The sequence below is a fragment of the Actinomyces timonensis DSM 23838 genome, assembly GCF_000295095.1.
GTDB lineage: Bacteria > Actinomycetota > Actinomycetes > Actinomycetales > Actinomycetaceae > Actinomyces > Actinomyces timonensis.
Map to the genome: position 1 here is coordinate 191,985 of NZ_JH806632.1, position 56,141 is coordinate 248,125.

The 56,141-nt window shown below is 72.5% G+C and carries 47 protein-coding genes, 1 tRNA gene and 1 pseudogene; 23 read left to right on the top strand and 26 right to left on the bottom strand.

Going from position 1 to position 56,141, the window contains the following annotated elements:
* On the bottom strand, nt 1–2,084 hold a 2,084-nt coding region (locus A1QA_RS12925), incomplete at its 3' end, for a chromosome segregation SMC family protein (RefSeq protein ID WP_043507959.1).
* A gap of 91 nt (nt 2,085–2,175) precedes the next feature.
* Nucleotides 2,176–3,540, bottom strand: coding sequence for an alpha/beta hydrolase (locus A1QA_RS0100855; protein WP_017177046.1), 1,365 nt, complete (start codon nt 3,538–3,540; stop codon nt 2,176–2,178).
* Between the two features lie 252 nt (nt 3,541–3,792).
* On the opposite strand from A1QA_RS0100855, the gene A1QA_RS0100865 reads away from it, so the two are divergent.
* Both A1QA_RS0100865 and A1QA_RS0100870 read left to right on the top strand, forming a co-directional pair.
* Entirely contained in the window at nt 3,793–4,746 is a 954-nt protein-coding gene (locus tag A1QA_RS0100865) for an ABC transporter ATP-binding protein (protein WP_017177047.1), read from the top strand.
* Complete coding sequence (locus tag A1QA_RS0100870) at nt 4,743–6,023, top strand: ABC transporter permease (RefSeq protein ID WP_017177048.1); 1,281 nt, start codon at nt 4,743–4,745, stop codon at nt 6,021–6,023. Before A1QA_RS0100865 ends, A1QA_RS0100870 begins: the two co-directional genes overlap by 4 nt.
* A gap of 159 nt (nt 6,024–6,182) precedes the next feature.
* On the opposite strand, the gene ligA is transcribed toward A1QA_RS0100870, so the two are convergent.
* Nucleotides 6,183–8,783: an NAD-dependent DNA ligase LigA gene (gene ligA, locus A1QA_RS0100875; protein WP_017177049.1), complete on the bottom strand. Its 2,601-nt coding sequence runs from the start codon at nt 8,781–8,783 to the stop codon at nt 6,183–6,185.
* 322 nt (nt 8,784–9,105) lie between these two features.
* On the opposite strand from ligA, the gene A1QA_RS12935 reads away from it, so the two are divergent.
* Both A1QA_RS12935 and A1QA_RS0100885 read left to right on the top strand, forming a co-directional pair.
* Entirely contained in the window at nt 9,106–12,744 is a 3,639-nt protein-coding gene (locus A1QA_RS12935; RefSeq protein WP_017177050.1) for an FtsK/SpoIIIE domain-containing protein, read from the top strand.
* A gap of 205 nt (nt 12,745–12,949) precedes the next feature.
* Nucleotides 12,950–13,198, top strand: a complete 249-nt coding sequence (locus A1QA_RS0100885; RefSeq protein ID WP_017177051.1) for a WhiB family transcriptional regulator — start codon at nt 12,950–12,952, stop codon at nt 13,196–13,198.
* 185 nt (nt 13,199–13,383) lie between these two features.
* Here A1QA_RS0100885 and A1QA_RS0100890 read toward each other — a convergent pair whose 3' ends face one another.
* Nucleotides 13,384–14,874, bottom strand: a complete 1,491-nt coding sequence (locus A1QA_RS0100890; RefSeq protein ID WP_017177052.1) for a sensor histidine kinase — start codon at nt 14,872–14,874, stop codon at nt 13,384–13,386.
* A 65-nt stretch (nt 14,875–14,939) separates the two neighbouring features.
* Here A1QA_RS0100890 and A1QA_RS0100895 point away from each other — a divergent pair, with 65 nt between their 5' ends.
* From A1QA_RS0100895 to A1QA_RS0100910, 4 genes are all read left to right on the top strand, one after another.
* Nucleotides 14,940–15,434 carry a DUF2505 domain-containing protein gene (locus tag A1QA_RS0100895; RefSeq protein ID WP_017177053.1) on the top strand — a complete coding sequence of 165 codons (495 nt, stop codon included), beginning with the start codon at nt 14,940–14,942 and terminating at the stop codon, nt 15,432–15,434.
* 124 nt (nt 15,435–15,558) lie between these two features.
* Nucleotides 15,559–16,014 carry an OsmC family protein gene (locus A1QA_RS0100900; protein WP_017177054.1) on the top strand — a complete coding sequence of 152 codons (456 nt, stop codon included), beginning with the start codon at nt 15,559–15,561 and terminating at the stop codon, nt 16,012–16,014.
* A gap of 128 nt (nt 16,015–16,142) precedes the next feature.
* Nucleotides 16,143–16,796, top strand: a complete 654-nt coding sequence (locus A1QA_RS0100905; protein ID WP_043507962.1) for a hypothetical protein — start codon at nt 16,143–16,145, stop codon at nt 16,794–16,796.
* Nucleotides 16,793–17,647 carry a thymidylate synthase gene (locus A1QA_RS0100910; RefSeq protein ID WP_017177056.1) on the top strand — a complete coding sequence of 285 codons (855 nt, stop codon included), beginning with the start codon at nt 16,793–16,795 and terminating at the stop codon, nt 17,645–17,647. The genes A1QA_RS0100905 and A1QA_RS0100910 overlap by 4 nt, the downstream gene beginning before the upstream one ends.
* An 87-nt stretch (nt 17,648–17,734) precedes the next feature.
* Here the strand turns inward: A1QA_RS0100910 and A1QA_RS0100915 are convergent, their stop codons facing one another.
* Complete coding sequence (locus tag A1QA_RS0100915; protein ID WP_017177057.1) at nt 17,735–18,283, bottom strand: dihydrofolate reductase; 549 nt, start codon at nt 18,281–18,283, stop codon at nt 17,735–17,737.
* A 153-nt stretch (nt 18,284–18,436) separates the two neighbouring features.
* Between A1QA_RS0100915 and A1QA_RS0100925 the strand changes: the two genes are divergently transcribed.
* Nucleotides 18,437–19,768, top strand: a complete 1,332-nt coding sequence (locus A1QA_RS0100925; protein WP_017177058.1) for an MFS transporter — start codon at nt 18,437–18,439, stop codon at nt 19,766–19,768.
* Nucleotides 19,769–19,802: 34 nt separating this feature from the next.
* On the opposite strand, the gene A1QA_RS0100930 is transcribed toward A1QA_RS0100925, so the two are convergent.
* Nucleotides 19,803–20,807, bottom strand: coding sequence for a LacI family DNA-binding transcriptional regulator (locus tag A1QA_RS0100930; protein WP_017177059.1), 1,005 nt, complete (start codon nt 20,805–20,807; stop codon nt 19,803–19,805).
* A 235-nt stretch (nt 20,808–21,042) separates the two neighbouring features.
* Between A1QA_RS0100930 and A1QA_RS0100935 the strand changes: the two genes are divergently transcribed.
* Nucleotides 21,043–21,927, top strand: coding sequence for a TIM barrel protein (locus A1QA_RS0100935; protein WP_017177060.1), 885 nt, complete (start codon nt 21,043–21,045; stop codon nt 21,925–21,927).
* Complete coding sequence (locus tag A1QA_RS0100940; RefSeq protein ID WP_017177061.1) at nt 21,924–23,345, top strand: sugar porter family MFS transporter; 1,422 nt, start codon at nt 21,924–21,926, stop codon at nt 23,343–23,345. The genes A1QA_RS0100935 and A1QA_RS0100940 overlap by 4 nt, the downstream gene beginning before the upstream one ends.
* A gap of 69 nt (nt 23,346–23,414) precedes the next feature.
* On the opposite strand, the gene A1QA_RS0100945 is transcribed toward A1QA_RS0100940, so the two are convergent.
* The 7 genes from A1QA_RS0100945 to A1QA_RS0100975 form a co-directional block, all read right to left on the bottom strand.
* A complete protein-coding gene (locus tag A1QA_RS0100945) occupies nt 23,415–24,434 on the bottom strand; it encodes an ABC transporter substrate-binding protein (RefSeq protein ID WP_017177062.1) in 1,020 nt (339 codons plus the stop codon).
* Nucleotides 24,431–25,111, bottom strand: a complete 681-nt coding sequence (locus A1QA_RS0100950) for an ABC transporter permease (RefSeq protein WP_017177063.1) — start codon at nt 25,109–25,111, stop codon at nt 24,431–24,433. Before A1QA_RS0100950 ends, A1QA_RS0100945 begins: the two co-directional genes overlap by 4 nt.
* A complete protein-coding gene (locus A1QA_RS0100955; RefSeq protein ID WP_017177064.1) occupies nt 25,108–25,770 on the bottom strand; it encodes an ABC transporter permease in 663 nt (220 codons plus the stop codon). Before A1QA_RS0100955 ends, A1QA_RS0100950 begins: the two co-directional genes overlap by 4 nt.
* Entirely contained in the window at nt 25,767–26,666 is a 900-nt protein-coding gene (locus A1QA_RS0100960; protein WP_017177065.1) for an ABC transporter ATP-binding protein, read from the bottom strand. Before A1QA_RS0100960 ends, A1QA_RS0100955 begins: the two co-directional genes overlap by 4 nt.
* Before the next feature lie 402 nt (nt 26,667–27,068).
* Nucleotides 27,069–27,461 (bottom strand): VOC family protein, encoded by a 393-nt coding sequence (locus A1QA_RS0100965; RefSeq protein WP_017177066.1) that lies wholly within the window; start codon nt 27,459–27,461, stop codon nt 27,069–27,071.
* A 10-nt stretch (nt 27,462–27,471) separates the two neighbouring features.
* Nucleotides 27,472–28,521: a hypothetical protein gene (locus A1QA_RS12940; RefSeq protein ID WP_017177067.1), complete on the bottom strand. Its 1,050-nt coding sequence runs from the start codon at nt 28,519–28,521 to the stop codon at nt 27,472–27,474.
* A gap of 4 nt (nt 28,522–28,525) precedes the next feature.
* Nucleotides 28,526–28,774, bottom strand: coding sequence for a hypothetical protein (locus tag A1QA_RS0100975; protein ID WP_017177068.1), 249 nt, complete (start codon nt 28,772–28,774; stop codon nt 28,526–28,528).
* A 33-nt stretch (nt 28,775–28,807) separates the two neighbouring features.
* On the opposite strand from A1QA_RS0100975, the gene A1QA_RS0100980 reads away from it, so the two are divergent.
* A complete protein-coding gene (locus tag A1QA_RS0100980) occupies nt 28,808–29,248 on the top strand; it encodes a hypothetical protein (RefSeq protein ID WP_154652183.1) in 441 nt (146 codons plus the stop codon).
* Nucleotides 29,249–29,282: 34 nt separating this feature from the next.
* Here the strand turns inward: A1QA_RS0100980 and A1QA_RS0100985 are convergent, their stop codons facing one another.
* Both A1QA_RS0100985 and A1QA_RS15675 read right to left on the bottom strand, forming a co-directional pair.
* Nucleotides 29,283–30,593: an anaerobic C4-dicarboxylate transporter family protein gene (locus tag A1QA_RS0100985; RefSeq protein WP_017177070.1), complete on the bottom strand. Its 1,311-nt coding sequence runs from the start codon at nt 30,591–30,593 to the stop codon at nt 29,283–29,285.
* 209 nt (nt 30,594–30,802) lie between these two features.
* Complete coding sequence (locus tag A1QA_RS15675) at nt 30,803–30,949, bottom strand: hypothetical protein (protein ID WP_017177071.1); 147 nt, start codon at nt 30,947–30,949, stop codon at nt 30,803–30,805.
* Nucleotides 30,950–31,081: 132 nt separating this feature from the next.
* On the opposite strand from A1QA_RS15675, the gene A1QA_RS0100995 reads away from it, so the two are divergent.
* The 3 genes from A1QA_RS0100995 to A1QA_RS0101005 all read left to right on the top strand — a co-directional run bounded on the left by A1QA_RS0100995 (nt 31,082) and on the right by A1QA_RS0101005 (nt 32,647).
* A complete protein-coding gene (locus A1QA_RS0100995) occupies nt 31,082–31,900 on the top strand; it encodes a DeoR/GlpR family DNA-binding transcription regulator (RefSeq protein WP_244266044.1) in 819 nt (272 codons plus the stop codon).
* Nucleotides 31,901–32,009: 109 nt separating this feature from the next.
* Nucleotides 32,010–32,255: a type II toxin-antitoxin system Phd/YefM family antitoxin gene (locus A1QA_RS0101000; RefSeq protein ID WP_017177073.1), complete on the top strand. Its 246-nt coding sequence runs from the start codon at nt 32,010–32,012 to the stop codon at nt 32,253–32,255.
* On the top strand, nt 32,255–32,647 hold the full coding sequence (locus tag A1QA_RS0101005) for a type II toxin-antitoxin system VapC family toxin (RefSeq protein WP_017177074.1): 393 nt from the start codon (nt 32,255–32,257) through the stop codon (nt 32,645–32,647). The genes A1QA_RS0101000 and A1QA_RS0101005 overlap by 1 nt, the downstream gene beginning before the upstream one ends.
* A 110-nt stretch (nt 32,648–32,757) precedes the next feature.
* On the opposite strand, the gene fumC is transcribed toward A1QA_RS0101005, so the two are convergent.
* The 4 genes from fumC to A1QA_RS12950 all read right to left on the bottom strand — a co-directional run bounded on the left by fumC (nt 32,758) and on the right by A1QA_RS12950 (nt 37,229).
* Nucleotides 32,758–34,179: a class II fumarate hydratase gene (gene fumC, locus A1QA_RS0101010; protein WP_026048572.1), complete on the bottom strand. Its 1,422-nt coding sequence runs from the start codon at nt 34,177–34,179 to the stop codon at nt 32,758–32,760.
* Nucleotides 34,180–34,252: 73 nt separating this feature from the next.
* Nucleotides 34,253–35,104 (bottom strand): VOC family protein, encoded by an 852-nt coding sequence (locus A1QA_RS12945; protein WP_017177076.1) that lies wholly within the window; start codon nt 35,102–35,104, stop codon nt 34,253–34,255.
* Between the two features lie 82 nt (nt 35,105–35,186).
* Nucleotides 35,187–35,906, bottom strand: coding sequence for a response regulator transcription factor (locus tag A1QA_RS0101020; protein ID WP_017177077.1), 720 nt, complete (start codon nt 35,904–35,906; stop codon nt 35,187–35,189).
* A gap of 24 nt (nt 35,907–35,930) precedes the next feature.
* Nucleotides 35,931–37,229 (bottom strand): sensor histidine kinase, encoded by a 1,299-nt coding sequence (locus A1QA_RS12950; RefSeq protein WP_082181094.1) that lies wholly within the window; start codon nt 37,227–37,229, stop codon nt 35,931–35,933.
* 153 nt (nt 37,230–37,382) lie between these two features.
* On the opposite strand from A1QA_RS12950, the gene A1QA_RS0101030 reads away from it, so the two are divergent.
* The 5 genes from A1QA_RS0101030 to A1QA_RS0101050 all read left to right on the top strand — a co-directional run bounded on the left by A1QA_RS0101030 (nt 37,383) and on the right by A1QA_RS0101050 (nt 41,347).
* A complete protein-coding gene (locus A1QA_RS0101030; protein WP_017177079.1) occupies nt 37,383–38,357 on the top strand; it encodes an ABC transporter ATP-binding protein in 975 nt (324 codons plus the stop codon).
* A 35-nt stretch (nt 38,358–38,392) separates the two neighbouring features.
* Entirely contained in the window at nt 38,393–39,130 is a 738-nt protein-coding gene (locus A1QA_RS0101035; RefSeq protein WP_279625146.1) for an ABC transporter permease, read from the top strand.
* 62 nt (nt 39,131–39,192) lie between these two features.
* Nucleotides 39,193–40,020 carry an ABC transporter permease gene (locus A1QA_RS0101040; protein ID WP_017177082.1) on the top strand — a complete coding sequence of 276 codons (828 nt, stop codon included), beginning with the start codon at nt 39,193–39,195 and terminating at the stop codon, nt 40,018–40,020.
* A 321-nt stretch (nt 40,021–40,341) separates the two neighbouring features.
* The gene (locus A1QA_RS0101045) at nt 40,342–40,527 is read left to right on the top strand and encodes a hypothetical protein (RefSeq protein ID WP_017177083.1); all 186 of its coding nucleotides are present in this window, start codon (nt 40,342–40,344) and stop codon (nt 40,525–40,527) included.
* Nucleotides 40,517–41,347 carry a nucleotidyltransferase domain-containing protein gene (locus A1QA_RS0101050; protein ID WP_017177084.1) on the top strand — a complete coding sequence of 277 codons (831 nt, stop codon included), beginning with the start codon at nt 40,517–40,519 and terminating at the stop codon, nt 41,345–41,347. The genes A1QA_RS0101045 and A1QA_RS0101050 overlap by 11 nt, the downstream gene beginning before the upstream one ends.
* Before the next feature lie 282 nt (nt 41,348–41,629).
* On the opposite strand, the gene A1QA_RS0101055 is transcribed toward A1QA_RS0101050, so the two are convergent.
* Both A1QA_RS0101055 and A1QA_RS0101060 read right to left on the bottom strand, forming a co-directional pair.
* Nucleotides 41,630–41,703 (bottom strand) — tRNA-Met (locus A1QA_RS0101055).
* A 152-nt stretch (nt 41,704–41,855) separates the two neighbouring features.
* Nucleotides 41,856–45,089 carry a UPF0182 family membrane protein gene (locus A1QA_RS0101060; RefSeq protein WP_425265726.1) on the bottom strand — a complete coding sequence of 1,078 codons (3,234 nt, stop codon included), beginning with the start codon at nt 45,087–45,089 and terminating at the stop codon, nt 41,856–41,858.
* A gap of 407 nt (nt 45,090–45,496) precedes the next feature.
* Between A1QA_RS0101060 and A1QA_RS15195 the strand changes: the two genes are divergently transcribed.
* Complete coding sequence (locus A1QA_RS15195; RefSeq protein WP_017177086.1) at nt 45,497–46,132, top strand: PPA1309 family protein; 636 nt, start codon at nt 45,497–45,499, stop codon at nt 46,130–46,132.
* A gap of 48 nt (nt 46,133–46,180) precedes the next feature.
* On the opposite strand, the gene A1QA_RS0101070 is transcribed toward A1QA_RS15195, so the two are convergent.
* On the bottom strand, nt 46,181–47,650 hold the full coding sequence (locus A1QA_RS0101070) for a zinc-dependent metalloprotease (protein ID WP_017177087.1): 1,470 nt from the start codon (nt 47,648–47,650) through the stop codon (nt 46,181–46,183).
* 196 nt (nt 47,651–47,846) lie between these two features.
* Here A1QA_RS0101070 and A1QA_RS0101075 point away from each other — a divergent pair, with 196 nt between their 5' ends.
* Nucleotides 47,847–49,067 (top strand): YlbL family protein, encoded by a 1,221-nt coding sequence (locus A1QA_RS0101075; RefSeq protein WP_017177088.1) that lies wholly within the window; start codon nt 47,847–47,849, stop codon nt 49,065–49,067.
* Nucleotides 49,068–49,175: 108 nt separating this feature from the next.
* Here the strand turns inward: A1QA_RS0101075 and A1QA_RS0101080 are convergent, their stop codons facing one another.
* Nucleotides 49,176–50,720, bottom strand: a complete 1,545-nt coding sequence (locus tag A1QA_RS0101080) for a rhamnulokinase (RefSeq protein WP_017177089.1) — start codon at nt 50,718–50,720, stop codon at nt 49,176–49,178.
* Nucleotides 50,721–51,020: 300 nt separating this feature from the next.
* Between A1QA_RS0101080 and A1QA_RS0101085 the strand changes: the two genes are divergently transcribed.
* Complete coding sequence (locus tag A1QA_RS0101085) at nt 51,021–51,962, top strand: hypothetical protein (protein ID WP_017177090.1); 942 nt, start codon at nt 51,021–51,023, stop codon at nt 51,960–51,962.
* 43 nt (nt 51,963–52,005) lie between these two features.
* On the opposite strand, the gene A1QA_RS0101090 is transcribed toward A1QA_RS0101085, so the two are convergent.
* The 3 genes and pseudogenes from A1QA_RS0101090 to A1QA_RS16790 form a co-directional block, all read right to left on the bottom strand.
* Nucleotides 52,006–54,120 carry an ATP-dependent helicase gene (locus A1QA_RS0101090; protein WP_017177091.1) on the bottom strand — a complete coding sequence of 705 codons (2,115 nt, stop codon included), beginning with the start codon at nt 54,118–54,120 and terminating at the stop codon, nt 52,006–52,008.
* A gap of 64 nt (nt 54,121–54,184) precedes the next feature.
* A complete protein-coding gene (nudC, locus tag A1QA_RS0101095; RefSeq protein WP_017177092.1) occupies nt 54,185–55,321 on the bottom strand; it encodes an NAD(+) diphosphatase in 1,137 nt (378 codons plus the stop codon).
* Between the two features lie 127 nt (nt 55,322–55,448).
* A pseudogene (locus A1QA_RS16790) lies at nt 55,449–56,057 on the bottom strand (sugar-binding domain-containing protein); the annotation flags it as partial.
* Nucleotides 56,058–56,141 lie beyond the last annotated feature (84 nt).

Sequence of the window (56,141 nt, forward strand, 5' to 3'; positions counted from 1 at the left end):
CGGCTGGCGGCCTCGTCGTGGGCGGCGGCGAGCTCGAGGACACTGGCCGAGCCGCGCCCGGCGCCGGCGGCCCATCCAGGGGCCAGCACGTCCCCGTCGCGGGTGACGATCCGGGCCTCCGGGTCGGCGGCGCGAACGGCGGCGCCGGTGGCCAGGTCGGGCACAGCCCACGCCCCGGCGAGGAGCCGGTCGAGCGCCGCCTGCAGGCCGGAGCGCTGGGCGGTGCCCGCCTGGATGGTGACAAGGCCCCGAGCGGCCACGGCCCCCTCCACCGGCGGCTCGGCCACCTCAGCCGCGTCCCCCGAGCCCCTGCCGGCGGCCCCCGCCTGGGCGACGACGAGCCGGATCGCCCCGGACTCGGCCCGGCGGGCGTGCTCCAGGGCGCCAAGGGCAGCAGTCTCGTCGGCCGCCAGGGCAGCGGCGGCCAGGTCGCCGAGCAGGGCGGCGATGGCGTTCTCCCAGCCCTTCTCAATGCTCAGATGCTCGGGCAGCGGCCCGAGCAGGCCCTCCAGCCCGGCCTCGGCGAGCTCGGCCGTGGCGTCCTCCGCCCGCAGGGACAGGGCGAGGGCGTCGCGGCGCGCCGTCCAGGTGGCCTGCTCAGATGCCGCCTGGGAGCGGGCCTCGGTGGCGGCGGCGAGGGCGTCGCGCGCGGAGGCGAGGGCCGCCGTCGCCGCCTCATGACGGGCAGTGGCCTCGGCCTGCTCAGGACTGGCGCCCCCGGCGTCCTTGTCGCCGTCGTCTCCCCCGTCTCCGCCAGCCTGGGCGGCACCAGCTCCGGGCGCGGCCTCCTCCAGGGCGGCCTGGGCGGCGGCCTGGCGCTCCTCGGCCGCGGCCAGGGAAGCGCGGGCCTGCTCGCGGGCAGCGGTGGCGGCCTCATGGCGGGAGCGGGCCGAGGCCAGGCGGCCGCCCGCGCGCGCCACCTTCTCCCGGTGCTCGGCCTGGCTGCGCTGCAGCGCGGCGAGCGCGCCCTCGGCGGTGTTCTGGGCGGCCTCGGCCTCCACCCGCTCCTGGGTGGCGGCGGTCAGGGCGCTGCGGGAGGCCTCGATCCGCTCGGCGAGCTCGGCCTCCTCGGCGGCCGCGGCCTCGGCGCGCCGGTCCAGTTCCTCGGGGTCGGTGCCGAAGGACGGCTTGGGGGCGTTCGCCAGGCCCCTCACGCGCTCGGCGGCGACGTCGGCGAGGGAGGAGAGCTGCTGGGCGGCGCCGGTGAGGCTCTCCCACACCTCGGTGGCGGCGGCGAGCCTGCGCCCGGCGCCCGCCTCGACCTCGGCGAGCCCGGCCAGGCGGTCGCGGGCGGCCTTCTCGGCCTCCTCGGCGGCGGCGCGGCGCGCGGTGACGGCGGCGGTGTCCTCCTGACCGGCCTCGAGGAGCTGCTGGGCGGCGACGACGTCGTCGGCGAGCAGGCGGGCGGTGGCGTCGCGGACCTCGATCTGGATGGTGCGGGCGCGGCGGGCGACGGCGGCCTGCTTGGCCAGGGGACCGAGCTGGCGGTGGAGCTCGTTGGCGAGGTCGGCGACGCGCGCGAGGTCGGCGGCCATGGAGTCGAGCTTGCGCAGGGCTCGCTCCTTGCGGCGGCGGTGCTTGAGGACACCGGCGGCCTCCTCGATGAAGCCTCGGCGATCCTCAGGGGTGGCGGACAGGACGGCGTCGAGCTGGCCCTGGCCGACGATGACGTGCATCTGGCGGCCCAGGCCCGTGTCGGACAGGAGCTCCTGGACGTCGAGGAGGCGGCACTGGGCGCCGTTGATCTGGTACTCCGATCCGCCGCCCCTGAAGAGGGTGCGGGTGATGGTGACCTCGGAGTAGTCGATGGGCAAGGCGCCATCGGCGTTATCGATGGTCAGGGAGACCTCGGCGCGCCCGAGGGCGGGCCGCGACCCGGCGCCGGCGAAGATGACGTCGGCCATCGTGCCGCCACGCAGGTTCTTCGCGCCCTGCTCGCCCATGACCCAGGTCAGGGCGTCCACGACATTGGACTTGCCCGAGCCGTTGGGGCCGACGACGGCGGTGATGCCCGGCTCCAGGCGCAGCGTGGTCGACGAGGCGAAGGACTTGAAGCCCTTGATCGTCAACGTCTTGAGGTGCACGGACCCACGATACCGTCCGCCCCCGGCCCTCAGCCGAACAGCCGCCTGTGGCAGGCCTCCGCGGCCCCGGGCCCTCTCGGGGAGGACTCGCTCAGCCCGCTCCCATGCCCGCGTCGCGCAGGAGGGCGAGGGTCTTCTCGCGCCAGATCTGGGAGGCCACGGAACCCCCGTTGAGGTCGAAGACATGGTCGGCGTAGGGCACGACGATCGTCTCGTGGCGCGCGCCGGCCTCCTCCAGGACGGCGTCGAAGTCCCTCGTCCCGCTCACGGGGACCACGTGGTCCTCCTCGCCGTGGACGATGAGCACCGGCGGCGCGGCGGCCCCGACGGCGGCGGCCTTGCGGGTCGGATCGATGGACGCGTAGCGCTCCGGGTACTGCGCGGGGCTGCCTCCCGCGTACAGGCGCGCCCGGCCGGCCACGGGCCCGGACATGATCGGGTCGGGGTTGTCGTGGAAGACGGTGGGATCGGTGATCGGGTAGGTCGTCGCCACCGCGCGGATCGTGGGCACGCTCCCCTGGCAGGCGGGCAGCGCCTCCCCGTTCTCATCCACCGGGGCGTCGGGCCCGCTCGGGTCGAGCTCCCCCAGCGCCTGCCGGTAGGCGGTCTCCAGGGCGAGGTGGCCGCCGGCGGAGTCCCCGACGACGGCGAGCCTCCCCGCGTCCCCGCCGTGCTCCTCGGCGTGGCTGCCCACCCAGGCCAGTGAGCACTCGAGGCGGGACTGGGCGAGCTCCCACATGGGCGTGTCCCTCAGGGACAGCGGGTACTCCAGGGCGATCGCCAGGTAGCCCTGGTCGGCGAGCCAGTCCGCCTGGATGCGTGTCATGGGGTTGTCGCGGTCGCCCGTGCGCCACCCGCCGCCGTGCAGGAGGATGACGATCGGCGCTTTCTCGCCGTCGCCGGCCCCAGGAGCCTTCCCATGCGGGTACCAGATCCCGGCGCGGAGGGTCTGGCGGCTGGCGCCGTCGGCCAGGACGACGGGCGCGACATCGGGGGCGCGCCCCCACTGGCCGGCGCCGGTGAGATCACGGATGCTGAGGTCGACCCCTTGCGCGTGGGCGAAGCGGATCTGCGCTGCTCCCATCCATCCCATGAGCGCGAGCGCGAGGCAGAGGAGCCCGGCCGTCGCCAGCCGAGTCCGGGCACCCGGCTCGCGGCGGCGCCGGAGGGCCCGCCAACCGGCGGCGATGGCGAGCAGCGTGAGCGCGACCGCGGCGTCGAGTCCCCAGGCGCCGAGCATGAGCGCGTAGGACAGCACGGGCAGAGGCACGATCGCGCCGATCGCCAGCAGGCAGATGAAGCTGGCGCCGATGAGGGCGAGGAGATCGAGGACGAGACGGCGCCGCCCGGTGGCGCGGTCGGCCCTTCCACGACGGCGCGAGCGGGACCCGGGGCCCCAGTGGGAACGGGGCCTCCCGGGCGTCCTCTCCTCAGGGATCGCCTTGCTGGTCGGCACGGCTCCACGATACCGGGGCACCGCGCCGGCCCCGCTTCCCATCCAGTCGGTGGCGGTGGGAGCCTGCTTCTCCTCCCTTCGGAGGAGAGAGCGCCGCGGTCGATCTCTCCTGGGGAATGATTTCTGGTCACCGGGAGAGACTTAATCTCGGGGCCGTCCCCCAACAGGACAAGCCCCCTTGACACGCGGCCAATTGTCAAGCACGCTTGCCTTGTCAAGGAAACATGACATCTGCGAGGATCGGAGAACCGCATGCTCAGCATCAACGGACTGTCCAAGCGCTTCGGGACGCTCCAAGCGCTCGACGATCTGTCCTTCCACGTCGACGAGAGCGAGATCGTCGGCTTCGTCGGGGCCAACGGCGCCGGCAAGTCGACCACCATGCGCATCGCCATGGGCGTCCTGGAGGCCGACGCCGGTGCGGTGACCTGGGACGGCGCGCCCGTCGACGCCGCCTTCCGGCGCCGCATCGGCTACATGCCCGAGGAGCGCGGCCTCTACCCCAAGATGAGGGTCGGCGAGCAGCTCGCCTACCTCGGCCGCCTCCACGGCCTGACCAAGAGCGCCGCCCAGGCCTCCTCGGACGCCTGGACCGAGCGCCTGGGCATCGCCGAGCGGCGCGGCGACGACGTCCAGAAGCTCTCGCTGGGCAACCAGCAGCGCGTCCAGCTCGCCGCCGCGCTCGTCGGCGATCCCTCGCTGCTCATCCTCGATGAGCCCTTCTCCGGACTCGATCCCGTGGCGGTCGAGGTCATGGCGGACGTCATCCGCGAGCGCGCCGCCGCTGGCATCCCCACGCTCTTCTCCTCCCACCAGCTCGACGTCGTCGAGCGCCTCGTGGACAGGGTCGTCATCATCCGCGCGGGCAGCCTCGTGGCCAACGGCACCGTCGAGGAGCTGGAGGCCACTGGCGGGCGCCGCTGGCGCGCCGTCGTCGAGTCCCCCACGGGCCGACTCGACGAGGCCACCGCATTGAACGCCATGGCCGCCCTCCCCCAGCCCGCCGTCGCGCCCGGCAAGCGGCCCGGGACCCTCGAGCTCACCTGCGGCGGGCCGGATGAGCAGGCGCTGCTCGCCGTCGCCACCCGCCTCGGGGCGCTGCGCGAGCTCGGCCAGGTCCACCGCAGGCTGACCGAGGTCTTCCGCGAGGCCCTGGCCGCCCCCTCCCCCACCCAGTCCTCCGAGAAGAAGGAGACGCGAGCATGAGCATCACGACACCGGCGGCGGGCGCCTCGAGCCACCCCCTGAGCCACCCCCTGAGCCACCTCCAGGAGATCCGCCTCATCAGCGCGCGCGAGTTCAAGAACCAGATGACGAAGAAGCCGTGGCTCATCTCGGTGCTCGTCATGCTCGCCGTCCTCGTCGGCGGCATCATCGGATACAACTACCTCACAGGCGGCAACCACCATGCCTACCGCGTGGCGGTGGCGGGCGCGGCCCCCAGTGACCTCCCGGGGCTGGAGCAGGTCACGGACTCCAAGGGAACGGCCGTCGCCGTGAGCCAGCTGCCGGGTGATCCCACCGGGGAGGCGGCCAAGGCCGCCCTGGCCGCCGATGACGAGGATGCCGCCCACGTGGACATGATCCTCGATCTCACCGGCACGACCCCTGTCCTGCGCGTCCAGGAGAAGGCGAACGAGCAGGTCCAGACCGGGGTGACCGCAGTGCTCCAGCAGGCGGCACTGGCGGGGCAGATCACCGAGCTCGGGGGCGACCCCTCCGCGGTCTCGGCGACACTGGCGGCCGCGAGCCCGCAGGTCGATGCGGTCTCCCCTCCCAACTATGAGAGCAAGGGCTTCGCACAGCGCTACTACCTGCTCATCGCGATCGACGTCATCCTCGTGTTCGCCATCATGGGCGGCGGCCAGATGCTCGCCATGGGCGTCGTCGAGGAGAAGGCAAGCCGGATCGTCGAGATCCTCCTGGCCTGCGTGCGCCCATTCTCCCTGCTGGCGGGCAAGATGCTGGGGATCGGCGCGGCCAGCATCGTCTGCCTCGGGGCTGTCGGCGCGGCCGGCGCGATCACGGCGAAGGCGACGGGGATGTTCGACGGCCTGAATGTCCCGCTGGACAGCTCCATGGGCGTGATGGCGGTCTGGATGGTGCTCGGCTTCGTCGTCTACGCGGCCCTCTTCGGCGCTGCCGGCTCCCTGGTCAGCCGCCAGGAGGACGCGCCGGCCGTGACGACGCCCCTCATCATGCTGGTGATGATTCCCTACATGGCGTCGACCTTCATGGCGCAGGGCGACCCGAACTCGGTGCTGTTCAAGACCCTGTCCTACATCCCGCTGTTCTCGCCGTTCATGATGCCCGCCCGCCAGGTGCTCGAGTTCTCCTCCCCCGCCGAGCAGGCCATCACGATGGCCGCCACAGCCCTGACCGCGGTGCTGCTGGTCAAGCTCGGCGCGGTGGTCTACACCCGGGCGGTCACCCGCACCGGCAGCCGCGTCCCCCTCAAGGAGGTCCTGAGCCGCGCGGCCTGAGGCTTCGGGACGACGCGTTCCTCGATGGTGCGGGGGTGACGGGCTCTCTCCGAGGGCCAGTCCCTCGCACCATCGGGCGCTGGGCGCCCTCCGGTGCTCCCGCCAGACCCGGTGCCAGCCCCTCGGAGAGAGCCCGTCACCCCCGCTGGACCGGACTCGCTACGACGAGGCCACAGCCTCGGGCCCGCCGGCGAGGAGGGCCTCGAATCCTTGCTCGTCGAGGATCGACAGCCCGAGGTCGCGGGCCTTGGTCTCCTTGGAGCCGGCATTGGCGCCGACGACGACGTAGCTCGTCTTCTTCGACACGCTGCCCGCGGCCCTGCCCCCGCGCGAGACGATGGCCTCCTTGGCGCCGTCGCGGGTGAAGCCCTCCAGGGTGCCGGTGACGACGACGGTGAGCCCCTCCAGGGTGCGCGCGGGGGCGCTGGCATCGGGGGCGTCGTCGGCGGTGCGCACGCCCGCGGCGGCCCAGCGCTGGAGGATCTCGTCGTGCCAGTCCACGCCGATCCACTCGATCCAGGAGGCGGCGATGGTGGGCCCCACGCCCTCGACCTCGCCCAGCTCGGCCTCGGTGGCGGCGCGAAGCGCGTCCAGGGAGCCGAAGCGGGCGGCGAGCGCGCGGGCAGCGGTGGGCCCGACGTGCCGGATGGACAGGGCCACGAGCACGCGCCACAGGGGCTGGGCCTTGGCGGCGGCGAGCTGGGCGAGCATGGCGGTGGCATTCTTGGCAGGCGCCGTCGGCTTCTTGACCTCGCCGTCCTTGGTGAAGGCGGCCTTGGTCCAGAAGTAGCGGACGAGGCGCCAGTCGCCGGTGGGGCGGCCGCGCGTGGTGACGGGGCGCCAGACCATGACGTCGCGCAGGTCCTCGGCCGTCAGGTCGAAGAGCTCGCCCTCGCCCGCGATGGCGGGGGTCTGCTCGGTGATGCCGCGCTCGGTGAGGAGGGCCTCGACGGCGTCGGCGCGCTGGGAGGGGTGGAGGGCCTCCAGCTCGGCGGCCTTGATGCGCAGGGTCCCCCGCTCGGTCTCCAGGCGCGCCCCGGCCGCGAGGGCGGCGATGGCCTCGGGTCGCCCGGCGTCGGGCTGGGTGAGGGCGGCGGCGGCCTCGTCCCCCAGGCCCTCGACGTCGAGGGCGCCGCGCGATCCGATGTGGGCGATGCGCTCGGTGACCTGGGCGGGGCAGGAGCGCGTGTTGGGGCAGCGCAGGTCCACGTCCCCCTCCTTGGCCGGGGCCAGGGCGGTGCCGCAGGAGGGGCAGGTCGAGGGCATGACGAAGGGGCGCTCGCTGCCGTCGCGCTGGGCGGTCACGGGCCCCAGGATCTCGGGGATGACGTCGCCGGCCTTGCGCAGCACCACCATGTCCCCGATGAGGACGCCCTTGCGGGCCACCTCGGCGGCGTTGTGGAGGGTGGCGCGGGCGACCGTGGAGCCGGCGACGAGCGTGGGCTCCATGATCCCGAAGGGGGTCACCCGCCCGGTGCGGCCGACCTGCACGTCGATGTCGAGCAGGCGAGTGTGGACCTCCTCGGGCGGGTACTTGTAGGCGGTGGCCCAGCGGGGCACGCGGGAAGTGTGGCCGAGCTCGTCCTGGAGGGCGCGGTCGTCGAGCTTGAAGACGATGCCGTCGATCTCGTGGATGAGGTCGTGGCGGTGCTCGGCGTAGCGGTCGATATAGGCCTGCCGCTCGTCGGCGCCGCGCACGACGGCGTTGTACGGGGAGGTGGGCAGCCCCCAGTGCCCGAGGAGCTCGTACCACTCGTGCTGGCTGGCAGGCAGGTCGCGGCCGGGGGCGGGGGTGATGGCGCCGATGCCATGGGCGATGAAGGCCAGGGGGCGGGTGGCGGTGACCTCGGGGTCCTTCTGCCGTAGGGATCCGGCGGCGGCGTTGCGGGGGTTGGCGAAGACCGGCAGGGCGGCGGGCCGCCGCATGGTGCGACCGGCCGCGTAGTCGGCCTCGGCCTTCTCGTTGGCGGCGCGGCTGGCGGCGTTGAAGGCCTCGAATTCCTCGACGGGGAAGTAGACCTCGCCGCGGATCTCCACGAGCGAGGGTGGGGCGGCGCCGTCGGCCGGGGTGAGGGTGGCGGGGATGGAGTCGATGGTGCGGGCGTTGGCGGTGATGTCCTCGCCGGTGGTGCCGTCGCCGCGGGTGGCGGCGCGGGTGAGGCGGCCATCGGTGTAGGTCAGGGCGATGGCCAGGCCATCGATCTTGACCTCGGCGGTCATGGGGAGGTCGGTGTCGGCCCTGCCGGTGGCGGCGCTCATGCGCGCCGCCCATTCCCCGACCTCGTCGAGGCTGAAGACGTCCTGCAGGGAGTACATGCGCTCGTGGTGGGTGGCGGGCGGGAAGCCGCGGGTGGCGCTGCCGCCGACGGTGCGCGTGGGCGAGAGCGCGTTGTCGAGGGCGGGGTGAGTGGCCTGGAGGGATTCGAGCTGGCGGTAGAGCTCGTCGTAGTCGGCGTCGGAGATGGCCGAGGCGGCCAGGCCCGGAGCGGCGGTGGCGGCGGCCGCGCCACTCGTGCCGTCTGAGCCACCAGCGGGGCTCTCGACGGCGTCGTAGTAGTCCGCCCGGGCGGCCTCGATGGCGCGCACGAGCTCGGCCCAGCGCAGGCGGTCGGCCTCGGGCACGCCGGCGAGCTCCGGGGAGGCCAGGAGGGCGTCGAGCTGCTCATCGGGGGCCGCTGCCGCTGAGGGCACTGAGGGCCCTGATGTCTCAGCGGGAGCGGCGGGCGTCTCGGGCGCGGTGGGCGCGGTTCGCTCAGTCATGCCCTCATCCTCCCCCATGCCCACCAGCGCGCGGGGATGGCGCTGCCCCGGGAGCAGCGACGCTGTCGGCGGCGACCTCCATCGACCCCAGTCGATAGCGCCAATCTTGTTGAAGATTCCATCGACTATAGTCGACGCTCGGTCAGGAATCACGGGGTCCGTCGAGTATGGTCGATGCTGCTCATCGGGGCTTCCGCGGTGGGCCAGGGCGCTCGGGGCGCGCTCGCGGCGCCGTGAACCACCGGGGGCGCGATGCCGCCCCATCGGACGCCTCTCCACAGCGGCCCAGCGCGAGCCCGCCTCCCAGGCGCACTCTCGTGCCATGGCCTCGCTCCCACCTCCCCCGCCCCTCGACGACCCCGCCTCGGCGGCCCGCGAGGCCCTCGGCAGCGCCTGGCACATGGCGGTCATCTCGGGCCCTGACGCGGGACTGGTCCTCCCCCTCCCGGTCTCGGGAACGGTCGGGCGCTGCGGGGCGCTCAGTGATCCGGAGGTCTCCCGCGAGCACCTGCGGGTGCGGTGCAAGACCGACCGCGTGATGATCGGGGACGCGGGCTCGGCCAATGGCACACGGGCACGACGCCGACTGCGCGGCTGGCGCCGGCTCCGCCGCCCGCGGGCGTTCCACTCCGGGCAGCGCCTGAGAGTGGGCGGCAGCGTCCTGGAGCTGCGGCGCCGGCCGGCCTCGCTCCTCGTCCCGGCTCCCGAGAGCGGGCGAGCCTCCGGGAAGAGGCGGATCGGCACCATCATCGCCGGCCTTCTCTGCCTGCTCGTCATGGGGGCGGTCGTCGTCGGAGCGCTGCGCATGGGAGGGCGCGGCGGCATGGGGATGCTCATGCTGGGACCGATGCTCCTCATGGGCATCATGCGGATCGGCTCGTTGCTCTCCGGCGGGGGCTCCCGGGGGCGCGGGGCAGAACGCCCCGCCGCGGGATGGCGGGGCCGATCGCATCGGCGCCCAGACCCCTCCGAGATGCTCCTCGCCGTTGCGGCGCGGGCCCTGTCCGGCGCGGGCGGGGGCGCGCGCCCCGGCGCCCCGGGAGCGGGATCCGATCCCTCGGGCGGGGAGCCGACGGCGTGGCTGGGGCGGCGCCAGCGCCCGGCCGCGCTGGCGCTTCGCCCCGGGGACCGCCTCGCGCTGACGGGCTCGGGAGCCCTGCGGGCCCAGCGGTGGTGGGCCGCGCAGGTGCTGGCCAGGATCGGGGCCCCTCCGGGATTCACCGCGGCCCCACTGGCTGGCGGGACAGCCGCCGAGGCCCCGGTGATCACCACGCCCACTGGGCCCGCCGCGCCTGGCGCCCCCGGTGGCTCCGGTGCGTCGGGGAGCTCGCGGGACCCTGCTCCCCAGTCCCCGACCGAGTGGGGAGCCCTGGGCGGCTCTGGTTCGCCACCGCTCGGGGCGAGCCGTGGCGCCCTGGATATCCAGGCGGTCGGCGAGGCGGCGTCCCCAGGGATCGTGGCGACCTGGTGCGGTGCCCGCGCCGAGCTGCTCATCGCGCCCCGTGGCAGGGGGCTGCCCGCCCGGGCGCTGAGCGCGAGGCGCGCGCCCCGGGGCGCGCCGGCCGTGACCGATCGCTGGTGGGAGGCCGTGCTCCTCGCCTCAGGCCGCCACCTCCCCCATCGCTCCCGCCCCGTCGGGCCTGGCAGGCGCAGCACCGGGACCAACGCGGACGATCCCCTGGAGCCCCCGGACGCCGTCGCCCTGACCGAGGCCACCGGTGCTCTCAGCGCGCGCTCCATCCGCGAGCGCTGGCGGCAGGCCGGCGCCGGCGGGATGCGGCTGCCCGCGATCCTCGGGGTCGGGCCGCGCGGCGGCGTCGAGGTGGACCTCGTGGCCGACGGCCCTCACGCCCTGCTGGCGGGGACCACCGGCTCGGGCAAGTCCGAGCTGCTCACGGCGTGGCTCCTGCAACTGGTCCTCGCGGCGCCGCCCGAGCGCCTGTGCCTGGTGCTGGTCGATTACAAGGGCGGTGCGGCCTTCGGACCGTTGGAGGATCTGCCGCACACGGCCGGAGTGCTCACGGATCTCGACCCCGCGGCCACCGCCCGGGCGCTGTCCTCGCTGGAGGCCGAGCTCCGGCGCCGCGAGCGCCTCCTGGCCGTGCACGGGGCGCGGGACCTGGGGGACCTGGAGCGCCGATGCCGGTCGGGGCCCGCATCCGGCACGCTCGCGCGCGAGGAGGCTCCTCCTCGGCTGCTCATCGCCGTCGACGAGTTCGCCACCCTCGCAGGCCAGCACTCCGATGTCCTCGACGCCCTCGTGCGGGTGGCCGCCCAGGGCCGCAGTCTTGGCGTCCACCTCATCCTGGCCACGCAGCGCCCCGCGGGCGCCGTCTCACCGGCGGTGCGCGCCAATACGACGATCCGCGCCTGCTTGCGGGTCCTCGACCCGGCGGACTCCCGCGATGTTCTGGGTCACGACGGCGCGGCACTCCTGGCCCGCCATCCGGGCAGGGTCATCGTCGAGGGCTGCGGGGCATCCCGGCGCGGCGAGGTCCTCCAATCCCCCTGGTGCGGCCCGCGCGAGGAGCTCGAGGCCCTTGTGGAGCAGGTGCGCCAGGCCCATCAGGACGCCCCGGCCCCCAGGGCCAGCGCTGGGGCGCGAGGAGGCCCGGCCCCCCAGGGACCCGCCGGCCTGTGGCGGCCGTGGGCGCCACCACTGCCCGAGCGCGCCGACAGGGACCAGGCGGTCGCCCTGGTCGCGACGGCAGGGTGGCACGAGGGCGCGCGGGACGAGAGCGGTGGCGTGGCCCTGGCGATGACGGACCTGCCGGAGGAGCAGAGCCTGGGCCTGTGGCGCTGGGACACCAGGGAGTCGCTGCTCGTGCTCGGCCAGGCCGGGGCGGGCCGGACGACGGCGCTGGACTCCGCGGCGCTCGGGGCGCTGGCGGCGGGCCGCGTCGTCCACCGCTGCGGCGCTCCGAGCGCGCTGGCGGCGCTCGCCCCGGGAGCAGCGGGCATGGGCACGGTGGTGGGCCCGGATGACCCCCGGCGCCTGGCGCGCCTGTGGCGCCTGGCCGCGGAGGGCCGGCTGGCGGGCGAGATCCTCGTCCTCGACGACGTCGACTCCCTCATTCCCGCCGTCGAGGAGGCGCTGGGGCCGGGCGAGGGGCAGCAGCTCGTGGAGGCACTGACGAGGATCGCGCCGGCCACCGGGACCTCGTTGCTCATCAGCGCTCCCTTCGGCCTGGCCAACACCCGGTGGGCCGGCTCCCTGCGCCACCGCGTCGTCCTGGGCGCCTCGACGCCGACGCTCGCCTCTCTGGCCGGGATGCCCCGGGGCACGGTCACCGGCGCGCGGCCCGGCCGGGGAGCGCTGGTGGATGGCGCGGAGTCGACGCCGATCCAGATCCTCCTGCCCGCCCCCGGCGAGCGGGCCGCTCCCGGCCTCGATGCCGCCCGCCCCCTGCGCCTGGCGCCGATCCCCCGCGAGACGAGCCCCGCGCTGCTGCCCGTCGGGACCTGGGCGATCGGCGGCGACGATGCCTCCCCCCTCCCAGTCCCACGCGGCGCGGTCCTCGTGGCCGGTCCCCCGGGCTCGGGGCGCACCACAGCGCTTCGGGCCCTGGGCGGCGCGATCGACGCTGAGCGGCCAGGTGGACCGAGCCCACTGGTCATCGACGACGCGGACCTCCTGCCCCAGGCCTCCCACGCCCGGGCGGAGGCGGAGATCGCCGCCGCGCTCGCCGAGGAGCGCCCTGTGCTCGCCTCGGCGACCACCGAGCGCGTCGCGGGCTCCTTTCGGGGTCCGCTCATGACGCTCAGGGAGAGGGGCTCGCTGGTCATCCTGTGCCCCGGGACAGGACCGGCGGCGCAGGTGGCCGGGGCGCCGCTGCGCGGGGTCACCGACCCCAGAGCGCCACTGGCCCCGGGGCGCGGAGTGCTCGTAGAGCACGGTCGTTTCACACCCTTGCAGGTGGTCCTCAGCGAGGTTTCCCAGGGAGCGTTAGGCCATGTATGAGTGGGAAAAGCGCCAGGGAATCACAACTGTGAGCAGTGCAACATCCTTTCATCGACGGTCTCACACCCGTGAGGTCTTGCCGTCGGGGGAACGGCATGTGAAAGTTTCCCCAGGACGCGCGACGACCACCCTGGCCCCCTACCAGGTGGACATAACGCACTCGGCCCTCTCCCCCCTTTGATTCACTTGCCCGAAGGAAGCACTCATGGACTGGCGTAACCAGGCTGCTTGTCTCACTGTCGACCCCGAGCTCTTCTTCCCGGTCGGCAACACCGGTCCGGCCATCGCCCAGATCGCCCGGGCCAAGGAGGTGTGCGCCCGCTGCGAGGTGGTCGAGACCTGCCTCAAGTGGGCTCTGGAGAACGGCCAGGACGCCGGCGTCTGGGGAGGCATGAGCGAGGACGAGCGCCGCTCCCTCAAGCGCCGCGCCGCCCGCGCCCGCCGCTCCTCCTGATCGAGACCGGGCGAACAGCACCGCGAAACCGGTCGAAATCAGGATCGAGACCGGTTCGCCTTCCGCTCCACGAGCATCGACGGCGGCCCCTGACCTCGGATGAGGCGGGGGCCGCCGTTCTTGTGCCGCAGCGCTTCTCCCCCGGCCCCGCCGCCCCATCGGAGCAGCCACCGGCTCACGGCGGCTCAGCCGAGCACGGGCTCGCCACGGCGAGTGAGCCTGGCGACGATCGACACGTCGGTGCCACAGGTGCGCCCCTCGCTATCCACGACAGGCTCCCAGTCGATGCTGCCGCGCAGCTCCCCACGGACGAGGGTCTGGACGATCCGGGTGCCCAGGCCGGTCATGACGGTCCCGGGCTCGATCCCCGCGCCGTCGTCGACGACATGGACCTCGAGGCGCTCGCCGTCGCGCTGGGCGCGCACGATGACGGTGCCGTCGCGCTCCTCGAGCCCGTGCTCGACGGCGTTGGCCACCAGCTCGGCCAGCACCGTGGCCAGGGCCTGGGCGGAGTCGGCGTCCACGACGCCGAATGACCCCTCCAGCACGGTCCTCACCTGCCCCGCTGGCGTGGCGACGACCGCGGCGGTGCGCAGGATGGAGTCGAAGACCTCGTCGAACTCGACGGTCTCATCGACGTTGTGGCTGAGCGCCTCGTGGACGGTGGCGATCGCCGCGACCCTCCGCTCCGCCTCGGCCAGCGCCTGGCGGGTCTCGTCATTGGTGGCGCGGCGCGCCTGCATACGCAGCAGGGCGGAGACCGTCTGCAGGTTGTTCTTGACCCGGTGATGGATCTCGCGGATCGTGGCGTCCTTGTTCATGAGGACCTGCTCGCGGCGCCGCAGCTCGGAGACGTCGCGGACCAGGAGGATCGCCCCAGCCCTCTCCCCGCCCACGATGAGGGGGATGGCTCTCAGCACGACGAACACGCCGGCGATCTCGATCTCCGTGATCCAGGCCTGCCGACCCATGAGGACCACGGCCATGGTCTCGTCCACTTGCGTGCGCTCGGGGATGATGTCCGTGATCGCCGACGCCAGGTGGGCGCCGATCACCTCCCCCGCCATCCCCAGCCGGTGGAGGCAGGACCGGGAGTTGGGGCTGGCGTAGACGATGGTGCCCTCGGCGTCGAGCTGGACGACGCCGTCGGCGACCCGCGGGGTGCCGTGCCGCAGCGCGGTCACCCCGCCGAGGATCGGGAAGGCACCCTCGGAGATCATCTGGCACAGGGAGTCGGCGAGGGCCTTGAGGGGCTGATCCCCGAAGCGCTCCCCGCGCATGACGCCCACGCGCGTCTCCCGGGTGACGACGGCGACCGCCCGGCCCTCGTGGAGCACCGGGACGTATTCCTCGCGCACGGCGGTGGTCCCGGTCCACAGAGGATCGGACATGACCAGGATGGTGCCGGTGGTGAGGGTCTCCAGGGCCGCGACCTCACGGGAGGCCGGCATACGTCGCCCCACGACCTCCTCCAGGTGGACCGTCTGCCCCGTCGAGGGGCGGCAGTGGGCGATCGCCACGAAGCGGCCGCTCGTGCCGCGGACCCACAGGACGAGATCGGAGACGGACAGGTCGGCGATGACCTGCCAGTCCGCGATGAGGTGGCGGATCCAGTCGAGGTCGCGCGGCGGCAGGTCGATGGAGGCGCGCGACTGGGGCGGGAGGATCGGCGGCACGGTGGAAGCCTAGTCGAGGTCAGCGCCCATGGCGCGACGGCCCCCGCCATGGCAGGCTCTGCACCATGAGGAAGACACTGACGATCACCTACCCCGCAGATCCCGCCAAGGTCGCCGCCATGCTAGCCGACCCCGAGTACCAGCGCGGGCGGGTCGCCCGCCTCGGCTCCGACACCGTCACCAGCGAGGTGACCCCTGCTGGCGATGGCTTCTCCGCCACCGCCAGCGGCACCGTCCCCGCCGACAAGCTCCCCTCGGCCGCGCGCAAGCTCGTCCGCTCGGGCGTGTCCTTCACCGTCACCGAGGCCTGGGGCGGCCCCGCCGAGGACGGCTCGCGCACCGGCACGCTGAGCATCGACGCCGGTGGCGCGCCCGTGCGCTCCTCGGGCGCCCTGGCGATGCGCCCCAGCGGCGAGCAGACCATCGTCGAGGTGGACCTGGAGCTGAAGGTCACCGTGCCGCTGGTCGGCCGCGCCGTCGAGGACAAGGCCATGTCGATGGCAGGGCGCGTCATCACTGATGAGGAGTCCCGCGCGGCCGCCTGGCTGGACTCGCACTGATCTCCCGCCCCCGGCATCCCTGACATATTCCCACTGGCCCGCCGTGTCCGCCCTGCGCGCACGGCGGGCCGTTCGCACGCGCCCCGGTGGTCGCCGCGCGCCCCGGCATGCCACCATCGGGCCCATGAGCCAGACCCCAAGCATCACCCCCACCGCCGTCAACTCCGTGTGGGCCGAGCGCACAGGCACGCGCCAGTACCTGGGCCGCAACCACTCCGGCGCCGAGGTGCGCATCGGCACCGGCCCCGGGGAGTTCTCGCCCGGTGAGCTGCTCAAGCTCGCCCTGGCCACCTGCAACTCCCTGTCCGCGGACCACCGCCTGGCTAAGGCCCTGGGCGAGGACTTCGACGCCAACGTCGTGTGCGCGACGACCAAGAACGAGGACGAGGAGCGCTACGAGGCCTTCGAGGTCCAGCTCGTCGCCGATTACTCCTCCCTGAGCCCCGAGCAGCTCGCCGTGCTGCGCCAGCGCGTCGACGGCGCGATCGACCGGGTCTGCACCGTCGGCCACACCCTGGAGAAGAGCCCCGAGGTCCGGCTGCTCATCGTCCAGGACCCCGACGCCGAGCCCGCGGCCTGACGCCGCCCGGCGGCCCCCGCCCGCTGGCCCCCGCGCTGCCCGGCGGCGGGGTCGCGCCAAGCCGCGCCCCCTAGACTCTGCCCGAACCACCCCGACGACCAGGAGCATCCGTGAGCCGATCCACCGCCATGATCGAGGCAGCCGTCGACAAGGCGATCGCGATCCCCGCCTCGCGCATCACCGAGCGCGTGGCGCGCATGCGCCGCGACCGCCCTGGAGCCGACACCGCCGAGCTCGTCATGCTCGCAGCCGACCGCTTCCGCAACGAGGCGGGCCTGTCCTCAGGCGCCGTCGGGGCCTCGGCGGCCCTCCCCTCGATCGGCACCGCCAGCGCTGCGGCGCTCACCGTGGGGCAGACCGCGGTCTTCATCGGCTCCGCCGTCACCTACGTGCTGACCGTCGCCGAGCTCCAGGGGCTGCGCGTCGTCGAGCCGGAGAAGAGACGCGCCCTCGTGCTCTCCGCGCTCCTGGGCCGCGAGGGCTCTGAGGCCGTCCAGGGCCAGCTCGGCCTGGCCAGCCTCTTCTGGGCCGCCCAGGCACTGGCCCAGATGCCCATCCCCACCGCGAAGAGCATCAACGCCCAGCTCGCCAAGCGCCTTGCCAAGCGGGCCGCGGCCAAGGGCGGCGCTATCGCCCTGGGACGGCTGCTGCCGCTGGGCATCGGGGCTGCCATCGGCTACTCGGGCGGGCGCGCCCTGGCCAACCAGGTCATCGAGGGCGCCCAGGCGGCGCTCGGCCCGGCCTCGCCCTTCGCCCCCGCCATGGAGGTCATCGAGGCATGAGCGCCACCCCAGCACTGGAGTCCATGGGACTGGCCGCGCCCGACGGCGTCGACGTCGCCTATGAGGAGCTCCTGGCCGACATCCTGCTCCACGGCACCCCCAAGGGCGACCGCACCGGCACCGGCACCCGCTCCCTGTTCGCGCGCCAGCTCCGCTACGACCTGTCCCGGGGCTTCCCCCGCATCACCACCAAGTTCGTGGCGATGAAGGCGGTCAAGGGCGAGCTGTTGTGGTTCCTCAAGGGCTCGACGAACATCGGCTGGCTCACCGAGCACGGCATCACCATCTGGGACGAGTGGGCCGACGCCGACGGCGGGCTCGGCCCGGTCTACGGCGCCCAGTGGCGCTCGTGGCCTGCTCGCGACGGCGGGGCCATCGACCAGATCAGTGCACTCATCCACACGCTGCGCACCGATCCGGACTCACGGCGGATGCTCGTGTCGGCCTGGAATGTCAGCGAGCTCGACCGCATGGCCCTGGCGCCCTGCCATGCCTTCTTCCAGTGCTATGTGGCGGGCGGCCGCCTGAGCCTGCAGGTCTACCAGCGCAGCGCGGACATGTTCCTCGGCGTGCCCTTCAACATCGCCTCCTACGCCCTGCTCACCCACATGCTCGCCCAGCAGGCCGGGCTCGAGCCGGGAGAGCTCGTGTGGACCGGCGGGGACTGCCACATCTACTCCAACCATGTCGAGCAGGTGCGCGAGCAGCTGTCCCGGGTGCCGCGGGCCTACCCGTTCCCGACGCTGCGCCTGGAGCGGGCCGAGTCGATCGACGCCTACACGATGGAGGGCATCGACGCCTCGCAGGGCTACCAGCACCACCCCTCGATCAAGGCGCCCGTCGCGGTCTGATCACCGACGGCGTCCCCAACGGCGCGAGGTCATCGACGGCGTCCCCAACGGCGCGAGGTCATCGACGGCGTCCCCAACGGCGCGAGGTCATCGACGGCGCCAGGCGTCGACCCGCCAGGCGGCGTCCCCGGAGACGGGGCGCCACGCGCCCTCGGGATCGGACAGCGCGGCATCGCGCGCCCAGGCGGAGGCGTCGATGCGGGGCGCCCGTGCGGCGCCGCCCGGAGCCGTCACGGCGAGGTCGAGCGTGCTCACGAGCAGCAGGTCCGCCGCCCCGGCCTCCATGGCCTGGGCGTAGACGCTGGCGCCGCCGATGATCCACACCCGGGGCAGCGCTCCTGCCCTCTCACGCGTATCGGGGCCGAGCTCGGCGTCGAGGCCAGCCCCGGCCAGGGCGATGGCGGAGGCGAGGTCAGGGGCGGCCAGCGCCCCCTCGGCGGACCAGCCGGGCTGGCCGGTGAGGACGACGTTGCGGCGCTTGGCCAGCGGGCGGCCCAGGGAGTCCCAGGTGGCGCGGCCCATGACGAGGCCGCAGCCGAGGGTGGCGGCGCGGAAGTGCTTGAAGTCGTCGGGCACGCGCCACAGCATCCCGCCGTCGGCACCGATGACGCCCGCCGCGTCCTGCGCCCAGATCATTCCCACATGCGTTGCGCTCACGGCCGCCATCCTGCCAGGTCCAGGCGGGCCCTCGCGAGCATGAGGCCCCGCGACCCGCGCCGCGCCGCGCCGGGCATCGTGGCAGGCCTCGTGGCGGGCATCGCGCCTCCCGCCATCCTCTAGAGTGCGCCTGTGCCTGACCCCTCCCCCGCCACTCCCGCCTCCCAGAACACCGGCACCGCCCGCGCCACCCTGCGCGCGCTGCTCGCCATCGTCCTGTTCACCTACGTGGCGCAGAACATGCTCAACGTGTCCATCGCGCCCCTGGCCCGGGCGCTCGGGCTGCGCGAGTGGATCGTCGGCCTGGCGGTCTCCCTGGCAGCGCTGACGGTGGCCTCGCTCTCCCAGTTCTGGGGGCGCCGGTCGATCGCCTGGGGGCGGCGCCGCGTGCTGCTGAGCGCCCTCACCCTGGCGATGATCGCCGGATGCCTCTTCGCAGGCGCGGTGCGACTGCGGACGGCAGGCCTCCTGGGGGCGGCCGCGACCGCCGTCGCCGTGGTGGTGGCCCGCGGCCCGTTCTTCGGCGGCGCGGTGGCGGCGATCCCGCCCACCGGCCAGGCGCTCATCGCGGAGATGACGCCGGACGAGCGGGCGAGGGTCAAGGGGATGGCCGCCTTCGCGGGCTCGGTCCAGCTCTCGATCGTCATCGGATCGGTGGTCTCCTCCGCGCTCGGCGCGTGGTCCATCCTGGCGCCGGTGTACGCCACCCCGGTGTTCGTGGCGATCGCCCTGGCGATCGGGCTGGCGAGGATCCCCCACGACGGCGCCCGGCCGCGCCCGGCGCGCGAAGCCTCCCAGGAGGCTTCCGCCGGCCCGGACGAGCCAGTCGGTCCAGGAGAGTCGGCGACGGCGCGCGCCCCGGAGCCTGCCCGGGCCCTCCCACCGCGCGTGTCCTGGCGCGATAGGCGCCTGCTGCCGTGGATCGCGTCCGGCCTGGGCATGTTCTTCAGCGCGGGCGTGGTCCAGATCATCGTCGGCTTCATCGTCCAGGACCGCCTCGGCCTTCCCCCGCAGCGGGCGGTGAGCCTGACGGCGGTCATGCTGCTCGCCAACGCCGCGGGAGCCATGCTCATGCAGCTCGTGGCGGTGCCCCGCCTGGGGTGGTCGCCCCAGCGGCTCCTCCGCGCCGGGCTCACCACGGCCGTCATCGCCCTGTCATCGCTGGCGCTCGCCCCCTCCCTCCCCATCATGGCGGCCTCGACGTTCTTCCTGGGTATCGCCATGGGGCTCGTCGGCCCGGGCTTCACGGCGGGCGGCTCGCTCGCGGTCAGCGCCGCCGAGCAGGGCGGCGTCGCCGGGATCCTCAACGCCACGGGGGCGGTGACGTGGATCTTCGCCCCGGTCACGGCCACGGCCCTCTACGGCTGGCAACCGCTCGCGCCCTTCGTCCTCGCGCTCGCGGTGCTGTCGGCGAGCACAGCTGTCGCCTGGGCGCACCCGCGCATGAGGGCGGCGCGCCCCTAGAGGCCGCGCGCCCACCGACTCCCGCGAGCCAGCCTCATCCCACGCGCGCCACGGAGTCGCGCTCGACGAGCCGGGGCACGAGCACCTGGTCCGTGGCCAGGTAGTCCCGCCGGGCCCGGCCGATCGCCCGCTCCAGGGCCAGGCGCGCCATGAGCCTCGGGTTCTGATCGACGGTGGTCAGCGGCACGGGGCAGGTCCGGGCCCGGCGGGAGTCGTCGAATCCGACGACGGAGACCTCGCCCGGCACGTCGATCCCTCGCGCCTGGAGCTCCTGGACCAGGCCCGCCGCGCAGCGGTCGTTGAAGGCGGTGACCGCCGTCGGGCGCTCGGGCAGCTCCAGGAGCGCGGCGGCGGCCCTCGCCCCGTCCTCCTCGTCGAGTCCGCCCCGCAGGATCTCGCTGCGCTCTTCCAGGCCGAGCCCGGCCATCGCCTCGAGGTAGCCCTCCCTGCGCTCAGCGGACGATGGCGCAGTGCCACCGTCGACGTGGACGATGCGGCGGTGGCCGGCGCCCGCGAGGTGCTCGACCGCCAGGCGGAGGCCTCCCGCGTCGTCGATGCGCACCGTGTCCACGCCGGTAGCGCTCATCGGTCGGGCGACGACGACCACCGGCACCTCCTGCGCCAGGGCCGAGAGCCTGCGGACCCCCATGGCCGGTGCGAGCATGATGATCGCCTCGCAGCGGTCCCTCAGGAGCGTCTCCACGGCCTGGTGGTCGTCAACGGGGCCGACGACGCCGGAGAACGCCATCTCGTAGGAGGTCCCACCGATCTCCTCGTACAGGCCGGCCACCACCTCCGCGTGGAAGGGCTGGAGGACGCCGAAGGCCACACCGATGAGGCCGGAGGAGCTGCGCCGAAGGGCGCGGGCGCGCTGGTCCGGCCGGTAGCCGATCTCCTCGGCGACGGCCCGCACCCGCTTGCGCGTCTGCTCGGAGGCCCCGGGGGCACCGCGCATGACGATCGAGGCCAGGGAGACCGAGCAGTGGGCCCGCTCGGCCAGGTCCACGAGGGTGACACGCCCGGTCCTGCGCGAAGCCATCCATCCTCCTCCAGACGTCTGACATCTAGAATACTAGAACGTTCTGACATCGATTCTAGAACTTATCGCCCCATATTGAGGCAGAATGACGCACTCTGTTGCAGAGTTCGCCACCAGATCTACTCTCTAGAACTAGAACGTCCTAGCCTGGCATCGCCTGCCGGGCGCTCCGTGCCGGCAGGGCCCTCAGATGGCTCAGAAGCCCCGAAGACTCAGAAGACTCTGGGGGCCGTTCATGACTGACAAGGACGTCACCATGCCCCGAACCGCGCCCGCCAGCAGCGCTCCCGCCCCCACGACCCCTCCTCCTGACAACGCCTTCACCCTGGCCGCCTGCGCCGAGATGATCCACACCGATCTTCCCTTCGCCGAGCGCGCCCGCCGCATCGCCGAGCGCGGCCTCAAGGTCGAGATGTGGGACTGGACCGCGAAGGACCTCCCCTCGCTCGGCGCGATGCGGGCCGACGGCGTCGAGATCGTCTCGATGACCGGCTACACCCAGGGCGACCTGACCACTGACGACGGCGTCGCCCAGTTCCTCGCCACCGCCGAGGAGTCCCTGCGCGCGGCCGAGACGATCGACTGCCCCCGCCTCAACGTCCATGGCACGGGCCTGGGCGAGGGCGGGATCCCCGTGGTCGCCAACGCCCACCCGACGCCCAGCGACTGGCTCCGGGCCGCCGACACCTTGAGGCGCCTGGCCGAGCTCGGGCAGGCCGCCGGGCGGGTCTTCACCCTGGAGAACCTCAACCTCGCCGTCGACCACCCCGGCTGCCCCTTCGCGAGGGCCGAGGAGACCCGCGCGCTCGTGGCCGCCGTCGACTCCCCGCACCTGCGCATGAACCTCGACCTCTACCACGCCCAGATCGGCGAGGGGAACCTCATCGAGCTGTGCCGGGACTCCCAGGACTGGATCGGCGAGATCCAGGTGGCGGATGTCCCCGGCCGCTGCCAGCCCGGCTCCGGGGAGATCGAATACCGGGCGATCGCGAGGGCCCTCGCCGCGATGGGCTACCGGAGGACGGTCGCCATGGAGGCCTTCGCCTCAGACGATTCCGACGCCGCGCTCGACGACTTCATCGAGGCCTTCTCCGTGGCGGCGGGAGGCGAGGCCCGATGAGCGCCGCAACCGCCCCCGCTGCCGTCCCCTCCCCCGCCGACGAGCGGCGCATCAGTCACCGCCTGTTCACGATCCGCTCCATCGCCACGCTGGGCGGCCTGCTCTTCGGCTACGACACCGGCGTCATCTCCGGCGCCCTGCCGTTCCTCAAGAACCCCGCCTCCGAGGGCGGCCTGGGCCTGGACTCCTTCGGGGAGTCCGTCATCACCACTTCCCTGACCGTGGGCGCCGCCGTCGGCGCGCTCGTCGGAGGCCGCCTGTCCGACCGGTTCGGGCGCAAGCGGAACATCATGACCGTTGCGGTCATCTTCCTCATCGGGGCGCTCGGGTGCTCCCTGTCCCCCAACTTCGCCGCCCTGACGGTCTTCCGCCTCATCCTGGGCCTTGCCGTGGGAGGCGCCTCGGCCACCGTGCCGGTCTACCTCTCGGAGATCTCCCCGGTGGAGATCCGCGGCACCATGGTCTCGCGCAACGAGCTCATGATCGTCACCGGGCAGCTGACCGCCTACACCTGCAACGCGATCATCGCGACCGCCTGGCCCGGCGCCCACGCGTGGCGCTGGATGCTGGTCATCGCCACGCTTCCCGCGATCGGCCTGTGGGTCGGCATCCACCTGCTCCCGGAGTCCCCCAGGTGGCTCGCTTCCAAGGGCAGGGTGGCCCAGATGTGGAGCGTCCTCAACGAGGTCCGCATGCCCCCGGAGGTCGACGACGAGGGCGATGACATCGTCCGCCGCGTCGAGGAGGAGGCACGCATGGGCAAGGGCTCCTGGGCGGACCTGCAGGTGCCGTGGATCCGCAAGATCACGGCCATCGGCATCGGCCTGGCGCTGCTGTCCCAGCTCACCGGCGTCAACGGCATCATGTACTACGCGCCCACGATCCTCATCTCCACGGGACTGGGCACGCAGGCCTCCATCGTGGCCACCATCGCCAACGGCGTCGTCTCCGTCCTCTCGGTGTACATCGGCATCGCCTACTTCCTCAAGCGACTGCCCCGGCGCCGCATGATCCTCATCGGGCAGACCGGCTGCGTGGCCTCCCTGACGGCCCTCGGCCTGGTCTTCCTCCTGCCAGAATCCTCGCTGCGCAGCTACCTCGTGCTGCTGTTCATGCTGAGCTTCCTGTACTTCATGCAGTGCTTCATCGGGGTGACCTTCTGGCTCATGCTCTCCGAGATCTTCCCGATGCGCGTGCGGGGCCTGGCCAATGGCGTGGCCGTGTTCTGCAACTGGGTCGGCAACATCATCGTCGCCCTGTCCTTCCCCAACCTCATCGAGGCGGTGCAGGGAGGCGTGTTCTTCATCTTCGCCGTCATCAACCTGGGCACGCTCGCCTTCTACGCGCGATTCCTGCCCGAGACGAAGGGCCATTCCCTGGAGTCCCTCGAGCGCCACTTCGAGCAGCGCTACTCCTGAAGGCGCGCCGCCCGGGGCCGGGCTTCCCGATCCCGAGCCGCAGCCGCCCACTCCCCGCCGCCCGGGGCCTCAGACGAGGCCCTGGGCGGCCAGCCAGTCGGCGGCGATGACCTCAGCGGCCAGTTGCTCCCCGGTGGAGCGGGCGTTGAGGGCGCGCAGCTCGCCCGGGGCGAGGCGCGCGCAGACCGCCTCGATGGCCTCCACGGCCGGGGCGGCGAGGCTCTCGGCGACGAGCGGCGTGACGCGCTGGGGCGCGATGAGCCCGGCGGGGTCCTCCAGCACCACGAGGCCGTTGGCCTCGATGGCGGGATCGGAGGAGTAGATGTCGGCGACGTCGACGCTCCCGTCGGTCAGCGCCTTGACGGTGAGCGGCCCGCCGGAGTCCTCCACGGGGGTGACCTCGACGTCGACGCCGTAGACGGACTTGACGCCCGCGGGCCCGTAGGGGCGGGCGATGAACTCGCTGTTGGCGGCCATGCTCACGCCGCGCCCGAGACTGGCGAGGTCGCCGATGGAGACCAGGCCGTGTGCCTCGGCGCTGGAGCGGGTGACGGCGAAGGAGTCCTGGTCGGTCGCCTCGGCCGGGGGCAGGACCCGCAGTCCGGCGGGAAGGACGCGGGCCAGCTCCTCCTGGACGGCGTCGGCTGTGGCGGGGCTGGGGCTCGCAGCTCCCCCGCCGCTCCCCGTGCCCTCAGCACCCTCACTGCCCTCAGTGCTCCCGCCGCTCCCGGCGGGGCTTGCGCTCGCCGTCACCGAGGAGCGCTGGTAGTACTGCAGGAGGTTGCCGCCGTACTCGGGGATGACGTCGATGGAGCCGCTGGCGATCTCGGGCAGGTAGGCCTCGCGCTGGCCGATGCGGAACTCCCGCTGGACCGTGAGCCCCTTGGCCTCGATGGCCTGGGCGAAGAGCTCGGCGATGATCTCGTTGGAGTAGTACTGCTGGCTGCCGACGACGACGGCGCCGCGCCGGCGGTGGACGGCGAAGGGGTTCGCGTTGGAGCAGCCCGCCAGGAGGGCGGCGGTGCTGGCGCCCAGGCCCACGAGCATGGCGCGCCGGGTCGGCGGGGCGGGGCGGTTCAGGCGGTTCATGAGGCCTCCTCGCGACGCTGCCGGGATCCCGCGGGGGCGCTGGCACGCTGGAGGAGCGCGAAGAGCGCCTCCGAGACGAGCGCCAGGGCGATGACCAGGAGCGCGGCGGCGAGCATGATCGGGTAGTCCTGGGTCTTCAGGCCGAGGAACATGAGCCGCCCCAGGCCCCCCGCGCCGGTGTAGGCCGCCAGGGTGCCTGTGGCGATGACCTGCAGGGAGGCGGCGCGCAGGCCGCCGAGCATGATGGGGGCGCCCAGCGGCATCTCGACCCGCGTGAGGATCTGGAGGGGGCTCATGCCCGCCCCCCGGGCGCCGTCGACGGCGGTGGGGTCCACGGACTCCACGCCCGAGTAGGCCCCGGCGAGGGCGGAGGGCAGGGCGAGGATGACCAGGGCGAGCATGGGGGCGGCGAGCCCGATGCCCAGCGCCAGGCCGAACATGGTGATGAGTCCCAGGGTGGGCAGGGCGCGCACGGCACCGGTGAGCGTGATGACGAGGGCCCGCCCGTGGCCGGTGTGCCCGATCCACCATCCGATGGGCATCCCGATGAGGGCGGCGATCGCCACGGCGGCCAGCGAGTAGGCGGCGTGCTGGGCCAGGAGCCGGGCGATGCCCATGGAGCCGGACCAGTGGGCGCCGTCGGCGATATAGGCGAGGGCTTCCAGGAGGAGTCTCATGCGGCGGTCCTCCCTCTCCGGGCGCCACCGCCGCGGGTCCAGGGCATGAGGAGGCGTCCGCCGGCCACGATGAGCAGGTCCACCACGAGAGCGGTCAGGGCGGTGAGGCCCACCCCGGCGATGATCTCGGGCCAGATGCCCCGCTCGAAGCCGTCGGTGAAGAGCCAGCCGAGGCTGCGCACGCCGAGGACCGCGCCGACCGTGGTCAGGGAGATCGTGGAGACTGTGGCGACCCTCAGGGCGGCGACGATCGCCGGGCCCGCCAGGGGCAGCTCGACGCCGAGGAATCGGCGCAGGCGCCCCATGCCCATCGCCGTGGCGGCGTCGAGGGCGCGGTGGTCGACGGCGTCGAGGGCCTCGACGGTGGCGGGGACGAGGAGGGCGAGGGCGTAGAGGGCCAGGGCGACGACGACGTTGAGGGTCGATCGGATGCCGGTGGCCAGGATGATCGGCAGGATGACGAACAGCGCGAGGGAGGGGATCGCGTAGAGGAGGGACGCGGCGGTGGTGATGAGGCCGCGCAGGGGGCGGACCCGCTGGGCCAGGCGCGCCAGGGGAATGGTGATGAGCAGGGCGACGGCGATCGCGGGCAGCGCCTGGGCGAGGTGGGAGCCCAGGCAGCTGAGGATGAGGCTGCGACTGGCCAGGATCCAGGTCATGGACGGGGCACCTCGGCGCGCTCGGGCGCGGGGGCCGCTGCTGCGGGGGGCACCGCTGCCGGGGCCAGCGCGGGGCTGGCGCCGGAGTCGCGCACGGCGGTCTCGCGCAGGCGGGAGGCGCGGATGTCGTCGTCGAGGCCGAGGAAGCGCTCGACGAAGGCGTCGGCCGGGTGGTGGAGGATCTGCGGGCCGCTCCCGCGCTGGGCGATGCGGGCGCCCTCGCGCAGGACGATGATCTCGTCGCCCAGGGCCAGGGCCTCGTCGACGTCGTGGGTGACGAACAGGATCGTCTTGCCGAGCTCGCGCTGGAGGCGGGCGGTCTCGGCCTGCAGCTCGCGGCGCACGAGGGGGTCGACGGCGCCGAAGGGCTCGTCCATGAGGAGGATCGCGGGGTCGGCAGCGAGCGCGCGGGCGACCCCGACCCTCTGGGCCTGCCCGCCGGAGAGCTCGTGGGGGTAGCGCTCGGCCAGGGCCGGGTCGAGGCCGAGGATGTCCATGAGCTCGTGGGCGCGGTGGGCGGCCTGCGCCCGGCCAGTGCCGTTGAGGCGGGGCACGAGGGTGATGTTGTCGATGACGCGGCGATGCGGCAGGAGGCCGCCGTTCTGCATGACGTAGCCGATGGAGCGGCGCAGGGCGACGGGGTCGCGCCCCGCGACGTCCTCGCCGTCGATGAGGACGCGCCCGCTGGAGGGCTCGACCATCCGGTTGACCATGCGCATGAGCGTCGTCTTGCCCGAGCCCGACGAGCCGAGCAGGACGGTGGTGGTGCCCGGCGCGATCGTGGCGCTGAAGGCGTCGACGGCGGGGCCTGCGGCGGTGCCCGTTCCCTGGCGCTTGGCGCGCCGGGGGACGGGGTAGCGCTTGGTGACGGAGTCGAACTCGATCTCGCCACTCATCGATGTGCTCTCCTCGTGGTGTGGGCCTGGGTTGCCACCCATTCGGTCTGGGCATCTCGCGACGCCGCGGGTGCTGTCCGCACGGGCCAACACCCGATCGGGCTATCCCATTCCCCGCACCTGGGAAGGGCCTCCATGCCCGCTCCGAATCCTCGCAGAATCCTCGACGCCGGCGACATTCTGCACCCAACCTGCGGCCACAACATGGCGACGGCGAGGCGACGGCCCACCCGAGGTACCGCTGCCGCGCGTCCACCCTCCCGCCCCTTCATCGAGACCGGTCAATATCAGGATCGAAACCGGCGGCGGGTTCAGGTGGTGGTTGCACCGTTGATGATCTCGTTGAGTTTCTCAGATGGGGTCATGGCGTTCAACACCAGGCGGGGGCCTCCCGCCGTCGGCTCAGCGGTACGCGGCCACGATCTCCACGCGGTTCCCCTCCGGATCGAGGAGGGCGGCCTCGTAGTAGCCATCGCCTGTGCGGCGCGGGCCGTCGACCACCTCGACGCCTCCCTCGCGCAGTCTCCGCGCGAGGTCATCCACGGCGTCGGTGTCCTCGACGGCGAAGGAGACATGCGCCCAGCCGAACCGGTCCCCCGCGCCGTCATCGGCGACGTCGGGGCGGGTCATGAGCTCCAGGCGCGCGCCTCCGCCGAAATCGAGGATGTAGGTGCGCAGGCCGGTGCGGGGATTGTGGTAGAGCTCGTTGGGCCTCCCGCCGAACCAGGTGGCGTAGAACTCCCTGGCCCCCTCGAGGTCCCTCACCCACACAGCGGCGTGATCGATCGTGGGCATATCGTCCTCCTCAGCGCGTTCCCACGCGCGGTGGCGCGGGCTCTCCGGTGAATGCGGATGCCGGCCCGCAGATGAGAAGCATCGCTGCCGGGATCTCAACATAGACATGGTAGGCGGCCAGCGTCGAGTAGAGCTGGTTGCCCTGGCGGGAATCCATGACGAACAGGACGAGCAGGATCGCTCCCGTGACCAGGGCGAGCACCGGGACCCTCCACCTCCGCAGTCGTGGGATCGCGCGATCGAAACTCGTGTTGATCTCCGGCGCGGCCCACGGCAGGAAAGCCACCCAGACCACATAGTGCATGGAATGGGTGAACGCGAAGCAGGCGAGGTAGCGGGCCTCCAGGCCTGCGGCGCTGCCCGGCGGGGTCGCGGAGGAGGTGAGCAGGTCCGCCAGCGAGGACCATGTGGAGACGATGCCCGGCTCAGTGCTGATCCAGGCATCCAGGGCCCCGGAGATGAAGACGAGTGGCACCACGAGCGCCCAGAGGCACTGGACCGCCATGAACGCCCTGCGCCGCGCCGTCGAGGAGATCCGGCGCGACCAGTCCCAGAGGAAGATCAACGGGACGGCGTTGTGGGCGTGGGTGAGGGCGCAGAGGTACCAGTCCTCGCGAATCATGCAGGCGACGGCCAGTGGCACCGCGACGGCGATGACGATCAGCGCCGTTCGACGCCGCAGCACGAGCACCGCCATAAGCGCCAGCAGCGCGTAGGCGATCCCGATCTCCGCGGCGCTGCCGACGCCGGGCAGCATCACGCCGAGGATCCGGGAGAGCGCGGCGAAGGACAGGATCGCGACGATGGCCCAGCCCAGGGTGGGTCGGTTGATGGGCGCGAAGCGGCCGACGACGTAGCGCAGCTCGAGGACCACATGCGCCATCCCGCAGAAAGCCAGCCCGATGACGCTCACGGGGGTGGCCCAGCGGATGGAGGCGGCGGCGAGGAGGACGGTGGCGGCGCCGAAGGCCGCGGTGACGAGGCGGGCACGCCCATCTGGAAGGCGCGGCGGGGGTGGATCGAGCGCGGCCCTCGCGGCGTTGCGATCGGGGCGGGGCACGGCTCTACTTCCGCCGGGAGAGGATGATCGCGATGATGGCGACGACGAGGATGATGACGACGACGATCAGCGCGACGAGCAGGAGCGGGGAGCTCCCCGACGTGACCTCGTCGACTGGATCGGGGGCGACATCCAGGGGCAGAAGCTCTCCCCCCGGCCCCCGGAGGCGGGAGCCGGGCAAGCCGATGCCCCGAGCGGGAGCGAAGGGCAGGGAGGACGCGAGTGCGACAATCCAGAGGGCGAAGGGAATCATGGCATCCAGTGTCGCCCTGAGGAGGAGGTGATTGTGAGCGTTTGGTCGAGTTGGTGGCCCGCCGCCTTGGACGGCGAGTGGACGATGGCCTTCCTCCTCACCCTCGCCATCGAGGTCCCGGTCTATATGACCTGCTCGGGGCTTCTGGGATGGTGGGCGACGGGCAGGACGCCCGGGGGCGGGCGCGGCACCGCACCGAAACGCGCCCCGGACCACGCCCCGTCCCGCCCGGCTCACGCGCTTGGCTGGTCGCTCGCGGTCAACCTCACTCATCCGCTGCTGTGGCTGGCCGCCCCTCCGACCCTGGCGCTGCTCGTCGTGGCGGAGGCGCTGGTCGCCGCAGTCGAGGGGCTGGCGTGGTGCTGGGCGTGGTGGCACCGCGGGGTCAGGGATCGACTCGTCGCCGGTGGTCTGGTGACAGCGGGCCTGGCCAATGCCCTGTCATGGCTGACGGGCATTCTCCTCTTCGCCTAGTGCTTCAAGCGCGCCGCAGCGCCGCGCCGCCGCCTCAGACGACCACGGCACCGATGACGAATCCCAGGGCGACGGTGACGATGATCGCCGCCGTGCCCGGCAGGACGAAGGGGTGCGCGAAGACATTGCTGCCGACCCGCGTGGACCCGGTGTCGTCCATCTCCATGGCGGCGACCGTCGTCGGGTAGTTGGGCAGGAGGTAGTAGTTCGCTACCGCCGGGTAGCTCGCCACGAGCGCGACCGCGGGGAGCCCGAGCCCCACCATGAGCGGCATGAAGGCGCTGGTCGTGGCCGCGTGGGAGAACATGAGCGGGGCGGCGAAGTAGAAGAACACTGCGGCCAGCCAGGGCGCCGACTGCAGCGGCCCGGACAGCGCGTCGGAGATCGTGCTGGTGTAGTGCGTGACGAAGGTGTTCCCGAGCCAGGCCAGTCCCATGATGCACACGGCGGCGGTCATGCCGGCGCGGAAGGTGTCCTGGGAGGTGATCGACGCCGTCGGCTTCTTGGCGAGCACGCAGATGAGCGCCGCCGTGGTGAGCATGATGAGCATGATGGCGACGGTGGAGTCCATGGGCGCGTCCTTCACGAGCCCGAGCTCCTCCGAGGTGATCGTGGCGTAGGCGACGGCGGCGATGAGCGCGCCGATGAAGAGCCAGAGGCTGGTGACGGCGGCGGGAGCGGCCACGTAGGAGTCGTCCCCTGCCGTGGAGGGCTTGATGAGGCCGGCGGCCTTGCGCTCCTTGTAGACCGGGTCGTCGGCGAGCTCGCAGCCCTGGCGCGCCGAGACGATCGCGCCGACGGCGCATCCGATGAAGGTCGTGGGGACGACGACGGCGAGGCACTCGAGGTAGCCGACGCCGATGGGCTCGAGCGCGACGACGAGAGCCACCATCGCCGCGGAGATCGGGGAGGCCGCCACTCCCACCTGCGACGCGACGACGGCGATGGACAGGGGGCGCGAGGGCCGGATGGAGTGCTCCTTGCAGACGTCGACGATGACGGGGATGACGGAGTACGCGGTGTGCCCGGTGCCGCACAGGAAGGACATGAGGAAGGTGACGAAGGGCGCCAGGTAGACGATATGGCTGGGGTGGCGCCTCAGCAGCACTTCGGTGAGGTGGACAAGGTGGTCCATGGCGCCCGCGACTTGGAGCGCGGCGACCGTGCAGATGACGGACATGATGATCCCGATGACGGACCATGGGACGTCTTTCGTGGTGGCGTCGACGCCCGTGGCGACGAGCACGAGGACGCCGGCGGCGCCCATGAGGCCGATGCCGACGCCGGCCAGGCGCGCGCCAAGGATGATGAAGACGAGGACGACGAGAATATGGAACCAGATCATGAGGTGCCTCCATTGGCAGAGGTTCCGAGCATCGCGTGCCGATTACCCGTGCACCCGAGGATACTGACATCGCGTCACCCTCGCCGCAGTTATCCCAGATAGAGGACGGTTTCACCATCCTCGACACGCCCCCGGGCCCACAATAGGAAGCGCATTGAAGGCCCGCTCCCTCGACGGCGAGCGGGCCTTCTCGCGATATCCCGCGAGATTTACGCAGCGATCAACGAGTCGGCATCGATGCGGCCAGCGAGGTAATCGGTGGTGCGGCGAATGCCGTCGCGACGGCTGTCGGCGATGGCGTACCAACGGTCGAGGAGAGCGGAGAAAACAGCGAGAAGACCACGGTTGCTGAGCATGTCAATCACTCCTTGAATCGATGGAGATCCTTGGAATCTCCTGTCTTATTCTTGATGACATCAAGACTAGAAGATCATTTGATCATCCGATATGATCACTTCGAAGCAAAACGATCATGCATGGAGGGCGTCATGCCAGCAGTCCCGACTCCACGATCGTCGCGCCGCCATCCGAGCCCCGCTCCTCCTGCCGCGGCGCATTCTGGCCGCCAGCGCCAGATCCTTGCCGCGCTCAGCCCGACGACACCGCTCTCCGTGGCGGCGCTCGCCAGGCTCACCGGGGTCTCAGAGGTGACGATCCGCCGGGATCTGACCGACCTCGCGAGGGACGGCTTCGTGATCCGGCTACATGGAGGAGCCCTGCGCGCGCCGAGGCGAGGGGCATCGCAGCCGATCGCCTTGCGCCGCGCCGAGGACATCGACATCAAGCGGCACCTCGCCCGCGCCACGGCAGCGCTCATCGAGGACGGCGACAGCGTCATCATCGACAACGGCACCACCTGCCAGCTCGTCGCGGAAGCACTCGCCGGCCGGGAGATCCGGGTACTGGCGCTCTCCCTGGGCGCGGCCGCGGCGCTGGCGTCCGTGCCGGGCGCCCAGGTGACCATCCCCGGCGGGGCGGTGGAGACGGACACTCTGTCCATGCTGACCACCTCCGCGGTCGACGCCGTTCGCGCCTTCCGCGCCGACGTCGGCATCCTCGGGGCCTGCGCAGCCTCTCCGGAGAGCGGATTGACCTGCACGGAGACCTATGACGCCACGCTGAAAGCGGCGATCATCGCCTCCTCGGCGAATAGGTTCATGCCGGCCACTCCCCGCAAGCTCACGCGCTCGTCAACCTACCGCTTCGGCGAGGTGGCGGACCTGGATGTCCTGCTGACCACCGATGGGCTTGAGGCCGATGTGCTGGAGGGCCTGCGCGGCTGCGGCGTCGACCTCCGCCTGTGCTGATCGTCCCGCCCAGCGACAACGACGGCGCTAGTCGGTCGCCTGATCCCGACGATCAGCCCTGTTGGTCAACACAGTTGACCAACTTTCGCGCGCGCCTTACCCTCAAGGCATGAGCACGACGACGATCGAGGAGACGACGGTCAAGGTCCAGCAGGCCAAGACGCATCTATCCTCACTCCTGACTCAGGTGGAGGCTGGAACCACGATCACCATCGCCCGCGGCTCGACGCCGGTGGCGCGACTGACTCCCATCGACGCGGGAGAGCGAGAACTCGGTTTTGGCGGCTACCACCTCCCTGACTCATTCTTCGAGGAGCTTCCCGAGGAAGAACTGGCCTCCTGGGAGATGCGGTGATGGACGGGTTCCTCCTGGACACCCACACCCTCATCTGGGCGATCAACGAGCCGAGCAGGCTCGGCGAGCACGCGTTGCCGGTTCTTCGCGACCGCGCGAGTCAGCTCTACGTCTCGTCCGCATCCGCCTGGGAGATCCAAACCAAGTCCAGGATCGGCAAACTCCCCGGAGCCGACGCGTGGCTGAACACGCTTGAGCATCAGATCGACCGGCTCGGCGCGGTCATCATCCCCATCGCATGGCCGCACGCGCGCCTGGCTGGTGCTATGGAATGGGAGCACCGAGACCCCTTCGACCGCATGATCGCCGCCCAGGCCATGCTCGAGTCCTGCACGCTCGTCACCGCCGACACCGCCTTCGCAACGCTCCCTGGCCTCACAACGCTCTGGTGACCAGCATCGAGCCCGCCAACAACGACGGCGCCCGCCTCCTTCTCTCAAGGAGGCGGGCGCCGTCGGCGGTATCGCTGAAGCCCGCAGGCCAGCCGCTCAGCGGGCGCGGCTCACTTGGCGGCGCTGGGGTGCGTCATGTCCATGGGCACCACCCAGGCGTCGAACTCCTCTTCGGTGACGAAGCCGAGCTCGAGGGCCGACTCGCGCAGGGACAGGCCCTTGTGGTGCGCGTTCTTGGCGATCTTGGAGGCCTTGTCGTAGCCGATGTGGCGGTTGAGCGCGGTGACCTGCATGAGGTTCGTGGAGAGGTTCGCCTCGATCTTGGGCAGGTTGGGCTCGATGCCGTAGGCGCAGTTGGTGTCGAAGGAGACGCAGGCGTCGCCGAGCAGGCGGATCGACTCCAGGACGTTCCAGGCCATGACGGGCTTGAAGACGTTGAGCTGGAAGTTGCCCTGGGAGCCCGCGAAGCCGACGGCCGCGTCGTTGCCGAAGACCTGGACGGCCACCATGGTCATGGCCTCGCACTGGGTGGGGTTGACCTTGCCGGGCATGATCGAGGAGCCGGGCTCGTTCTCGGGGATGAGCAGCTCGCCGATGCCGTTGCGCGGGCCGGAGGCGTACCAGCGCACGTCGTTCGCGATCTTCATGAGGGCGTCGGCGAGCACGCGCAGGGCGCCGGAGACCAGGACGAGGGCGTCGTGGGCGCCCAGGGCCGCGAAGAGGTTGGCGGCCTGGGTGAACTCGATGCCGGTCTCCTCGCTGATCTTGGCGGCGCACAGTTTGCCGAACTCGGGGTGGGCGTTGAGGCCGGTGCCGACGGCGGTGCCGCCGATGGCGAGCTCGCGGGCGCGCGAGTCGGCGTAGCGGATGCCGTCCAGCGCGAAGTCGATCTGGGCGACCCACCCGGAGATGACCTGGCCCAGGGTGATGGGGGTGGCGTCCTGGAGGTGGGTGCGGCCCACCATGACGACGTCCTTGTACTCCTCGGACTTCTTGGCCAGGGTGTCGCGCAGCTGGGTCACGCGCGGGTACATGTCCTGCAGCTCGCTGACCACGGCGATGTGCATGGCCGTGGGGAAGGTGTCGTTGGAGGACTGGCCGCGGTTGACGTGGTCGTTGGGGTGGACGGGGGTCTTGGAGCCCATCTGCCCGCCGGCCAGCTCGATGGCGCGGTTGGAGATGACCTCGTTGGAGTTCATGTTGGACTGGGTGCCCGAGCCGGTCTGGAAGACGACGAGCGGGAAGTGGTCGTCGAGCTTGCCGGCGATGACCTCGTCACCGGCCTTGGCGATGAGGTCGGCGATATCGCGCGGCAGCTCGCCGAGCTCGGCGTTGGCCAGGGCGGCGGACTTCTTGAGCACGCCGAGGGCGCGCACCATCGGGCGGCCCCACACGAAGGTGTTGCGGCCGATGTCGAAGTTGTGGAGGGAGCGCTCGGTCTGGGCGCCCCAGTAGCGGTCGGAGGCGACCTCGATGGTCCCCATGGAGTCGGACTCTGTGCGCGTCGTCGCGCCGGGCTTCTCAGTTGTCATGGCCCCAAGGCTAGCGGCCCCGGCGCCCCCGCGCGGGGACGGGCGTCCCACCGGCCGTGGCGCTGGTCACGGCTCAGTCGCCGCCCTCCTCGGTGATCCGCCACGTGACGCCGTAGCGGTCGCGGCACCAGCCGTTGACCTCCGCCTCGGGAACGTGGGAGAGGGCACCGAGGTAGTAGTCGCGCTCGGCCTGGCTGGGGGCGTGGATGTGGAAGGAGCCGCCGGCGGTGAAGGTGAAGTCGTTGACCTCCATGCCGTCCATCGCCACGATCCACTCCTGGCCCACGCAAAAGTCGGAGAAGATGACCCGCTCCGGCCTCTCGGGGTCCGTGACGCGCTGGCCCAGGGAAGAGTCGGGGAAGGCGCCCAGGTAGTGGTCGACGGCGTCGCGGGCCTTCCCCAGGCTCGTCCCGGCGAAGGTGAGGGCGGGCAGGGTGAAGGGGCGGGGGTCGCCCTCCGGCTTGGTGAGCATGAGCTGGAAGTGCAGGCCGAAGCGGTCCTCGACCCAGCCGTACAGGCCCGACCACGGGTAGGCGTCCAGGTCCATGAGGGCTTGGCCGCCGTCGATGAGCCGGGCCCACAGCCGGCGCAGACTGCCCTCGGCGTCGTCGATCACCGAGGGGTCGAAGTTGAGCATGAGGCTCATGGCGGGCCCGGGGGCGTTCTCGTCGGCGGCGTTGATGAGCCCGATCGTGGTGCCCGCGATGTCGAGGAAGGCCACGCGGGTCGCGCCGGCGAACTCGGGGCGGTACCACGGCAGCGGGTCGGGGTAGGTCAGGCGACCGGTGCTGCGGGCCTCGATCCCGGCCTCGGCGAAGGCCTCCAGGTAGAAGTCGATGGCGGCGTCGGCCGTGTGGTCCATCCAGAAGGTGGGCATGAGCCGGGGCGCGGGCAGCGGGACGGCGGGTGTGGAAGCTGACTGCATCCGCGCAGCCTAACCGGGCTGGCCTGGGAGAGCGCTGGACCGCGCCCGCGCGCCGGGCGGAGGGAGCGGGCCTCGTCCGCGCTCAGCCAGCGGAGGCCAGCACCTGGCCCAGGTCCACCAGCCCCGTTCGCAGGGCGAGGAGCACGAGCTGGACACGGTCGCGGCTGCCGGTCTTGGCCAGCAGGTGGGAGATATGCGTCTTGACGGTCGCCATGGACAGCCAGAGGCGGTCGCAGATCTCCTGGTTGGTCAGGCCCAGGGCAATGAGCCCGAGGATCTCCTTCTCCCGCTCGGTCACCCCCGCCGGCAGGGACGACGGCGCCGCCGCGGCACCGCCCGCAGCGCCCGCTGTCCCCGTAGCGCCCACCGGGCCCGCGCCCCGGCCGTCGCGCATCGCCGCGAGGAGGCGGCGCGTGGGGCCGGGCGAGATGACGGAGTCGCCCGCGCGCACCGTGCGGATCGCGGCGATGATCTCCTCCGGCGGTGTCGATTTGAGGAGGAACCCCGCGGCCCCCGCCTCGATGGCGCCAAGAACGTAGCCGTCGGTGTCGAAGGTGGTCAGGATGATGATGCTGCCCGGGCGCCCCTCGGCGACGAAGGCCCGCGTGGCCTCCAGGCCGTCCATGACCGGCATCTGCACGTCCATGAGGATGATGTCCACGGGGTCGGCCGCGCATCGGCGCAGCGCGTCGGCGCCGTCGACGGCCTGCCAGGCGACCTCGATGTCCTCCTGGGCGCCCAGGATCATGGCCATGCCCGCGGTGATGAGCCGCTCGTCGTCGGCCAGTCCCACACGGATCATGCCGCTCCTCCCCCGTTGCTGCTGCTAGCCCAAAGGCAGGCTGACGGCGACCCGCCAACCGCCCTCGGGCGTCGGTCCAGCGCTGAGGCTACCGCCAAGCGCCTCGGCGCGCTGCCTCATCCCCGACAGGCCGAGGCCGGTTCCCGGGCCCGTGTCCGCGCCGCCAGCGTCATTGGAGATCTCAGCGACGCACTCACTGCCGCCGATCCGCGCCTCGATCCGGGTGGTGGCGCCGGGCGCGTGGCGCAGGATATTGGCCAGGGCCTCGCGGACGATGCGGGCGAGCGCGTCCTCCGCGGCGGCCGGGGGCTCGCATCGCGTGGTCATCGTGAGGGAGACGGGGAGCCCAGCGAGGCGGGCCTCCTGGACGACGCCGAGCAGGCTCGGGCCGTGGGACTCCTGCGGGGCTGCCTGGAGCGGGGCCTTCGGGGCGGGCATGGTCGCTGCTGGGGGCTCAGCGGACACTGCCGGCGCCGAGGGCGGCGCCGACGGGGCCTGCGCGGCGGGCGCCTCGTCGTCGCGCAGGACCTCCAGCAGTCCCCGGACCTCCTCGATCGATGCCCGGGCGGTCCTGCCGATCACCGCGAGCGCCTCGCTGGCGGTGTCGGGATCGGCCCCCATGACGGCGCGGGCCCCCTCGGCCTGCATGGCGATCGCGGACAGGGAGTGCCCGACGGCGTCGTGCACGCCCCGGGCGATGCGGTTGCGCTCGGCGGAGACGGCGAGGCGCCGCTCGGCGTCCTGCTGGGCCTCGAGGACAGCGGCCCGCTCGATCGCCTGCTCGTAGCGCTCCCTGCGGCGCCGTCGGGACTCACCGATGAAGGCGGCGAGCGTGATGACCGTCCAGGCCGAGGCGAGCACCATGAACCATCGGATGGGGTCGTGGAACTCCGGGGTGAGAAGCTCCTGGAGACGCAGCCCGTAAGCGGCCAGGAGCACCTCCACGCCAGTGCCGGCGTAGATGGCGCCCAGCAGGAGCCACCTCCAGGGCGCGGCGAGGCGGGACTGGGTGGTCTCGGCGGCAACCAGGGTGACGATGGCGGCAAGGGGCGAGATCTGGGTGAACACGGCGACATGGGCGACCATCGCCGCGCCGGTGACGAGGACGAAGGCCAGTGGGTGGCGGCGCCGCACCATGAGCATCACGACGCCCACGGCCATGAGCGCTGCGTAGACGCCGGTGGCCACGGCGCCGTCGAGAGCGGGAATCGACTTCGGGCGCTGCGATGATCCCATGAGCAGCATCAGGACGGCGATCGCCACTCCCATTGGGTCGATATGCGCGCGCAGGCGCGCCACCGCCCGCGTCTTCCTCTCCTTCATGGGAACACCGTAGGCGGAGGCCTCCCCTGGGGCCTCAGGCCACGGTATGAAGCAGAGCGGGTGCCGGGCGGCGCCGCCTCATACCGCGGTCCGCCATCGCTTTCAGGCCGCAGCCCGACGACGCCGCCCCGCCGGTCGGGAAGCCTTGGGGGCATGACAACTCACGCTTTCCCCGCCTCCGCCTGCGCCATCACCACCGAGGGCCTGACGAGGTCCTTCTCCGGGCGCACCGTCGTCGACTCACTCGACCTCCATGTGCCCGCCGGGACGATCTATGGGTTTCTGGGCCCCAATGGCTCGGGCAAATCCACCACGATGAAGATGCTCCTGGGCCTGCTCAGGCCCACGGCGGGGCGGATGACCGTCCTCGGCCAGCCCCTCACCCCGGCGGGCGCGCCCGAGCTCATGGGGCGCATCGGCTCGCTCATCGAGGCGCCGCCCGGCTACGGGTACCTCACCGGGGCGGAGAACATGCGGCTCATCGCCCGGATGCTGGGCCTGGCACAGGAGCAGACCGATCGGGCACTCGCGCTCGTGCGGCTCACCGAGCACAAGGACCGGCTCGTGCGCACCTATTCGCTGGGGATGAAGCAGCGCCTGGGGATCGCCATCGCCCTGGCCCGCGAGCCCGAGCTTCTCATCCTCGATGAGCCCACCAACGGGCTTGACCCGGCGGGCATGGAGGAGGTGCGCGAGCTCCTTGTCAGCCTCACCGCCCAGGGCGTCACCGTGATGATCTCCAGCCACCTGCTCGACGAGGTCGAGCGCATGGCCGACGTCCTGGGGATCCTCAAGGACGGCCGCCTCGTCTTCGAGGGCACGCGGAAGGGCCTCATGGAGCTCAGCGTGCCGGATGTCGTCATCACGACCCCTCAGCACGATGACGCGCGGGCCGTGGCGGCGGCGCTCGTGGAGGCAGTCGGCCGCGCGGGGATCCGGCCCGGCGCGCAGATGCTTCCTCCCGGCAGGGGTGGCGAGCTGCGCCTCCGGGGCCTCGGCGCCGACGGCGTCGCGGAGCTCATCCGCCGTCTCGTGGCTGCCGGTGTGCCGGTGCATGAGGCGCGCCGCGAGGAGCGGAGCCTGGAGGAGGTCTTCATGGGGATGACCGGCCGCGGGGGCGCGCTATGAGCCGGATGGGGCTGCGGCGGGCACTGCCGCTGGAGATGGCGAAACTGCGCCGGATGAGGGTCGCGCCCGTGGTGGCGGCGATCGTCCTGCCCGGCATCGGCCTGAGCACGATGCGGTTGTTCTCATCGTCGACGACGGCGTCCTGGACGGCGCCCGGGGTCGATCCGTGGCCGGCGCTCATGGTGAGCGCGGCGATGATGAGCGCGATCACCCACCAGATCCTCACCGCCGTGCTGGCGAGCCGCCAGGTGGAGATCGAGCACGCCGGCGCGGGCTGGAACCTGTGGTCGACGGTGGGGCTCGCGCCCGGGGCGCTGCTGCGCGTCAAACTCGCGGCACTGGCCCCCATCATCGTGCTCTCCTGCCTGGCCCAGGTGGGGGCCGTACTGGTCGTGGCGCGCCTGAGGGGCATCGAGGCGCCGCTCGACCCCATGCCGTGGGCGGTCCTCACAGCCGGGCTCATCTGCGTGGACCTGGCCATGTGCGCGGGGCTGCTGCTCCTGGCCGCGCGCTTCGCCAACCAGCTGCTGACGGTGGGCGCCGGGCTCATCGGCGCGTTCGCCTCGGCCTGCCTGTTCCCGGCGCCCCAGTGGGTGGCCAGGGCACTGCCATGGGGCTACTACGCCGTCGCCACCCCGGCGAGGATGACGAGCGCAGGTGGGGTGGGCGCGCATGGCTCGGGGCCGTGGCTCGTCGGCTTCATGGTGCTGGCGGGAGCGGTGTTCGCCGTCGCCACGCGCCGCATGGATCGCGGTGAGGGGCGAGTGGGATGACGACGATCGGCATCACAGGAATGACAGGCACGACGAGGAATCTGGAAGACAGGAGCGGGAGCATGAGCAGCAGTGCGCGAGCGAGCAGGAGCAGGAGCGGAGTCGGGAACGGAGCGAGCAGGACAGGGAGAAGGGGCCTCTCCGGGCTGCTGGCGGCGGAGCTCATCAAGCTCAAGCGCTCGAGCTCCTGGGTGATCGCGGTGCTCCTGCCGTTGCTGGCGGTGGTCACCGGGACGATCAACTACACGGCGAACAGCCAGGCGCTCCCGAGGGGCTGGGAGAGCCTGACCAGCCAGGTCATGCTGTTCTACTCGATGCTGTTCTTCTCCATCGGGGTGGCGCTGCTGGCCTCGATGGCGTGGCGGGTGGAGCACCAAGGGACGTCGTGGAACGCGATGCGCGCCAGTGGGCACAGCGCCACTGCGGTCGTCGCGGCCAAGACCCTCGTGGTGGTCGTGCCCGTGGCGGCGATGCAGATGGTGCTCGGCCTGCTCACCTACCTGTCCGGGGCGACGATCGGCGGCCTGGGCGCCGCGCCGCCGGTGGGCTGGCTGGGGTCGTGCGCGGTGGCGGTGCTCGCGGCGCTGCCGCTCATCGCCTGGCAGTCGTTGCTCTCGATGCTCATGCGATCCTTCGCGGCGCCGGTGGCGGCGGGATTCGTGGGCTGCGTGGCGGGTGTCGGGCTGCTCTACTCGTCCTCCCCGGTGGCCTCCGCCGTCCCACAGGGGCTCATCATGCGGGCGCTCACCCTGGGCACGACGGCGGTCTCCGACGCGGGGGATCTCGCGCTCGACGACGTGCTGCCCATCCTCGCCTGGGCCGGGGCGGGAGCCGCTGTGGCGTGGCTGGCGCTCCTCGCCGTCGCCCGCCGGACCGGCGGCGTCCGCTAAGGGCGGGGCCAGCGGGGAGCGCCCTCCGGGAGCCGCGCCCGGATCAGAGCCGCGCCCTCGGCCCCGCGTCGCCGTCTCGGCCCGCCCTTGCGCCCTCAGCCCGCAGAAACCGTCTCATCCTCGCAGTTCGAGGGCGCAAGGGCGGGCCGAGACGGTTTGTGCGGGCTGAGACGGCAAACTAGATCCCGAACAGTCCCCAGCGCGCCGGCCGAGTCCTGGTAGTGATCGCCTGGAGGGATGATGATGGGGATCTCCACCTCATCAACGCTTGGCGGGCAACCGGTGCCGATCTGAAGCCCGACAACCGGCAGGAGGATTGACATGGCACGAGAGGTCGCCACCGCGATGATCATGCGGCTGCGCGAGGAGTCCGAGGAGACCCGCCTCGATGACTATCGCGCCGGAACCCAGGGAACGCGTCCCAACCGCTCCCAGGCCGACTCAGTACGTGTGCGCCCAACCTCACCGATGAGCGAGGGCGAGGAAGGATGGGACGATGATCGCTGACGACCGGATTCAGGCGATGGCCGAGTCGCTCACTCGTGTTGGCGGGGTGAAGGCCGTGGTGCTGGGTGGCAGCAGGGCGAAGGGCACTCACCACGCGGCTTCTGACGTGGACCTTGGCCTGTACTACGACCGTCCGTCGCTGGACGTGGAGGAACTGCGGCGGCTCACGGGCTTGTTCGCCGACGACGGCCCGGTGAACGTGTCCGGCCCGGGCTCATGGGGGCCCTGGGTGGACGGCGGGGGCTGGCTCACGGTCGACGGAACGGCCGTTGACTGGATCCTGCGCGATCTGGATCGGGTCGCGCAGCAGTGCCGCCGAGCGGAAAGGGGCGAGTTCGCCTTCCACTCCCAGCCAGGGCACCCGTTGGGGTTCCTGGACGTCTCCTATGCCGGGGAGTTGGCCACATGTTTGCCCCTGTCGGACCCGGACGGGGTGCTCGATCCATTGCGGGCAGCGCTCACTCCGTACCCGCCAGCACTACGCGCTTCCATGATCGAGAACCTGTGGCAAGCCGGGTTCTACGTGGACGCCGCGCGGAAAGGCATCCCGAAACTCGACGTGGGGTACATCGTGCTCTGCTGTTCCACGGCTCTCATGCTGTGCGCGCACGCGTGGCACGCGTCGGCCGGCAGCTGGGTGACCAACGAGAAGGGCGCGATCGTCGATGTGCAGCGCCTCCCCACCGACTCGCATGACTTCGCGGCACGAGCCGCGACCGCCCTCACCCGGCTCAGCACCGACACACAGCAACTGGAAGCCGTGGTCGACTCCGTCGACCAGTTGGTCGCCGACTCCAGGACGGCCCTGCACGAGGGCTAGATGCATGAGGCCCGCCGGCGCGGCGCCCTCCTGGACGTAACCCTTCCTGTCTGTCTGTACGCGGGTTCGGGGGTCATGCCGGGGGTTCGCGGCACAGGACGGGGGCGCTACCCCCGTCCTGAGGGGGAAGACCCCGGCCAGAGGGGCGAACCCCCGTACAAGCACCCAAGCCCCCGTCCAAGCGGCCACGACGTCGACCTCTCGCGGACGCGGCCCGGCTTCGTGCGATGCCGCAAACGCAGAAGTCCCCGGCACCTGCTGGTGCCGGGGACTCCGCTCTCGTAGCGGGGACAGGATTCGAACCTGCGACCTCCGGGTTATGAGCCCGGCGAGCTACCGAACTGCTCCACCCCGCGTCGGCGAGTAGAACTCTAGCCCGCGCCCGTCGCCGCCTTCAAGCCGGCGGAGCGTGCCCTTCCTCACCAGGAGGGCGGCTGGCAGACCGGCACGGCCAGCGCGTCGGGCTCAGCGGCCGGCCGAGCCCACCGGGCCCGGCCAGCCGCCGCTCCTACTTGTTGTTCAGCTTCCCCTGGGCCTCAACAGCCCGGGAGATCGCCGAGTCGAGGCGCTTCTGCGCGTCGCCGTAGGCCGTCCAGTCGCCGGCCTTGAGGGCCTTGTCCGCGTCGCTCATCGCGGTCTGCGCGTCCGCGAGCGCCGTCTGGAGATCCGTCGCCGGATCACCGGTTGAGCCGGACGCGGAGGCGCTGGGCGCGGGCGAGGCGGGCGCCGTCGTCGCCGGGGCGCTCGGAGCCGCCGTCGGCGCTGGTGTGGCAGCGGCCGAGGCATCCGGAGCGGGAGCGCCCGCGCCTCCCCCGCCGGAGTCGATGGGCGCCGTCGAGGTGCCGTTGGCGGCAGCGGCATCGCCGTTGACCTCCTCCTGGCCCGTCGTTGCCCCCGAGTCACCGCCGAAGACCTGGTCGAGCGCGCCGGAGAGGGTGTCCGCGAAGCCGACCTTGTCGCCGAAGGAGACCAGCACCTTGCGCAGCAGCGGGTACTGCGTGCCCGAGGACGACTGGACGTACACGGGCTGGACGTACAGCAGGCCCCCTCCCACCGGGAGGGTCAGGAGGTTCCCCTTGATCACCTGGGACCCCTGCTGGGACAGCAGGTTGAGCACCTGCGAGGCCTCGCCGTAGGAGTTGAAATTGCCCTGCACCTGGCCGGGCCCCGGGATATTCGAGGACCTGGGCAACTCGAGAACGCGTATCTTGCCGTAGTTCGGATTGCGCACCCCGGGCTGGCCGGAGGAGGTCTCGGAGTCCACCGCCATGAAGGCCGTGAGCACTGTGCGCCCGGGGAAGATGAAGACACTGGACAAGGAGAAGCTCGCCGCGTCCTGGTCCGGCATCTTCAGGCTCAGGTAGTACGGGTCCTGCGGGGACTCGCCCTGCTTGTTCGGATCGGCGTCACGGGTCGGGTCGTCGGGGACCTGCCAGAAGTCTCCACCGGAGTAGAAGCTCGCCGGGTCCTGGACGTGGTATTTCGCCATGATGGAGCGCTGGACCTTGAACAGGTCCTCCGGGTATCGCATATGCGCCATGAGATCCGCGCTCATCTGGCTCATCGGGATGACTGTGCCCGGGAACACCTTGGACCAGGCCTTGAGGATCGGATCGTCCTGGTCCCACTCGAACAGGCGCACCGAGCCGTCATAGGCGTCGACGACCGCCTTGACGGAGTTGCGCACGTAGTTCGACTCCTCCGGCGCGCTCACCAAGGAGCTCGAGCCGGTCGCCGCCGTGAGGGAGTCGTGCTGGGAGTACGGGTAGTTGTTCGTCGTCGTGTAGCCGTCGAGGATCCACAGGACGCGCTTGGGCGTCGAGGGGTCGTCGTCGTCATCCACGACAGCCGGGTAGGGGTTGCCGTCCAGCGTGAGCCAGGGGGCGACCTTCGCGACGCGCTGGGCGGGATCGCGGTCGTAGAGGATCTGGGAGCCTTCCCGGACCTCCTTGGAGAACAGCAGGTTCATCTCCCGGAACTTCACCGCGTAGAGCAACCGGTTCCAGTAGTTGGAGACGCTGGGGCCCCCATTGCCGGAGAAGGTCGAGTTCACCTGGCCGTTGGGCGCGGTGTCGTCGGGGTAGTCGAGCTCGCGGGGGCTGCCGCCGTCGTCCCCACCGACGATCGAGTACTCGGGAGAGGACTGGCCGAAGTAGATGCGCGGCTCGTACTCCCCCAGGTCCCCCTGCGAGGGGATGCCGCCCTCCCAGAAGGCCGGGCTGCCGTCGGAGGCCAGGGTGTTGCCGTAGGCGGTGACGACGCCGTAGCCGTGGGTGTAGACGGTGTGGTCATTGATCCAGGTGCGCTGATCCTGTCCGACGCCGTTGAGGTTGAGCTCGCGCACCGCGATGACCGTGTCCCGGCTCTTGCCGTCGATCTGATAGCGGTCCACGTTCAGGCGCGGCTGGAAGGAGTAGTACTGCTTGTTCTGCTGGACCTGCCGGAAGGTCGGGGAGATCTGGTTGGGGTCGAGCAGTCGGATCGACGCCGTCGACTCCGCGTCCGCCAGCAGCTGGCCCGGCTCGGCCGTGGTCTTGGCGTCATAGGCGGACAGGCTGGCGTCCCCCAGGCCGTAGGCGGCGAGCGTGGCGTTGATATTGCGCCCGATGTACTCCGATTCCTCGCGCTGCGCGTTGGGCTCGACGACGAAGCGCTGGACGACCATCGGGTAGCCGGTCCCGACCACCAGGGCGGAGGCCACCATGACGACGACGCCGATAATGGGCAGGCGCCACGAGCTGGAGCGGATCGAGGCGATGAACAGCACCGCGATGACGACGGCGATGGCCGCCAGGATCGCCTGCGCGGGCAGGACCGCGTTGACGTCGGTGTAGGCGGCGCCGTCGAACTTGGAGTTCGAGGAGTACAGCGAGGTGTAGCGGGTCAGCCAGTAGCGCGCGCCGAGCAGGAGGCTGAGGGCCGCCATGAAGCCGGTGAGGTGGATGCGCGCGGCGCGGGTGACGTGCTGGGCGCGCGCCACCGCGATCCCGCCGTAGAGGTAGTGGACGGCCACGCTCGCCAGGCCCGCGAAGATGACCACGCGGATGAGGAAGCCGACGACGGTGGTGAGCACCGGGAGGATGAAGACGTAGAACGAGATGTCCATGCCGAACTGGGGATCGGTGACCCCGAAGGACTCGGCGTTGAAGGCCAGGAGGAACTGCTGCCACTTGGGCGCGAGCTCCCAGGCCGCGCCGGCCAGTGCCAGGACCGCCGGGATGATCCAGGCCAGGCGCCGGCGGAAGGGCTCGACGAGCGTGCGGTAGGCCTCCAGGTTGCGGGTGGCCTCATCGGTGGGGAGCTCGATCTCGCGGGCCCGGTAGGCCGCGACCATCGCGCCCCCCGCGGCAAGGAACATGATGAGGAACCCGACGACGAACAGCGCGCCCGCGCTGGCCCAGTGGGTCCAGAAGATCCGCTGGTAGCCCAGCTGGTTGAACCAGAGGACCTCCGTCCAGGAGCGCGACAGGAAGCCGATGAGCACCGCGGCCGCCGTCAGGATGCTGATCGTCAGCGAGAGCGGTCCGGGGCGCCGGGAGCGGGCAGCATCACCAGAGCCACTGGAGGATCGGTGGGCGCGGCCGCCGTCGTGCCCACCAGAACCGCCGGAGCCTCCGGAGCCGCCGCTCCCGCTGCCGCCGCCGGAGCCCGGCTCGCCGTCGTCACCCGACGGGCTGGGGTCGTGGGCCTTGAGAGCATCGCCGAGGTGGCGCAGGAACGCGGCGTCGCCCTCGAAGAACATGCCCGAGCGGACGCGGTCCTCCTTGCTGGGCTCGTCATCGGAGTCCCTGGAGTCCTCCGCGCCCTGAGAGCCCTGAGAGCCCACAGCGTCCGCAGTGCCCTCAGACTTCTTCGGCTCTTTCGGGCCCTCCGCCTGCTCACCGGCCTTGGGCTCCTCGGGTCCCTCGGAGGGGCTCCGGGGCGCGCCGTCGGGCCGCTCGGGGTCTGGCTGGTCGATGGGATCGTCGTCGGACCTGTTGTTCACGATCACGCTCCGTCGCTGGTGCCGCGCGACCCTCGCGCGGGCTGGTCGGCGCCGAAGCGCCCTGGCCCATGGTCCCATAGCCGCGAGAGGGCGATCAAAGCGGGGCGCGCCGTCGGCGCTGGGATGACGGGCCGTCACGACGAGGAAGGTGCGAGGATAGGCGCATGACACAGCCGACGCCCTCCGAGCAGTCCGCCTCTCCGAGCAGCGCGGCGGATGGCAGGGGCGGCACGGGCGCCGGGCGGCGCCTCGCGCTCGGCTCGCCTCGCCACGTCGCCCTGGCCGACGCCGTCATGGAGCTCGAGGAGCACATGTCGAAGCGGGGTTGGGACGCTCCCGTGGCGGTCTTCGCCCTGGTGCGCACCTCGACGGCCCTCCGGGTCGACCCATCCCTGGCCGACGTCCTGGACCCGGGCGCCGTGGAGCTCGCGAGGGCCAACCCGGAGTCGCTCATGATCGTCGAGCAGGAGGACCTGCCGGCCTCGGCGACGCTGGAGGACCTGCTCACCCAGCTCGCCTGGCCGATGAGCGTCGACGGCGTGGCGGTGTCCGCCGAGCGGATCGTCCTTCCCGCTCAGGCGGAGGCGGAGGCCGCTGCCATCGAGGACGAGGCCGAGCAGCTGGCCTACCTGGAGAGCCGGACGGATCGCGAGGAGGTGCGCGTCGTCGTCGGGGCGCTGCGCTCCAACGAGGCGTGGTGCGCGGTGCGCGCCCGCTCCCAGGACTCCCCCGACGCGGTGGCCCAGGGCCCCGATCTGGTGCCGGGGCTGGCGGAGGCCCTGCGGGCCACCTTCATCTGAGCCTCATCTGGGCAGTGGGCCCACTCGGGCTCACTGGGCCCACCCGGCTCACTCGCCGCCGGGACCGTCCTCAGGGCCGCCGTCGGCGCTGCCCTTGTCCGCCTCGCGGGCGGCGTCGGTGTAGCCCAGGGTGCCGTCGAGCAACGAGGCGAGATCGGCGTCCATCTCGGCGTCCATATCCTTGTCCGCCTGCCGCATCGTCAGGAAGTCCTCGGGGTGGGCGAGCTCGGAGGCGGTGGGCATGACGTCGGGGTGCTGCCAGAAGGCGTCGCGCTCGGCGTCGCCGGCCTCCGCGCCGATGCGCCGCCACAGCTCGGCGGCCTCCCGGGCCAGCCGGGGGCGGAACTCCAGCCCGATGAGCTGGGCGAAGACCTGCTCGGCGGGTCCGCCGGCGGCGCGGCGGCGCCGCATCATCTCGGCCAGCGCCATGCCTCGCGGCAGATGCGGGGCGATGGCCCGCTCGGTGACCACCTGCACCCAGCCCTCGATGAGGGCCAGGAGCGTCTCGAGCCGCCCGACCGCCTCGGCCTGCTCGGGACTGGACTGCGGGGAGAACATTCCTCCCGCCAGCGCGGCCTGGATCGCCTCGGGGTCGTGCGGGTCCACCTGCGCCACGGCGGCCTCGACGGCGTCGGTGTCGATGGCGATGCCGCGGGCGTAGGCCTCGACGGCGCCCATGACCTGCCCGCGCAGCCAGGGGACGTGCGCGTACAGACGGGCGGTGGCGGCCTCGCGGACGGCGAAGAACATCCGCACCTCCTCCTCGTCCTCCTCCAGCTCGGCGGCGAAGGCGCTGATATTGGAGGGCAGGAGGGCGGTGCCCGGCTCGCGGGTGAGCGGCAGACCGACCTCGGTGGAGGCCACGGCCTCCCGGGCGAGCTGCCCGATGGCGTGGCCGAGCTGCATGCCGAAGGCGGCGCCGGCCATGGTCCGCATGATCGCCTCCAGGGCGCCGACCTGCTTGGCGGCCTCGCCCGCGGCATCGCCGTCGTCCCCCAGGGACTCGCCCATCTCCCGCATCTGGTGGGTGAGGGCCTCGGAGAGGGCGCGGGTGGCGGCCTGCGCGACCGGCGCGCAGACGTCCTTCCACACGGGCATGGTCTGGGTGACCCAGGCGTCGCGGCTCCAGGCCTCGCGGCCTCCCGGCGCGGGCATGAACTCGGTGGCGGTGTCCAACCAGAGGTCGGCGACGGTCAGGGCCTGGCGGACCGCCTGCGCCTGCGCGGCGGTGACGGTGGGGTCGCCGCCCTCGCGCGCCTGCTGAAGCGCGAGATCGCGGCCCATCGTCCAGTTGACCGGCTCGGATGAGGAGGCCGCGAACATCTGGGACAGCTGCGCGCGCATGGCCATGGCCTGCCCGGGGCTCATGCGGCCGAGCTCCTCCATCCCGCCCATCGAGGCGAGCTGCTCGGGGTCGATGCCGGAGGATCGCAGGGCGGCGACGGCGTCGTGCGCGGTCTGGGGTCCGAGGATCGCGGAGAGGAGCTCCTCAAGGGTCTCGAAGGGGTCCTCGCTCATGGGGTTCCTCCCTGGCGGTGGTTGGCTGGCGTCGGGGGCGTGCCGGGATGGCGGGCCCCAGATCGGGGAGCCAGCGGGCACAGGATGATCGTGCCACGGGCGAGCGCGCACCAGGCACGCGCTTCGCCAGCAGCGCGACGACGCAATGGGACGGGGCAGGTAGGCGCGGCACCGGCCCGTGGGCCATGATGGGGCCGTGACAGAGCACCTGGACCCGACGCTGCCCGCCCCTGGCGCCCCCGCCGACACGCCGACCAGCACCACCGCGGGCGCGGTGCCCGGGCCTGAGGCCCCTGAGAACACTGCCGGTGGCCGCCCCCGCGTCGCCCACCCGTGGCGCTGGCTCCTCGCCGGGGTGGCACTGGGGATCCTGGCCTTCATCGCTGCGGCGACGATCCCCGTCCCGAAGGTCATCGAGGGCCCGGGACGCACATGGAACGTGCTCGGCACCGTCCAGTCCGACGGACAGTCCACCGATCTCATCAACGTCTCCGGCGCCCAGACCTATGACGCGCAGGGCGCGCTGCGGATGACGACGGTGTCCGTCTCCGGCTGCCCGGGCTATCCGGTGACCGCGCTGGACGTCATCCACGCCTGGTTCGATCCCGATGAGGTCGTGCTCGACCGCGACCAGGTCTGCCCCAGGGATGTCACCGCCGAGCAGCAGCACGAGGTCGAGCAGGCCCAGATGACGAGCTCGCAGGACACGGCGGTGACCGCGGCGCTCATGGAGACCGGCCAGGCGGATTCCATGATCCTCACCGTCAAGGGGACCTCCGAGGAGCGCGGCGACGGCGTCTTCAAGGCCGGGGATGTCATCCGCTCGATCACACCCGCGGGCGGGCAGACGACGACCCCCTCCACCTACGCCCAGCTCCAGGAGCTCATGACCACCATCGCGCCGGGCACCGAGGTCCAGGTCGTGGTGAGCCGCGACGGCCAGGACACCAGCCTGACGATGACGACCCTCGAACCGGGCAAGGACTCGGGCCGCCAGGGCTCCCTCCTGGGCGTCATGCTCGACGTGCGCGCGAACTCGGACGTCAACGCCACCTTCTCCCTGTCCGATGTGGGCGGGCCGAGCGCGGGCTCGATGTTCGCCCTCGGGATCGTCGACAAGACCACCCCGGGCGACCTCACCGGCGGCAAGGACATCGCCGGCACCGGGACGATCTCGTCGGACGGCACCATCGGCCCCATCGGCGGCATCTCCCAGAAGATGGCCGGCGCCTCCGACGCCGGGTCGCAGTACTTCCTCGCGCCCGCCTCCAACTGCGCGGACGTCGTGGGCCATGAGCCGAAGGGCATGGAGGTCTACGCGGTGTCGAATCTGCACGAGGCGGTGCAGGCGGTCGAGGGCATCGCGGCGGGCGACACCTCGTCCCTCACCACCTGCCAGGCCGTCACCACCCGCTAACTCGCCGAGACCGGGCGAACAGCACCGCGAAACCGGGCGAACAGCACCGCGAGACCGGTTCGGGGTCCACAGGCGCCTGGCGCGCGGGAGCGCGCGTCAGGCTGTGGTTCACGACTGGGAAGCGGGCTCCCCGAAGACTCGTCGCTCAGCGGCGTCCCAGGCCTCGGCGGCGTCGGGATCCGGCGCGTACTCCACGATCTCGGCGGAGGCGCGCACCAGGTCGCGCAACCGCGCCAACTCGCCGCTGATGAGGCCCGCGCCGCGGGCCGCGATGGCGATGCTCCCTAGCGCCGTCGCCTCGACGGGGCCCGCCGCGACGCGCAGGCCGGTGGCGTCGGCGGCCAACTGGCACAGGAGGCGGTTGCGCACTCCCCCACCAACGATGTGCAGGACGCTCACCTGCTTGCCCGACAGCGCCACGGCCTGGCGCACCGCCCTCCGATAGGCCAGGGCGAGGGACTCGTTGATGCATCGCGCGTACTCGCCGACCGTGCGGGGGCGCGGCTGGCCGGTCGAGCGGGCGGCGTCGTCGATGCGGGCGGCCATGTCCCCCGGGGCGAGGAAAGCGGGATCATCGAGGTCGACGACGGTGCGCAGCGGCTCGCTGGACTCGGCGGCGGCGTCGAGGTCGGTCAGGGAGACGTCGAGCCCCTGGCGGCCCCAGGTGCGCACGGCCTCGTTGAGCACCCACAGGCCCATGACGTTCTTGAGGTAGCGCACGCTCCCGTCGACACCGAGCTCGTTGGAGAAGTTGGCGCGACGGGAGGCCTCGGACAGCACGGGCCGCTCCAGCTCCAGACCCACATGCGACCAGGTGCCGCAGGACACGTAGGCGAAGTCCTCGCCCGTGGCGGGCACGGCGACTACGGCGGAGGCGGTGTCGCGCGAGCCGACGGCGACCACGGGCGTGGGCGCGCCGTCGGGACCGAAGACCTCGAGGGCGTCGCGGCGCACGGGCCCGACGACGGTGCCCGCCTCGATCGTCTCGGGGAGCACGCCGACCAGGTCCAGGCCCAGTTCGGTGCGCAGGCGCTCGACGAGCGGGCGGGACCAGCTCCGCGTCCGCACGTCCACGAGGCCGGTGGTCGAGGCGTTCGTGACCTCGGCGTACATCGCTCCGGTGAGCCAGCAGGTGATGAGGTCGGGCAGGAGGAGCAGGGTCCGGGACGGCAGGCCGTTGCCGGGGGTGGGCAGGCCGCCGTCGAGCTTCTCGGCGAGGAGCTGGAAGACGGTGTTGAACTCCTGGACCTGCAGGCCGTTGATCCGGTAGAGCTCTCCCGCGGGGATGGCCGAGAAGAGGCGCTCGGGCATGCCCGTGGTGCGCTGGGAGTTGTAGGCGCTCACCATGCCGGCCGGCACGCCATTGCCGTTGACCAGGCCGTAGTCCACGCCCCAGGCGTCGACGCCGATGGCGGACAGGGGCCCGACGTCGCGCACCGCGGCGAGCAGTCCCTCGCGGATCTCGCCCCACAGGCGCAGGACGTCCCAGTAGAGGCGCTCGCCGGCGCGGGTGGGCAGTGGGACGGCGCTGTTGGTGAAGCGCCTGGTCTCAGTCAGGGTGATCCGCCCCTCGGCGATGGTGCCGACGATGACCCTCCCGGTGGACGGGCCCAGGTCGATGGCCCCGATGCGGATCGGCTGGCTGCTGCTCATGTCTCCTCCTGCGCTTGGCGCCCCGGGAGGCGTCGGCTCTGCCGCCCGCTCGGCGCGCATCGCTCAAGGTACCCCGACGCCGGCCCCGCCGTCCTGGGACCCGCCCCGCTCCCTTCGCGCGAGACCGGTCGACATCAGGATCGAAACCGGTTCCGAGCAGCGACGACGGACAGTTTTCCACAGATCCGCCCGACCCCCTGGCACGGCGCCGCCTGGGGTGCGAGGCTGATCCCGGCCGCCCCGCCCATGACCGGCTCACCGGTTCCCCGTTCCCATGGCGGCCGTGAGGAGAGCATCGCCATGCGCCTGCGCGGAGCGTCCCCCGTCCTGTGGCGGGGCCCCGGAGAGTGCCAGATCGGGGCCGAGTCGGGCAACGCCGTCGTCCTGACGGGGATGAGCACGGCGGAGCAGCGGCTCATCGACAGCCTCGACCAGGGTGTTGACCGGGTGTCGTTGTCCCGCTCGGCGAGGCTCGCCGACCTGCCGCTGCGCCGGGCCAACGAGCTCGTGGTGATGCTGCGCGAGGGCGGCATGCTCCGCGAGGGCCCGCTGCCGAGCGGGGAGCGCGAGGCGGACGACCTCCTGTACTGGGAGCGCCTGCGCTCACCCGGCGGAGCCACGGCCCGCGCCCGCCGCCTGGGCGAGGCGCGGCTGGCGGTCCTGGGCGGCCCCATCGGGGGCTCGCCCGGGGTGATCGCCCGCGAGGCGCTCCTCCTCCTCGCCGAGGCCGGGGTGGGCACGCTCCTGGCAGAGGACCCGTCCCTCGACGCCGCCGTGGCCGAGTCCTTCCCGACGACGGCTCGCCGGGCCCCGCTGCGCGCCATCCCCGACCTCCTGCTGACCATCGAGCCGCATCTCATCGACCCGGTGCGGGCGAGGAGCCTGGCGCGGGCGGAGGCCCCGCATCTGCCGGTGGTGGTGCGGGAGGTGAGCGTGCGCGTCGGCCCGCTCCTGGAGCCCGGAAGGGCCCTGTGCGCGGCCTGCCTCGACCTGTACGAGCGGGACGCCGACCCGAGTTGGCCGGCGGTGGCCACGCAGGAGCGGGGCCTGCCCGCGCCGCGTATCGAGCGGCTGCTCGTCCATCAGGCAGCGGGGCTCGTGGCGAGGACGGTTCTGGAGGTGCTCACCGATGGGCGGGAGGCGTGGCGCGGCCGCAGCCTGGAGGTCTCGGGGATCGAGCCTCTGGGCGTGGAGCGGCAGTGGCAGGCGCATCCAGAGTGCGCCTGCGCGGCGCTGGAATAGCGGGAATGCGGCGATAGAGGCGCCGGGCGACGGCGGGCGCGCCCTACCCGGCCTGCTCGCGGACGATGGCGAGAACGGCCTCGGAGTAGGCCCCGATCTTGACCGGCCCGACGCCCCGGATGAGGGCGAGCTGCTGGCGGGTGGCCGGTTTGACGACGGCGATGGAGCGCAGCGTCGTGTCCGCGAAGACGGTGTAGGCGGGCACGGAGCGGCCCTTGGCCTCCTCGGCCCGCCAGGCGCGCAGCGCCTCGAACAGGGCGATGGTGGCCGGGTCGTTCTCCTGCTCGAAGAGGGCGGCGGCCTCCTTGGCGCGGGCCCGCGGCGAGGCCCCGCCGCTCCCCCGGCGGCGAGCGCCGGCCCCCTCGGAGCCGGCGTCGGTGGGCCAGATCCCGTCGAGGAAGCGGGAGTGGCGGCGGGAGGCGCGGCCCCCGGGGTGGCGGGCGCGGGCGTAGGAGATGAGGAGGTGCTCGCGGGCGCGGGTGACCCCCACGTAGAGCAGGCGCCGCTCCTCCTCCAGGGCGGCGGGTCCCTCGGCCAGGGAGATCGGCAGGAGCCCCTCGCAGGCGCCGATGAGGAGGACCGCGTCCCATTCCAGGCCCTTGGCGGCATGGAGGGAGGACAGGGTGACGCCGTCGACCGTGGGGGCGTTCTGGGCCTCGGCGCGCTCGGTGAGCTCGGTGATGAGGGTGTCGAGGCTGGAGCCGGGGCGGGGGGCGAGCTCGTCGGCCAGCGAGACGATGGCGTTGAGGGAGTCCCAGCGCTCGCGCTGGGCGCCGCGGGCGGCGGGGGGCTGCTCGGCCCAGCCCTCGCCGGCGAGGATCTCCCGGGCGTCGCGGGCGACGTCCCCGGTGAGGGTGGCGGCCTCGGTGCGGGCGGCGCCGCGCAGCAGCACCATGGCCCGCTTGACCTCCTCGCGCTCGAAGAAGCGCTCGCCTCCGCGCACGAGGTAGCCGATGCCGGCGGAGGCCAGGGCCTGCTCGACGGCCTCGGACTGGGAGTTGGTGCGGTACAGGACGGCGATCTCAGACAGAGGCACGCCGGCGGCGGTGAGCCGCCCCACCTGCTCGACGACGCCGGCGGCCTCGGCGGCGTCGTCCTCGTAGGCCTCGAAGCGGACGGCGGGCCCGCTGGGGCGCTGGGCGACGAGCTCGACGGCGCCGGCGGGCAGGCGCAGTGCCCCGCCGCCGCACCGCGAGCGGGCGAGCACTCGGTTGGCCAGGGAGACGACCTGCGGGGTGGAGCGGTAGTCGCGGTTGAGGCGGATGACGCGGGCGCCGTCGTACCGGGAGGCGAAGCCGGTGAGGAAGTCCGGGGTGGCGCCGGCGAAGGAGTAGATGGTCTGGGAGACGTCCCCCACCACGCACAGCTGGCGGCGCCGCCCGAGCCAGAGATCCAGCAGGCGCTGCTGGATCGGGGAGACGTCCTGGTACTCGTCGACGACGAAGTGCTTGTACTGGCTCCTCACGCGGGCGGCGATATCCTCCCTCTCGGCGAGGATGCCGGCGAGGATGAGCAGGACGTCCTCGAAGTCGATGACGCCGCGCTCGCTCTTGGCCTCCTCGTAGAGGTGGAGGACGGAGGCGATGGTGCCGGCGTCGAGCCCGGCGGCGCTGCGGCCGCGCGCGGTGGCGGCCTGGGCGTAGTCCTCGGGGAGGGTGTTGGTGACCTTGGCCCATTCGATCTCCGCGGCGAGGTCCCGGATGAGGGCGCGGTCCGTGCCCAGGCCGAGGCGGGAGGCGGCGGCAGCGATGAGGGGGGCCTTGCCGGGCTGGAGCGGGAGGATCTGCCCGCCGATGGCGCTGGGCCAGAAGTAGCGGAGCTGGCTGAGGGCGGCGGAGTGGAAGGTGCGGGCCTGGGCCCCCTCGATGCCCAGGCCCCGCAGGCGGCCGCGCAGCTCGCCCGCGGCCTTCTTGGTGAAGGTGAGGGCGAGGAGCTGGTGGGGGTGGTAGGCGCCGACGGCGACGCCGTGGGCGATGCGGTAGGTGATGGCGCGGGTCTTGCCGGTGCCAGCGCCGGCGAGCACGCACAGGGCCCCCTCCAGGTGCTCGGCGACGGCGCGCTGGTCCGGGTCGAGGGCGTCGAGCAGCTGGGCGGGGCTCAGCGGCCGCCCGGCCTGGACGGGGCCGGGGGCGTCGGGGGCGTGGCTGGGCTTGCTCATCGGTCACAGCCTGCCACGGCCCACTGACACATTCCGACGGCGCTTATCGCGATCCGCTCATCGCTCACGATCGCTGGGGCGCGCCCGGGCGCCGGCGCTCCTCGGCGTTCCGCGCGGGCGCCTCGGGCAGCTCCCCGCCGTACCAGTCGTCGATGAGCAGGCGGGCGATGGAGGTGGGGCCGGGCAGGATGACGTCGCCCGCCGCGACGGCTCCCGCGAGCTCGTCGCGCGACAGGATGACGGCGTCGGTGACCTCCTCGCCGTCGGGGCGCGCGAGGGGATGTCCGGGGGCGAGTCGGGCGCGGTAGCCGAGCATGAGGGAGCGGGGGAAGGGCCAGGGCTGGGTGGCGACGTGCTCGACCGCCTCGACCCGCAGCCCGATCTCCTCGGCGACCTCGCGGGCGACGGCGGACTCGGCGGACTCCCCCGCCTCGACGAATCCGGCGACGGTGGAGTAGCGCCGGGGCGGCCAGGTGGCGCCGTGGACGAGGACGATGCGGTCGCGCTCGTCGGTGACAGCCATGATGACGGCTGGGTCGGTGCGGGGGAAGGAGATGGCACCGCAGCCGCCGGGGCGCGGGCAGCAGCGGGCCCATCCGGCCTGGCAGGGCTCGGTGCGCGACCCGCAGGCGGCGCAGTAGGGGGCGCAGGCGTGCCAGGCGGCCAGGGCGACGGCGGCGGTGGCGAGCCCGGCGTCGTGGGCGTCGAGGGCGGCGCCGACGGCGCGCAGCGCGGAGAGCGGGTTCGCCTCGAGGATCCGCTCGAGGTCGGCGTGAGGGCGCCGGGCCCCCTCGGCGTCCTGGGGCTCTGCGGGAGAGGCCCCAGGGGCGCCGGGCGCGCCGTCGGGGACGACGGCGGCGATCCAGCTGACGCCGTCGCCATCCGCCTGCTCGCCCGCGGGCTTCTCCCCCTCCCCCGGCGCGCCGCCGCGCGGGGAGCGGCCGAGGTAGATGAGGAGGAGGTCGGTCAGGTCGACGTCGGTGGCGCGCAGGTCCGCCAGGCGCAGGTCCTCGGGCGCGGCCTCGAAGGGGGTCAGGCCGTCGAGGGGGAGGTCGGGGCGCACGGCGGGGGCCGCGAGCGCGACGCGCCCCCGGGCGTCGGCGAGGAGCAGGCGGGTGGCGGGGTCTGCGGCGAGGCGCTCCAGCAGGTCTGGCTCGCTGCGGCGCGCGGCGTCCCGATCGGTCTGGCTGCGCGACAGCATGGGCTGGGCGGGCGTGCCGGGGCGCGCTCCTGGCGACGGGGCGGCGGGGCTCGGCGCGCTGGGGGAATCTGACATGGCGCCCACCTTGCACCCTGGCCAGGGTCCCTGGCCAGCGGGCGCTGCGGGCGAGACCGAGGACGCAGCGGACGTCGGGGTCGCGGTGGATGGCGTTGCGCTCGCGCACGGTGGGAACGATGAGCGGAGCGTCGAGGGCGTGAAGGTGGGCGCCGAGGGCCTGGGAGAAGCGGCGCACGCCGATGTCCTCGTAGGCGGCCTGGTCGGGGCGGATGAGGGCGCGGGCCATCTGGACGACGTCGAGGTCGTGGTGGGCGGTGGTGGGCAGGTGCCCGGCGAGCTCGGCGATGGTGCGCGATCCGATGGTGGCGATGCGGTCGCCGTCACGCACGAGCTCGGCCAGGAGCGCGGCGCCCTCGTGGCCGAGGGCCTGCCTCAACGGGGCCGGCCCGGCGCCGGCGGGGCTGACAAGGCGCACGTCGAGCAGGCAGAAGCGCTCGATGAGGGTGTCGAGGAGGCGGGGGTCGCGCTCGCGCGGGTCGTAGACCTCGATGCGCACGAAGCCGCGATGCTCGGCGTGGGCGAGGAGCTTGGAGACGGTGGAGCGCGAGACGTGGAGGCGCTCGGCGACCTCGCGCTGGGCCAGGCCGGAGTAGTAGAGCTTGGCGGCGTCGAGCGCCTGGGCGTCCTTGGGAGTGAGCCCGGGGTCGTCGTGCTCCATGCCGTCCCTCCTCTCCTCTGCGTCATGGCGGGCCGCGGCTGTGGGATTGGCGCATGGTATCGGGGGAATCGCGGGGCGCGTGGG

Bases quoted from the DNA above. Each gene is read 5' to 3' on its own strand.
- A1QA_RS0100865 (WP_017177047.1), top strand. From the start codon at position 3,793: ATGCTCAGCATCAACGGACTGTCCAAGCGCTTCGGGACGCTCCAAGCG.
- A1QA_RS0100870 (WP_017177048.1), top strand. From the start codon at position 4,743: ATGAGCATCACGACACCGGCGGCGGGCGCCTCGAGCCACCCCCTGAGC.
- ligA (WP_017177049.1), bottom strand. From the start codon at position 8,783: ATGACTGAGCGAACCGCGCCCACCGCGCCCGAGACGCCCGCCGCTCCC.
- A1QA_RS12935 (WP_017177050.1), top strand. From the start codon at position 9,106: ATGGCCTCGCTCCCACCTCCCCCGCCCCTCGACGACCCCGCCTCGGCG.
- A1QA_RS0100885 (WP_017177051.1), top strand. From the start codon at position 12,950: ATGGACTGGCGTAACCAGGCTGCTTGTCTCACTGTCGACCCCGAGCTC.
- A1QA_RS0100895 (WP_017177053.1), top strand. From the start codon at position 14,940: ATGAGGAAGACACTGACGATCACCTACCCCGCAGATCCCGCCAAGGTC.
- A1QA_RS0100900 (WP_017177054.1), top strand. From the start codon at position 15,559: ATGAGCCAGACCCCAAGCATCACCCCCACCGCCGTCAACTCCGTGTGG.
- A1QA_RS0100905 (WP_043507962.1), top strand. From the start codon at position 16,143: ATGATCGAGGCAGCCGTCGACAAGGCGATCGCGATCCCCGCCTCGCGC.
- A1QA_RS0100910 (WP_017177056.1), top strand. From the start codon at position 16,793: ATGAGCGCCACCCCAGCACTGGAGTCCATGGGACTGGCCGCGCCCGAC.
- A1QA_RS0100915 (WP_017177057.1), bottom strand. From the start codon at position 18,283: ATGATCTGGGCGCAGGACGCGGCGGGCGTCATCGGTGCCGACGGCGGG.
- A1QA_RS0100930 (WP_017177059.1), bottom strand. From the start codon at position 20,807: ATGGCTTCGCGCAGGACCGGGCGTGTCACCCTCGTGGACCTGGCCGAG.
- A1QA_RS0100935 (WP_017177060.1), top strand. From the start codon at position 21,043: ATGACTGACAAGGACGTCACCATGCCCCGAACCGCGCCCGCCAGCAGC.
- A1QA_RS0100940 (WP_017177061.1), top strand. From the start codon at position 21,924: ATGAGCGCCGCAACCGCCCCCGCTGCCGTCCCCTCCCCCGCCGACGAG.
- A1QA_RS0100945 (WP_017177062.1), bottom strand. From the start codon at position 24,434: ATGAACCGCCTGAACCGCCCCGCCCCGCCGACCCGGCGCGCCATGCTC.
- A1QA_RS0100950 (WP_017177063.1), bottom strand. From the start codon at position 25,111: ATGAGACTCCTCCTGGAAGCCCTCGCCTATATCGCCGACGGCGCCCAC.
- A1QA_RS0100955 (WP_017177064.1), bottom strand. From the start codon at position 25,770: ATGACCTGGATCCTGGCCAGTCGCAGCCTCATCCTCAGCTGCCTGGGC.
- A1QA_RS0100960 (WP_017177065.1), bottom strand. From the start codon at position 26,666: ATGAGTGGCGAGATCGAGTTCGACTCCGTCACCAAGCGCTACCCCGTC.
- A1QA_RS0100965 (WP_017177066.1), bottom strand. From the start codon at position 27,461: ATGCCCACGATCGATCACGCCGCTGTGTGGGTGAGGGACCTCGAGGGG.
- A1QA_RS0100975 (WP_017177068.1), bottom strand. From the start codon at position 28,774: ATGATTCCCTTCGCCCTCTGGATTGTCGCACTCGCGTCCTCCCTGCCC.
- A1QA_RS0100985 (WP_017177070.1), bottom strand. From the start codon at position 30,593: ATGATCTGGTTCCATATTCTCGTCGTCCTCGTCTTCATCATCCTTGGC.
- A1QA_RS15675 (WP_017177071.1), bottom strand. From the start codon at position 30,949: ATGCTCAGCAACCGTGGTCTTCTCGCTGTTTTCTCCGCTCTCCTCGAC.
- A1QA_RS0100995 (WP_244266044.1), top strand. From the start codon at position 31,082: ATGCCAGCAGTCCCGACTCCACGATCGTCGCGCCGCCATCCGAGCCCC.
- A1QA_RS0101000 (WP_017177073.1), top strand. From the start codon at position 32,010: ATGAGCACGACGACGATCGAGGAGACGACGGTCAAGGTCCAGCAGGCC.
- A1QA_RS0101005 (WP_017177074.1), top strand. From the start codon at position 32,255: ATGGACGGGTTCCTCCTGGACACCCACACCCTCATCTGGGCGATCAAC.
- fumC (WP_026048572.1), bottom strand. From the start codon at position 34,179: ATGACAACTGAGAAGCCCGGCGCGACGACGCGCACAGAGTCCGACTCC.
- A1QA_RS12945 (WP_017177076.1), bottom strand. From the start codon at position 35,104: ATGCAGTCAGCTTCCACACCCGCCGTCCCGCTGCCCGCGCCCCGGCTC.
- A1QA_RS0101020 (WP_017177077.1), bottom strand. From the start codon at position 35,906: ATGATCCGTGTGGGACTGGCCGACGACGAGCGGCTCATCACCGCGGGC.
- A1QA_RS12950 (WP_082181094.1), bottom strand. From the start codon at position 37,229: ATGAAGGAGAGGAAGACGCGGGCGGTGGCGCGCCTGCGCGCGCATATC.
- A1QA_RS0101030 (WP_017177079.1), top strand. From the start codon at position 37,383: ATGACAACTCACGCTTTCCCCGCCTCCGCCTGCGCCATCACCACCGAG.
- A1QA_RS0101035 (WP_279625146.1), top strand. From the start codon at position 38,393: ATGGCGAAACTGCGCCGGATGAGGGTCGCGCCCGTGGTGGCGGCGATC.
- A1QA_RS0101040 (WP_017177082.1), top strand. From the start codon at position 39,193: ATGAGCAGCAGTGCGCGAGCGAGCAGGAGCAGGAGCGGAGTCGGGAAC.
- A1QA_RS0101045 (WP_017177083.1), top strand. From the start codon at position 40,342: ATGGCACGAGAGGTCGCCACCGCGATGATCATGCGGCTGCGCGAGGAG.
- A1QA_RS0101050 (WP_017177084.1), top strand. From the start codon at position 40,517: ATGATCGCTGACGACCGGATTCAGGCGATGGCCGAGTCGCTCACTCGT.
- A1QA_RS0101060 (WP_425265726.1), bottom strand. From the start codon at position 45,089: ATGTTCTTCGAGGGCGACGCCGCGTTCCTGCGCCACCTCGGCGATGCT.
- A1QA_RS15195 (WP_017177086.1), top strand. From the start codon at position 45,497: ATGACACAGCCGACGCCCTCCGAGCAGTCCGCCTCTCCGAGCAGCGCG.
- A1QA_RS0101070 (WP_017177087.1), bottom strand. From the start codon at position 47,650: ATGAGCGAGGACCCCTTCGAGACCCTTGAGGAGCTCCTCTCCGCGATC.
- A1QA_RS0101080 (WP_017177089.1), bottom strand. From the start codon at position 50,720: ATGAGCAGCAGCCAGCCGATCCGCATCGGGGCCATCGACCTGGGCCCG.
- A1QA_RS0101085 (WP_017177090.1), top strand. From the start codon at position 51,021: ATGCGCCTGCGCGGAGCGTCCCCCGTCCTGTGGCGGGGCCCCGGAGAG.
- A1QA_RS0101090 (WP_017177091.1), bottom strand. From the start codon at position 54,120: ATGAGCAAGCCCAGCCACGCCCCCGACGCCCCCGGCCCCGTCCAGGCC.
- nudC (WP_017177092.1), bottom strand. From the start codon at position 55,321: ATGCTGTCGCGCAGCCAGACCGATCGGGACGCCGCGCGCCGCAGCGAG.